Annotated in this window: 45 protein-coding genes, 1 tRNA gene and 1 pseudogene (1 of these 47 running past the window's edge); 20 read left to right on the plus strand and 27 right to left on the minus strand. The window is 40.7% G+C overall.

Annotated elements, in window-relative coordinates:
- Positions 1–199 (minus strand): annotated as a pseudogene (locus tag BM291_RS14990) (hypothetical protein); the annotation flags it as partial.
- A 190-nt stretch (positions 200–389) separates the two neighbouring features.
- On the opposite strand from BM291_RS14990, the gene BM291_RS14995 reads away from it, so the two are divergent.
- On the plus strand, positions 390–1,811 hold the full coding sequence (locus BM291_RS14995; protein WP_092899086.1) for a Gfo/Idh/MocA family oxidoreductase: 1,422 nt from the start codon (positions 390–392) through the stop codon (positions 1,809–1,811).
- Positions 1,812–2,027: 216 nt separating this feature from the next.
- Here the strand turns inward: BM291_RS14995 and BM291_RS15000 are convergent, their stop codons facing one another.
- Positions 2,028–3,074, minus strand: coding sequence for a PorP/SprF family type IX secretion system membrane protein (locus BM291_RS15000; protein ID WP_092898872.1), 1,047 nt, complete (start codon positions 3,072–3,074; stop codon positions 2,028–2,030).
- Between the two features lie 82 nt (positions 3,075–3,156).
- Between BM291_RS15000 and BM291_RS15005 the strand changes: the two genes are divergently transcribed.
- The 5 genes from BM291_RS15005 (at position 3,157) to BM291_RS15025 (ending at position 17,274) form a co-directional block, all read left to right on the plus strand.
- On the plus strand, positions 3,157–8,709 hold the full coding sequence (locus BM291_RS15005; RefSeq protein ID WP_092898874.1) for a T9SS type B sorting domain-containing protein: 5,553 nt from the start codon (positions 3,157–3,159) through the stop codon (positions 8,707–8,709).
- 1 nt (position 8,710) lies between these two features.
- Positions 8,711–9,463 (plus strand): peroxide stress protein YaaA, encoded by a 753-nt coding sequence (gene yaaA, locus BM291_RS15010; RefSeq protein WP_092898877.1) that lies wholly within the window; start codon positions 8,711–8,713, stop codon positions 9,461–9,463.
- A 104-nt stretch (positions 9,464–9,567) separates the two neighbouring features.
- Entirely contained in the window at positions 9,568–13,068 is a 3,501-nt protein-coding gene (locus tag BM291_RS15015) for a T9SS type B sorting domain-containing protein (protein WP_139229108.1), read from the plus strand.
- A 177-nt stretch (positions 13,069–13,245) separates the two neighbouring features.
- Positions 13,246–15,930, plus strand: a complete 2,685-nt coding sequence (locus tag BM291_RS15020; RefSeq protein ID WP_139229109.1) for a T9SS type B sorting domain-containing protein — start codon at positions 13,246–13,248, stop codon at positions 15,928–15,930.
- A gap of 114 nt (positions 15,931–16,044) precedes the next feature.
- Complete coding sequence (locus BM291_RS15025) at positions 16,045–17,274, plus strand: MFS transporter (RefSeq protein ID WP_092899088.1); 1,230 nt, start codon at positions 16,045–16,047, stop codon at positions 17,272–17,274.
- 74 nt (positions 17,275–17,348) lie between these two features.
- Here BM291_RS15025 and BM291_RS15030 read toward each other — a convergent pair whose 3' ends face one another.
- Positions 17,349–17,609, minus strand: a complete 261-nt coding sequence (locus tag BM291_RS15030) for a hypothetical protein (RefSeq protein WP_092898883.1) — start codon at positions 17,607–17,609, stop codon at positions 17,349–17,351.
- A gap of 98 nt (positions 17,610–17,707) precedes the next feature.
- Positions 17,708–17,781, minus strand: a tRNA-Arg gene (locus tag BM291_RS15035).
- 181 nt (positions 17,782–17,962) lie between these two features.
- Between BM291_RS15035 and BM291_RS15040 the strand changes: the two genes are divergently transcribed.
- A complete protein-coding gene (locus BM291_RS15040) occupies positions 17,963–18,718 on the plus strand; it encodes a porin family protein (protein ID WP_092898885.1) in 756 nt (251 codons plus the stop codon).
- A 46-nt stretch (positions 18,719–18,764) separates the two neighbouring features.
- Here the strand turns inward: BM291_RS15040 and BM291_RS22315 are convergent, their stop codons facing one another.
- Together BM291_RS22315 and rpoN are read right to left on the minus strand one after the other, a co-directional pair.
- Positions 18,765–19,166, minus strand: a complete 402-nt coding sequence (locus BM291_RS22315; RefSeq protein WP_245786893.1) for a phosphatase PAP2 family protein — start codon at positions 19,164–19,166, stop codon at positions 18,765–18,767.
- A 218-nt stretch (positions 19,167–19,384) separates the two neighbouring features.
- Positions 19,385–20,839 (minus strand): RNA polymerase factor sigma-54, encoded by a 1,455-nt coding sequence (gene rpoN / locus BM291_RS15050; protein ID WP_092898889.1) that lies wholly within the window; start codon positions 20,837–20,839, stop codon positions 19,385–19,387.
- A gap of 177 nt (positions 20,840–21,016) precedes the next feature.
- Between rpoN and asnS the strand changes: the two genes are divergently transcribed.
- Positions 21,017–22,468, plus strand: coding sequence for an asparagine--tRNA ligase (asnS, locus tag BM291_RS15055; RefSeq protein WP_092898891.1), 1,452 nt, complete (start codon positions 21,017–21,019; stop codon positions 22,466–22,468).
- Between the two features lie 115 nt (positions 22,469–22,583).
- Here the strand turns inward: asnS and BM291_RS15060 are convergent, their stop codons facing one another.
- From BM291_RS15060 to BM291_RS15090, 7 genes are all read right to left on the minus strand, one after another.
- Positions 22,584–23,771 carry an MFS transporter gene (locus BM291_RS15060; RefSeq protein WP_092898893.1) on the minus strand — a complete coding sequence of 396 codons (1,188 nt, stop codon included), beginning with the start codon at positions 23,769–23,771 and terminating at the stop codon, positions 22,584–22,586.
- Positions 23,772–23,833: 62 nt separating this feature from the next.
- Positions 23,834–25,303, minus strand: a complete 1,470-nt coding sequence (locus tag BM291_RS15065) for an NAD(P)H-hydrate dehydratase (RefSeq protein ID WP_092898895.1) — start codon at positions 25,301–25,303, stop codon at positions 23,834–23,836.
- A 2-nt stretch (positions 25,304–25,305) separates the two neighbouring features.
- Positions 25,306–26,619 (minus strand): MFS transporter, encoded by a 1,314-nt coding sequence (locus tag BM291_RS15070; RefSeq protein WP_092898897.1) that lies wholly within the window; start codon positions 26,617–26,619, stop codon positions 25,306–25,308.
- Positions 26,620–26,678: 59 nt separating this feature from the next.
- A complete protein-coding gene (locus tag BM291_RS15075; RefSeq protein WP_092898899.1) occupies positions 26,679–27,143 on the minus strand; it encodes an ExbD/TolR family protein in 465 nt (154 codons plus the stop codon).
- A 1-nt stretch (position 27,144) separates the two neighbouring features.
- A complete protein-coding gene (locus tag BM291_RS15080) occupies positions 27,145–27,780 on the minus strand; it encodes an ExbD/TolR family protein (RefSeq protein ID WP_092898901.1) in 636 nt (211 codons plus the stop codon).
- A gap of 1 nt (position 27,781) precedes the next feature.
- The gene (locus tag BM291_RS15085) at positions 27,782–28,111 is read right to left on the minus strand and encodes a hypothetical protein (RefSeq protein WP_092898903.1); all 330 of its coding nucleotides are present in this window, start codon (positions 28,109–28,111) and stop codon (positions 27,782–27,784) included.
- A 51-nt stretch (positions 28,112–28,162) separates the two neighbouring features.
- Positions 28,163–28,969, minus strand: a complete 807-nt coding sequence (locus BM291_RS15090; protein WP_092898905.1) for a MotA/TolQ/ExbB proton channel family protein — start codon at positions 28,967–28,969, stop codon at positions 28,163–28,165.
- Between the two features lie 592 nt (positions 28,970–29,561).
- Between BM291_RS15090 and BM291_RS15095 the strand changes: the two genes are divergently transcribed.
- On the plus strand, positions 29,562–30,023 hold the full coding sequence (locus BM291_RS15095) for a hypothetical protein (protein ID WP_092898907.1): 462 nt from the start codon (positions 29,562–29,564) through the stop codon (positions 30,021–30,023).
- 102 nt (positions 30,024–30,125) lie between these two features.
- Here the strand turns inward: BM291_RS15095 and BM291_RS15100 are convergent, their stop codons facing one another.
- Positions 30,126–31,400, minus strand: a complete 1,275-nt coding sequence (locus BM291_RS15100; protein ID WP_092898909.1) for an aspartate kinase — start codon at positions 31,398–31,400, stop codon at positions 30,126–30,128.
- Between the two features lie 57 nt (positions 31,401–31,457).
- On the opposite strand from BM291_RS15100, the gene fbp reads away from it, so the two are divergent.
- Both fbp and BM291_RS15110 read left to right on the plus strand, forming a co-directional pair.
- The gene (gene fbp / locus BM291_RS15105) at positions 31,458–32,495 is read left to right on the plus strand and encodes a class 1 fructose-bisphosphatase (protein ID WP_092898911.1); all 1,038 of its coding nucleotides are present in this window, start codon (positions 31,458–31,460) and stop codon (positions 32,493–32,495) included.
- A 68-nt stretch (positions 32,496–32,563) separates the two neighbouring features.
- A complete protein-coding gene (locus tag BM291_RS15110; protein ID WP_092898913.1) occupies positions 32,564–33,730 on the plus strand; it encodes a PQQ-dependent sugar dehydrogenase in 1,167 nt (388 codons plus the stop codon).
- Between the two features lie 157 nt (positions 33,731–33,887).
- Here the strand turns inward: BM291_RS15110 and BM291_RS15115 are convergent, their stop codons facing one another.
- From BM291_RS15115 to BM291_RS15125, 3 genes are all read right to left on the minus strand, one after another.
- Positions 33,888–34,946 (minus strand): NAD(P)H-dependent glycerol-3-phosphate dehydrogenase, encoded by a 1,059-nt coding sequence (locus BM291_RS15115; protein WP_092898915.1) that lies wholly within the window; start codon positions 34,944–34,946, stop codon positions 33,888–33,890.
- Positions 34,924–36,621 (minus strand): 1-acyl-sn-glycerol-3-phosphate acyltransferase, encoded by a 1,698-nt coding sequence (locus BM291_RS15120; RefSeq protein WP_092899090.1) that lies wholly within the window; start codon positions 36,619–36,621, stop codon positions 34,924–34,926. The genes BM291_RS15115 and BM291_RS15120 overlap by 23 nt, the downstream gene beginning before the upstream one ends.
- An 86-nt stretch (positions 36,622–36,707) precedes the next feature.
- Entirely contained in the window at positions 36,708–37,187 is a 480-nt protein-coding gene (locus BM291_RS15125) for a DUF4199 domain-containing protein (RefSeq protein WP_092898917.1), read from the minus strand.
- Between the two features lie 147 nt (positions 37,188–37,334).
- Between BM291_RS15125 and BM291_RS15130 the strand changes: the two genes are divergently transcribed.
- Complete coding sequence (locus BM291_RS15130) at positions 37,335–38,309, plus strand: polyprenyl synthetase family protein (protein ID WP_092898919.1); 975 nt, start codon at positions 37,335–37,337, stop codon at positions 38,307–38,309.
- Positions 38,310–38,612: 303 nt separating this feature from the next.
- Here the strand turns inward: BM291_RS15130 and thrC are convergent, their stop codons facing one another.
- From thrC to thrA, 3 genes are read right to left on the minus strand one after another with little or no spacing between them, the layout of a single operon-like run.
- Complete coding sequence (gene thrC, locus BM291_RS15135; RefSeq protein ID WP_092898921.1) at positions 38,613–39,908, minus strand: threonine synthase; 1,296 nt, start codon at positions 39,906–39,908, stop codon at positions 38,613–38,615.
- 4 nt (positions 39,909–39,912) lie between these two features.
- Positions 39,913–40,851, minus strand: a complete 939-nt coding sequence (locus tag BM291_RS15140) for a homoserine kinase (RefSeq protein WP_175499721.1) — start codon at positions 40,849–40,851, stop codon at positions 39,913–39,915.
- Positions 40,851–43,301 carry a bifunctional aspartate kinase/homoserine dehydrogenase I gene (thrA, locus tag BM291_RS15145; protein WP_092898923.1) on the minus strand — a complete coding sequence of 817 codons (2,451 nt, stop codon included), beginning with the start codon at positions 43,299–43,301 and terminating at the stop codon, positions 40,851–40,853. The genes BM291_RS15140 and thrA overlap by 1 nt, the downstream gene beginning before the upstream one ends.
- Before the next feature lie 420 nt (positions 43,302–43,721).
- Here thrA and BM291_RS15150 point away from each other — a divergent pair, with 420 nt between their 5' ends.
- Positions 43,722–44,144 (plus strand): META domain-containing protein, encoded by a 423-nt coding sequence (locus BM291_RS15150; protein WP_092898925.1) that lies wholly within the window; start codon positions 43,722–43,724, stop codon positions 44,142–44,144.
- A 7-nt stretch (positions 44,145–44,151) separates the two neighbouring features.
- On the opposite strand, the gene BM291_RS15155 is transcribed toward BM291_RS15150, so the two are convergent.
- The 3 genes from BM291_RS15155 to BM291_RS15165 are packed head-to-tail and all read right to left on the minus strand — an operon-like array spanning position 44,152 to position 45,766.
- The gene (locus tag BM291_RS15155; protein ID WP_092898927.1) at positions 44,152–44,607 is read right to left on the minus strand and encodes a hypothetical protein; all 456 of its coding nucleotides are present in this window, start codon (positions 44,605–44,607) and stop codon (positions 44,152–44,154) included.
- A gap of 6 nt (positions 44,608–44,613) precedes the next feature.
- Positions 44,614–45,066, minus strand: coding sequence for a nuclear transport factor 2 family protein (locus tag BM291_RS15160; RefSeq protein WP_175499722.1), 453 nt, complete (start codon positions 45,064–45,066; stop codon positions 44,614–44,616).
- A 22-nt stretch (positions 45,067–45,088) separates the two neighbouring features.
- On the minus strand, positions 45,089–45,766 hold the full coding sequence (locus BM291_RS15165; RefSeq protein WP_092898931.1) for an SDR family NAD(P)-dependent oxidoreductase: 678 nt from the start codon (positions 45,764–45,766) through the stop codon (positions 45,089–45,091).
- 59 nt (positions 45,767–45,825) lie between these two features.
- On the opposite strand from BM291_RS15165, the gene BM291_RS15170 reads away from it, so the two are divergent.
- The 7 genes from BM291_RS15170 to BM291_RS15200 all read left to right on the plus strand — a co-directional run bounded on the left by BM291_RS15170 (position 45,826) and on the right by BM291_RS15200 (position 55,138).
- Complete coding sequence (locus BM291_RS15170) at positions 45,826–46,719, plus strand: mechanosensitive ion channel family protein (protein ID WP_092898933.1); 894 nt, start codon at positions 45,826–45,828, stop codon at positions 46,717–46,719.
- Positions 46,700–47,038, plus strand: coding sequence for an MGMT family protein (locus tag BM291_RS15175; protein WP_092898935.1), 339 nt, complete (start codon positions 46,700–46,702; stop codon positions 47,036–47,038). Before BM291_RS15170 ends, BM291_RS15175 begins: the two co-directional genes overlap by 20 nt.
- A gap of 233 nt (positions 47,039–47,271) precedes the next feature.
- Positions 47,272–51,558: a DNA polymerase III subunit alpha gene (gene dnaE, locus BM291_RS15180; protein WP_092898937.1), complete on the plus strand. Its 4,287-nt coding sequence runs from the start codon at positions 47,272–47,274 to the stop codon at positions 51,556–51,558.
- A gap of 166 nt (positions 51,559–51,724) precedes the next feature.
- The gene (trxA, locus tag BM291_RS15185) at positions 51,725–52,045 is read left to right on the plus strand and encodes a thioredoxin (protein WP_092898939.1); all 321 of its coding nucleotides are present in this window, start codon (positions 51,725–51,727) and stop codon (positions 52,043–52,045) included.
- A gap of 66 nt (positions 52,046–52,111) precedes the next feature.
- On the plus strand, positions 52,112–53,167 hold the full coding sequence (mnmH, locus tag BM291_RS15190) for a tRNA 2-selenouridine(34) synthase MnmH (RefSeq protein WP_092898941.1): 1,056 nt from the start codon (positions 52,112–52,114) through the stop codon (positions 53,165–53,167).
- Positions 53,139–54,182, plus strand: a complete 1,044-nt coding sequence (gene selD / locus BM291_RS15195; protein WP_092899094.1) for a selenide, water dikinase SelD — start codon at positions 53,139–53,141, stop codon at positions 54,180–54,182. Before mnmH ends, selD begins: the two co-directional genes overlap by 29 nt.
- Positions 54,183–54,226: 44 nt before the next feature.
- Positions 54,227–55,138, plus strand: coding sequence for a TolB family protein (locus BM291_RS15200; protein WP_092898943.1), 912 nt, complete (start codon positions 54,227–54,229; stop codon positions 55,136–55,138).
- Position 55,139: 1 nt separating this feature from the next.
- Here BM291_RS15200 and BM291_RS15205 read toward each other — a convergent pair whose 3' ends face one another.
- The 4 genes from BM291_RS15205 to BM291_RS15220 form a co-directional block, all read right to left on the minus strand.
- A complete protein-coding gene (locus BM291_RS15205) occupies positions 55,140–55,694 on the minus strand; it encodes a DUF502 domain-containing protein (RefSeq protein WP_092898945.1) in 555 nt (184 codons plus the stop codon).
- An 86-nt stretch (positions 55,695–55,780) separates the two neighbouring features.
- Positions 55,781–56,410, minus strand: a complete 630-nt coding sequence (locus tag BM291_RS15210; RefSeq protein WP_092898947.1) for a 3-keto-disaccharide hydrolase — start codon at positions 56,408–56,410, stop codon at positions 55,781–55,783.
- A 136-nt stretch (positions 56,411–56,546) separates the two neighbouring features.
- Positions 56,547–57,158, minus strand: coding sequence for an NADH:ubiquinone reductase (Na(+)-transporting) subunit E (gene nqrE / locus BM291_RS15215; RefSeq protein WP_092898949.1), 612 nt, complete (start codon positions 57,156–57,158; stop codon positions 56,547–56,549).
- A 14-nt stretch (positions 57,159–57,172) separates the two neighbouring features.
- Positions 57,173–57,671: the 3' portion of an NADH:ubiquinone reductase (Na(+)-transporting) subunit D gene (locus BM291_RS15220; protein WP_092898951.1), read on the minus strand. It continues 185 nt past the right edge of the window; only the last 499 of its 684 coding nucleotides appear in the window; the start codon falls outside the window, past its right edge; the stop codon is at positions 57,173–57,175.

Genomic DNA, 57,671 nt, shown 5'->3' on the forward strand with positions numbered 1-57,671 from the left:
TCGCCATCATCGGCATGGATTCCTCAGATCTATACTCATCATCTCCTGAGATCAATACGACATTTTTGCCTTTTCCAGGCCCTTCTTTTCCTTCATACTTCAGGAAAGTAGTGCCGTTTTGGGCTGAAACACAGGAAATTGAAATAACTGCCAGCAAAATCACTAAATAGGCAGGCTTCTTAAGGAATATATTGTTCATGGTTTTTTTAAAGAATGAATTCGGAAAATAGTAAATCTTTTAAGGGTTTTCGTCCTGAAAGCTAATTTCTATTTCGGTATCGATTCCGTTAATTCTTTCGCCTTTCAACAGAAAAATGAAAAGAGTAGAGGCAAAAAATACCTACTTTCTCATCCGAAATACAATTCGAACTCCCAAATTCCCTCATAATATGAAAAAGGACAGAAGAAACTTTCTCAAAACTGGCTCACTTGCCGCATTCGGACTAAGTGGAATTTCAATCATTCCATCGTCTGTGCTAGGCAAGTCTATGGGACATATAGCTCCAAGTGACAAAGTAAATCTCGCCTGCTGTGGCATAGGCAATAGAGGTGCTCAGATTATCAACGAATTATACGAAACAGGACTTTGTAATATCGTGGCTCTTTGTGATGTGGACATGGGCGCACCGCATACTACTGCAATCATGAACAAGTTTCCAAATGCGAAGCGCTTTCAGGATTTCAGAAAAATGTTTGATGAATTTGGAAATGGATTCGAAGCTATAACAGTGGGAACACCTGATTTTTCTCACTTTCCTATCACCATGCTAGCCATGTCTGAAGGCAAGCATGTATATACCGAAAAACCAATGGCTCGTACATTTAATGAGGTTTCGCTCATGATGGATAGTGCCAAAAGACATAATGTGGTCACTCAAATGGGTAACCAAGGGCACTCTGAAGCTAACTACTTCCAGTTCAAAGCATGGAAAGAAGCTGGAATCATCAAAGATGTCACTGCAGTCACTGCTCACATGAACAGCCCGCGTAGATGGCACGGATGGGATGTCAACATGCAAAGCTTCCCAAAAGCCGAGGCGATTCCTTCCACAATGGATTGGGATACCTGGATGATGGCAAGAAGTGATCATGACTACAACAAAGATTTCATCAACGGCCAATGGAGATGTTGGTATGACTTCGGAATGGGAGCTTTGGGAGACTGGGGTGCTCACACAATGGACACGGCTCACGAGTTTCTAGATTTGGGTCTTCCATATGAAGTGGATCCAGTGATGCTGAAAGGCCACAATCCATTCTTTTTCCCAATGTCCTCAACTCTAGCTTTCAAATTCCCAAAACGTGGAGATATGCCAGCTTTAACGATGACTTGGTATGATGGTGTAGACAATGTCCCTCCAGTACCTGCAGATTATGGAACATCTGAGTTAGATGCCAATATACCTGCAGCCAGCAACGGACAAATCCAACCTGCAAAATTAAATCCAGGTAAAATCATTTACGGTAAAGACCTTACTTTCAAAGGAGGATCTCATGGCAGCACGCTTTCCATTATTGGAGAGGCAAAAGCGAAGGATATGGCTAGTAAACTTCCTGAAGTTCCAGAAAGCCCATCTAATCACTTTGCCAACTTCTTAAAAGCATGTAAAGGAGAGGAGCAAACTCGTTCAAGATTTGAAATTGCAGGACCACTAAGTCAGGTATTCTGCTTAGGCGTATTAGCTCAACAGTTAAATACTACTTTGAAGTTTGACAGAGAAACACAACGTGTAACAAATAATCCTTTGGCAAATCAACTGCTAGGTGGTGAAGTACCTAGAAAAGGCTGGGAAGAGTACTACACTCTTTAAGAATAAACATATGTAAAATCAAAAGCTGAAACGAGAAATCGTTTCAGCTTTTTTATTTTCCAACCACGAAGCTCACAAAAGTTTCACAAAGACTACAGTCCTACTTCCCATAAGATAGACCTCAATTCTATCCTTTCTATTTAATCAAAAGGATAGAATAGAAAGGAGACTTTGTCAATTCGAGAGCCTCGTCAATCGTAATTCTAAAATCGTAGATTAAAATTTAGGGCAAGGAAGCAGCGTATCTCTTCGCTGTGGTTTGCCTTGGTTGCTATTTGGCAAAGTCCAAGACAAGCTCAACTCATGCGCACCACCGGACTGAATCCCCAATTGTGAAACGGTATAATCAAAGCTATAACCGACATTTAACCCAGAAAGCAGGTTCAAGCCAACCATCATAACAATTGCATCGCGATTGCTCTGTTGTTCCACTTTTTTGTAAGGAAGCCCCCTGTACCAGACACCGAACACAATTGGTTCTACATAAAAATATGCGCCCACATCCAGTTGCTCAAAAGGTCCCTGCTTTTTATAATTAATAGTTGGAGTCAAATACCGCTGTTTTCTAATGTGAGTAAAATCTCCTCGCATAGAGCCCTCTCCCAAAGAAATTCTGTAGCCAGCATGTGCAGAAAATTTAACAGGCAGGGGACTGTCTCCGTCAATAAAAGACTGATTCGGCTGATTGACATGATGTGCTGATCCACCAATCCAAAAGTCTTCCGTAAACAGCAGTCCTCCAAAAGAAAGAGAAAGCATATTGACAGGGTCACCTAAACCAGCGATATCACTCCCTGGGAATATAGGGCCAAAAGGATCGTTTGGATTGATCTGATTGGCGAAAATGAGATTCTCATAAAAACCAATCTCTCTACGAATATAGCTTGCCTGAAATCCAGGTCGGAAATAAGTCTTATCTCCTAACTTCAACTCATAAGAATACATTGCTGAAATGGTGGTAGAGCGCAGCTTGGAAGCTCCCTCGGTATCCTGCATAACCATTACGCCTATCCCAGAGTTATAATCATTGAGGTAAGTATCGTAATACGCCGAAAAAGTAGTGAATTGAGCATCGATACTAGGCCATTGATTCCTATAGTTGAACCCCACACGGCCAGTCAACTCAGATCCTGCGAAAGCTGGATTTAAGTAAAGAGGTGCCGCATAATATTGGCTATATTGCGGGTCCTGTGCATGTGCATTGGAACCAATAAATAGTCCAACCACACAAAGAAAAACAACGTAAACCAGAGACCGTAACAAGTATTTGTTCGTTAATTTGAATATTCAGTAGGCTTCTTCAACGTTACAGAACGTATGTTGTTTTAGAAGCAGTTCGAAAATTATGAAAAGCAGCCCTAATTCCATAAGGTTACCCTACATTTTTACTATTGCCCTCCTATTTACAACTTTTGTAATTAATACTGTTGTCTATTCGCAGGGATTTAATAGCAATGAGTGGATTTTTGGATATTGCGGTGGTGCTACAGAAAATAATTATTTATCCTTCGGAAAAGGTAATTCACCTACTGTTCAGTCTATTCCAGGCTCAATTGTCTTTACAAAAAACAATTCTGCGTTAGCAATTGACCCGATTACCGGGCAACCTTTTTTTGTCACTAACGGTGAACTGGTCTATGATTTCAGTCAGAATCCGATACAAGGTGTAGGTTCTGGCCTAAATGGAAACATTGATGGTGTCCAGCAAGTCGCAACTGGATTCTTAGAATACGACCCAGCAGGCAATAAACTCTTCTATATTTTCTATCTATCTCTCAGCGGGGATTTACAATATGCTGTTGTAGACATGAATGCTCCTGGACAAGCGACAGGAAATGAAAGACCATTGGGAGAAATCACATCCAAAGACAACTCCATTGGAAGTGGATCTGGCGCACTGTTAGTTGTAAAAACTCCTTCATCACCATCCTACTTGATCAGTTTCGCTAATGGAAATCTAATCTCGCGGAGCTTAGGAGCAAGCGAGGGGAGTTTTTCAACCACAGACAGCCAAGCGATTTCGTCTACCCCAAAGCAAATTGTCTTCAATGAAGAAACCAATCAATTAATCATCATACCTGAGTCTGACACGGATCCTATTTTAGTTCTGAGTTTTAATACGAGCGGAGGAACATTTGGGTCTCCAACTCCTATAGCACAATCTGCAGGAAATGGAAGATATGGTGGAGCAGAGTTTTCTCCTGACGGAAATTACATTTATTACTCTGCTGGAGACTCCTTACTCCGAGTACCTACAGCTAATCTTTCGGCAACTCCGGAAGTAATGCCAATTGCTGGCTCTGGCACTCCACCAGCAGGTATTTTCGCAGTTTATGATATCAAAGCTGGCCCTGATGGAATTCTTTATTACTTGTATGAAGAAGTAGATGGCGGTCCGCAGATGATCGGGAAAGTAACCAATCCAAATGAGGGTGATTTGACTTTGATAGAAGTAGAGGAAGACCCGTTTTCAGGTACAGATTTTTGTGGTACAGTTTTCCCAACTTTTGCCCCAAACGCAGATATAGAACCCACAGTCAATTTCACTTGGGCTCCAGACATGCCATGTGCCAATAACCCAGTCCAACTTACTTCTGTTTTAACCCCTGAGAACTACAGACCTGTAAGTTTTCATTGGTCTTTTGATCCTCCGCTTCGAGATTCTACCGGGAATGAGTTACCAGCTGATTACACTCAGGAACATTTTCTTATCCCAGCTGACGCAGCGCAAGAAACAAGTTTAAATGTCATCCTCACCGTTACGTTTGCAGATGGAGAGACTAAGGAAGTCAATCATACAATCTCACTGACTGAAAATGATTTACAAGCTAATTTTTCTCCTCAAGACACCACTCTCTGTGAAACCTGTATAGATATTGGGCCATTGCTTTCTGCTCAGAAAGGTGAAGAAGATGGAGGCGCCGGAGGCGGTGGCGGAGTAGGAAGTGGACAAGGAGGAGAAGATAATTACGAATACTTCTGGTCAAATTACCGAGACGAGGGCTGGACGGGTCGAAAAGATAATCTGGTTTGTAAACCTGGATTGTATTGGGCTTTAGTTCGTGAGCCTGGTTCCTCTTGTTATGCATATGCTGAGATTCGAGTTAAAATGTGGGACGTGGAAGACCAAACCAATAATATTTGGTACTTCGGAGATGGCGCTGGATTGGATTTCAACCCCGATCCTGACGACCCTGACGCACCTACTCCACGACCGATAGCATCCCGACATCCGCAAAATATCCCTGCTGGGACTACTACAATTTCAAGTCAAGACGGTCAAGTACTTTTCTATACTGACGGGCAATCTGTTTGGGACCTTAACGGAGACTTGATGGAAAACGGCAATGATATAGGAGGTGAAAACTCTAGTAGCCAAGGGGTAATCGCTGTCCCAGTTCCGGGAGAAGAAACACTCTTCTACCTCTTCACTACACAAGTTGCTGCCAACGGACAAAATGTAGCTAAATACTCTCTGGTGGATATCAAATCTGAAAACCCAACCGGAGTAGGAAATGTGGTCACTAAGGATAATTTCCTCTTTAGTCCTTCCACGGAGCATTCAGCAGCTTTAGATGCAGGAGATACAACATGGGTAATGTATCATGAGTTAGGAAATAACACATTCCGAGCCTATCCTATTTCAGCAAGTGGTATTGGTCAGCCAATCCTCAGTTCCGTAGGAAGTAATCATGGTTTTAATTCGGGAGTAGGAGCTATGAAATTCAACTCTGATGGTGACCAAGTAGCAGTCACGATTACCGAAGGAGGCTGTAACAAAGTCGAGATTTTTGATTTTGACAGTGAAACAGGAGAAATGAGTGAATATGCTCGAATTGATTTAGGCTGCAATGGTGAAGTATATGGACTAGAGCTTTCTGAGGATGGAGAACGAGTTCTAGTCTCTTACTTAAATGGCGGGCCGGGAATAGAAGAGTTCATCATCAAAGCCAATGATAACGATGATCCTGATGCGGCTATTTGTCCTTCTTGTTTTAATGGAGCCAGGACTAGAGCGCAAATAGAGGCTTGTATCATTAGCACCAAAAATCAAATTAGTCAAACAGCTGGGCTTAACCTTGGAGCACTGCAAATAGGTCCAAATGGTCAAATCTATGCAGCCGTAGTCGGAGACAATAGAATTGGTCAAATCAGCGTGGGTTCTGGCTGTAATTCTCAAAGTACCTTCACTCAAGATGGCGTAGAAGCCATGCCTGGTACATCCAATTTAGGACTACCTTCTTTCGTGCAAAACTCCGGAAGCTCAATACCAGAACCTAGCCTTGCTGCTCCATTAAGACTTTGTTTGGATCCTGAGCTTGGCGCTGGAGCGCTTCTCGAGGGCGGTGGTGAACCTGATATTGACAGCTATTTCTGGACTATCACAAATAATGACGATGGCACGATAATCCGAAATGACTACGGTGGTCCTGGAGATGAATTCCAGAACTTGGATCAGATTTTCAATACCCCTGGCACGTACACCATAGATCTTAGAGTGGACAGGTGTGGTGATGCAGAATATTTCCGCGCTAGTACTGAGATCTTGGTAGAGGCACCGCCAGAATTGACTTTGGCAGATGATGCTACTCTATGTGCTGGCAATCCTGTCACCCTGACCGCAATAGAGGGTTATGACCCTGCTGAAGGTTTATATGATTTCCAATGGACAAATGCTGCTGGGCAAGTTTTCGGTGATGAAAATTCTAATGAAATCATCGTAGATGAGGAAAGCATTTATACTGTTAACGTAAGCTACAGATTGCCAGAGGGACTTTCTGATGACGAAGCTCTACTTTATGAAACTTGTCCATCAACTGCGGAGATTTTCGTAGGACCCGCTTTCGAATTTGATCTTACTCAAACTGCAACGGAAGTTTGCTATGAAGAAACTACGGTGACTTTTGCACCAAACACCCCTATCACAGGCGAATGGTTTTATGAACTAAATGGCGATCCAAACCGAGTGGCTTTAGGTGAGTTCTTTGAGCTTGAGCTTTATATCAATTCTCTTCCTGGACCTGGAGATTACGTAATAGTTTTTGTTACTCTGGATCCAATTCTGGCTGAATGTACTATTGAGAAGAAGTTAGATTTACGTGTGAACGAATTGCCTCTCTTCACTGCTGTGCAAACAACTCCTGCTACAGATTGCAACACACCGGATGGATCATTTGAGATCACCATGCAGGCAGATGCGGAAACATTAACAGTCTTAGAAACAGGAGATACCTTCTCAACTGTGCTCTCAGGGAATTCTATTCAAGTAACTGGATTACTTCCTGGAGTTTATACCGTTGAAGCAGAAAACAGTACTGGCTGTACATACACTGCGTCAGTGACTGTGGAGAACAGCAATCCTCCTGCTGGATTTGAATACACGGTCACTCCCACAGATGAAATATGTGGTCCTTCTGGAGTTCAAAATGGCTTGCTCACTGTAGATTTCACTAATTCTCCTCAGTCTGGCTCTTACGCAGTAACTAGACAGGGTGATGGTCAAGTTTTCCAAGGCACATTCTCTTCTACTAGTCAGTTTGATATTATTGTTCCTTATGGAGATTATGCTGTTGAAATTCAAGACCCAACTGGGTGCGCTATTCCGGACCCAACTTTATATCCGATTGCTCAGAAATTCGAGGTATTGTTTTCAGTTCCTGCAGACTTAACTGCCTGTCAAAGTTTCACCTTCACTCCTACTTCTCCTGATGTATTAACTTATACTGTAACCAATTCCACAGGAACTATCCTTTCTCCTGATTCAAATGGAGAATTTACGCTTATGTTGTCTGATACGTATACTGTTAGAGGTGAAGATCCTAACGGTGTCAATTGCCCCCGAGAAGAGACAATGGTTGCTACTATCACACAACCAATTGATTTCGAAATTTCACCACCAATTGTCGATTGTCAAGTAGGTGTTCAGTACGAAGCAATATTAAATAATGCTAATCCTGCTGACGTGATTTTCCTTTGGAAAGACGCACTAGGTGTGATCGTAGGTAGAAGACAAACATTTGTTCCTAGTAGATCAGGAGATTATACCCTGGAAGTACAACCTGTTTCTGGAGGTCTATGTCCGCTTGACAAGAAATCATTTACTGCAGAAGTTATTTCACAAAGAGTAGAGGTTAGTTTGGACATCGTACCCTTCTGTATAGACCAAACAAGTACTACTATTACGATACAAGCAGATATGACCAACGTGGCAGATATAGAATGGTATTCTGTGATCAACGGTACCCGAACTAGAATACCTGCATATGATGGATTACCGATCATTGAGGTGTCGCAGGAAGGAACTTATGAGGTTTTATTGAGAAGCAGTGTAGGATGTGATCTAGGTCGAGCCAACGGTGTGGTATCTAAGTCTACTATCATCCCTCCGGTAGTCCCAGTAGGATTTACGATTTGTGCAATAGAAGGCGTCACACAGTCCATTGACCCGGGAGCTTACGATAATTACTCTTGGAAGCTAAATGGCGTGGAAGTTTCGCAAGACCCTATATTTACTCCCATTGAAGGTGGTATATATGAACTTACGGTTTCGGATAATCTGGGCTGCGAGTACATTGCAACCATCGACGTATTGGAAGATTGTTCCTTGAAAATAGTCTTTCCTAATGGAGTGGTTCTAAATGACCCGAATAGAAATTTCATCCTTTATGCAAATGAATACATAGACGACGTGGAAGTCTATATTTATAACCGATGGGGAGAATTAATTTTCTATTGTGAGCATGAAAATGTAGAACCTAGACAACCTTTCTGCCCTTGGGATGGACAAGTACGAGGAGAATTTGTTCCAAACGGAACATATGCCGTGGTTGTCAAGTTTACTAGCAAAGACCAGAACAAAACCGAAAAATTAACCAAAGCGATTACAGTAATTCAATAGTATGCTTATCCTGATTTCACCAGCCAAAACGCTGGACTATAGTAGTCCTAATTTCACCGAGTCAACACAACCTGATTTCCAATCTGATACACACTCCTTAGTGAGAATCATGAAAAAGAAATCTGCCAAAGAAATTGGTGAGCTAATGCATATCTCTGAAAACTTGGCGGAGTTGAATGAGGAGCGTTTTAAGACTTTTCAGAAGGATTTCACTTTTGAAAACTCGAAACAAGCATTACTGGCTTTTAAAGGAGACGTCTATACTAAAATTGATGTTGAGGAGTTTTCTAAGGAGGATTTTGACTTTGCACAGGAGCATCTACGAATACTTTCTGGCTTATATGGCTTGCTGAAACCTCTAGATTTAATACAGCCCTATCGTTTGGAGATGGGCATAAGACTGGAGAATAAAAAAGGAAAAAATCTGTATGAATTCTGGGACAAGAAAATTGCAAAAGCAATCAATGAAGCTGCAAAAGGGCAGACTATTGTGAATCTTGCTTCCCAAGAGTATTTCAAAGCGGTTCATTTGAAAACATTAAAAACGCCTTTGATTACTATTGAATTCAAAGAGTATAAAGATGAAACTTACAAAATCGTCGGTTTTTTTGCGAAGCAAGCAAGAGGCTTGATGAGTAATTTCTCCATTAAAAACAGAATCACTGATCCCGAGGAATTGAAGACTTTCAATGAAGGTGGATATGAGTATTCAGATAAGTTGAGTGATCAAAACAACTGGATTTTTGTAAGATAATTATACAATTTGCCTGATAATAAGCGTGTTGGGATCACAAGTATTTTTTCGACTATATAAAACTGTAACTTAGAGGTAGTAAATAAAACTTCATTGCCCTTATTTTGACCCAAGCATCCTTTAAAATACTGTCAGTTGCCTTATTCACCTTACTGGTGAGTTTCGTTGCCGATGCCTCATTGGATAAAATGTACAAGGATGGCAATGTTGCACTGAGAACACAACTAAATCTTGCTAATCCTGAACTGTTAGGTCCAGGTATACTTTGTAATATTTCAGGTACTGTAGTCGGGAGTTTTAGCGGCGCTGGAGATCCAGTTACAGACCTCTATGGATGGAAAATATTTGGGCCTTCCGGTGATCTATTATTTTCAAAGGCTCCAGGGGAGTTTCAAAACATAGATTACACCTTTATCAACAATGGTACGCATAGAGTTGAATTAGGAGTGAGTCGTGGGGGAATCCCTATTGCTAAACTCAGCAAAGTTGTAGAAGTCATACAAAAACCTATAAAGCTACTTTCTAGTGAATATATTTCCTGCTCCTCTAGTCCCCTAGAAATTCAAGCAATAGACCCTTCAAGCAGTAACTTTTCCTCTTATAAATTTGAATGGAAAAATGGAGCTGGTGCGATTGTCTCAACTGCAAACACCTTGATTACTACTGATGAGGGTGTTTTTTCTGTGAGATATTTTATTGAAAGCCCGTCAGGGGAAAAATCATGCGAGACTTTATCGACCACCACGATCTCTAATATTTCCACTATAGTGATTGACAGTTCGGATACAGGAGTTTGTATCGATAGCGAAATTTCTTTTGTAACTAATCCCCAACTGACAGGAGAATGGTTTGTCCAAAAAGTTGGAGATCCTACAAAAAAATCTTTCGGAATTAGAACCTCCTTAACGATTCGACCAGGTTCAGATTTAATTGATTTTGGTGATTATGAGGTTTCGTTTCAATTAGCCAATGCTTTAAATCCAGCCTGCTCACCAGAGGGAAAAACAAATTTCCGCTATAATCAAGAGCCTATTTTTGTTTTTGAATCCGCAGATACTTCAAGTGGATGTCTTCAAGCTGACGGCAAGTTAGTCATGAGAGCCGTGACGGATTTAGATTATATTAACATTGAAGGAACTGGACTTTCTTATGGACCCTATTCAGCTGGAGACCTGATAGAAATTCCCAGCCTAAAATCTGGTACTTATAATTTAATAGGAGGCTTAGGCCCATGTATTAATTCATTAGGCTCAGTAGTACCATTGAACAACCCACCTCCTGCCTTGGAATTTACGATTGATGATATAATCGGAGAGGCTTGTACGGCAAATGGAAAAATCCCAGGCTCATTTCAAGTTACTATGCTAAACGGCGCCAACCCTACTGCTTTTTACCGAGTAGTGAATGAAAAAGGGGGAGTCGCAATGAATCAAGTTTTACCTAATTCTACGGTATTCCGTGTAGACATTCCTGGAGGTAATTACTACTTTGAAATTTATGATGATAATGATGAATGTATTCTTCCTAGTAGAAATGAGTTAGTAATTCCAGGAAAGGATCAAACTACTTTTCAGATCCCCAGCACGTTAAATATTTGTCAATCCTTCAACTTGATACCTGAAACCTCTCAAGCTCTGATTTTTACTATCACACGCCCTGACCTCAGCATTGAATTAAAAAATGCTGGGGAGGAAATACTTTTAGATCAAAAAGGTGAATACAAAATTGTTGGCACCTTGCCAAATCAAGATGACATCTGTCCAACAGAAAAAACAATTTTAGTGGACTTAATTGATCCCGTTGATTTCGAAGTTATCCAAGTAAGTGAAGATTGCACGGTAGGCAATAGGAGCTATGAAGCGAATATTTACTCGAGAGATCCTGCCACCGTACTATTTTTCTGGAGAAATGAGAAAGATGAAATTATCGGTACCAGCCAAAGGCTTGACCTCCCTCCCACCTCGTTTGGTACTTATTCTCTAGAGGTTCAACCTGCTAATAGTAAAGCATGTCCTATTGCTCCCAAACCATTTCTGGCAAAAGAACCCGTGCTTTCTGTGGATGTGACCTTGACAGCCACCAAACTATGCGAATTTGGCCCAAAAGCTGTGCTTAGCATGAGTACCACTTTTCCAGAAGAAGTCACTGACGTAGAGTGGAGAAGATATGATAAGGATGGAAACATTGAGTTTCTCAGTCAATTTGACGACCAATATCAAATAGAGGTAGACAAGGAAGGCACCTATGAGGCAGCCGTTTTCGCTAGAATACCATCCCTGAATAAAAATTGTGAATTGGGAAGGACAACACTTCAACTGGATTTGACTCCAGACAAAGTCCTCTTTGATATTCCTACTGAGTTGACTATTTGTGACTTTTATGAACTTATCCCAAGCACCACGCAAGATTTGATTTTTTCTGTTATTACTCCATCTGGCGTAATTATCGAAAAACCTACTGGAGAAAGCTTTTCGATAGATGAAGCTGGTATATATACATTTTTGGCATATGACAATAATAGCCCGTCTTCTTTCTGCCCAGAACAGAAAGAACTTATAGCTACGATAGTAGATGCCGTAGATTTCAAACCCGTTCTGTACGAAGAATCTTGTGATGGAAGTTCAACCTATCAGGCATCTATCAGCAATTACGCAATTAGTGACGTTGATATACTTTGGAAGGATAAAGACAATAATGAAGTGGGAACTGGCGAGTTTTTGACTATAGTTATCCCAGGGGTTTACAGCTTGGAAGTTCAGCCTTCAGATGCAATTCCTTGCCACATTACTCCAATCTCATTTGAAGTTTTACCACCAGTATTGTCTCTAGATGTGTTGCTCATAGCAGAACCACTTTGCCCTGATGCCACTTCTGCTGCTTTGCGAGTTGAGACTGACTTTGAACAGACAAGCAAAATAGAATGGTGGTATACTGATACCGAAGGAAATGCAATACTCCTTGCCAGTGAAACAAACAAAAGAGAAATTTTGGCGATTAAAGAAGGCACCTATGAAGTGAGGGTTTTCAATCAAGTGCCCTGTTTGTTAGGCTACGATAAAGCTTTAATAATGCGAAGTTCAGACACTACGAGACCCATAGTGGAAGAAAACTTTCTGATATGCCCAAAATATGAAATTGCTCCAACGATTAATCCTGGCCAATTCGCAAGCTATGAATGGTTTTTTGAGGATCAACTAATATCTACTAACGCAACCTACAAACCACTTCTGATTGGGAATTTTCGTCTTATTGTCTATAGTGAGGAAGGATGCGCATATCAGACTGATTTTACTACTGAAGAGGAATGTGAACTGAGGGTTATCTACCCAAATGCTGTGCAGCCTGGCAATCCCGAGAAAGAATTTTTGCTATATACTAACTATCTAATTGATGAATTAGATTTAGTAATAATGAATAAATGGGGTCAAGTGGTTTTTCAATGCACGCAAACAAACCTGATTTCTGAGGAATCTACCTGTTCATGGGATGGTACTTATGGTGGAAAAGCCATTCCAAACGGAACCTACGCAGTTAGAATTAATTTTAAGAATTACGAAAAAAACATCACAAAAACAGAATTTGGCTCTGTCCTCATTATAGAATAGTGAGTGAAATGAAGAGTCAATAAGCGCTGGAACATTTTTTGCCTATAACTCAAATACTAATTCATTGGTGACACGTGTTGTTGTCTTTGCAAACACCCTAATTTGATTTCCTTGAATCCTCACTGCTCATTTCCGAAAAGGAATGTTAGGATGGTTTTGGTTTGGGCAATCCTAATTTTGACTCCACTGCTAACCCTAGGGAGCCAAGCAAAAAGCCCGAGTAAACCAGAAGCTTCCTATTCAATAGAATCAACTCCTGCACTTACGGGAGACACTAATTTATGTATCGTAATAAATGGAATAATAGGAAACTATAGCGCAGGGGGTGATTCTGGGGACGTATATGAGTGGACAATCACCAATTCTTCAGGTGAAATATTATTCAACCGTAGTGGAGGAGATCAATATGCAAGCATTCAATTCCTATTTACAGAAGTCGGAGAGCATATAGTCTCCCTCAAAATAAGGAGGGGAACAGATTCCAATTTCTACCAAGAAACACTTAAAGTAAAAGTTCAGAAAGGACCCAATCTTGCTTTAAAACCTGACTATCTACTCTGCGGAGATACGCCAGTCTTGCTTACCGCACTAGATCCTACTACGCCCAGTATTTCGGAGTACACTATTATTTGGAAAACCCTAGATGAAAATGGGAGTGAAGTCCCTATAGGTACTGGAAATGAATTTCTTACATCTTCCGCTGGATATCATTTTGTAGAATTGTATTTCACAAATCCAGACGGAACTCAGGCCTGTACTATCGAGGGATCCACTTTTGTAGGACCTCCCATTGACTATAAGATCACTCAAAGTACGGAGCAAATCTGTGAGGGAGAAAGCATTGCTATTGGTACAGACACTCCTTTAACGGGAGAGTGGTTTATCAGGAAGGCAGGGACCTCCACTAAAACTAGCTTGGGAAATGCATTTGATATCTCCATCAAATCCAGTCAACTTAATGGCCCTGGTGAATATGAAGTATTTTTCAGTGCAGAAGACACAAAATATCCTGACTGTCCTTCGGAAAGAAAAATTTTATTCGAACTTTTAGAAGCCCCTGTACTTGATGTGCAGATTCTAGTCTCGCCCGACGACTGCATTTCAACCAATGGAAGTTTTCAGATTACCAGTAATACAGATCTTGCCACCTTGGAAATACCTGAACTTGGCGTGATAGAAGGGCCTGTCTCTTCAGGCCAAACGTTCGTCTATTCTAATCTTGATCCAAAGGTTTATTCTATTATAGTTTCACAGGGTGGGTGTAAAATTACCCAGTTGGTCCAACTTGATATCAAAAATCCACCAATCACTCCAAGCCCTCCTATCCAGTTCATACCTAGTATTACAACTTCTCCAGAAACATGTTCTACAATTGGGGTCTCAAAAGGTAAAGTACTTGTTGATTTCGGACAGACTATAGGGACTGGAGAATATCGGGTACTGTCCACTTCAAAAGGTGAAATAAGTACAGGATCTATCCCTTCTAATGGTCTATTTCAAAGTGAACTGTCTGCAGGAAAATATATTCTTGAGCTGATGGTAGACGGATGCAATTATCCGTTTGAATCTTTCACCATAGCTGAGCAGTCTGAAGTGGAGTACAATATTCCCGAAAACTTCCTTATATGCGAAAGCTTCCAATTTACTCCCGAAACTCAAGAGGACTTACTTTTTACATTAACCTATCCAGATGGAAGTAAGCAATCCCTGAGAGCGGGAGCCCCCTTTTTACTAACTTCTGAAGGTAAATACACATTAAACGGAGAAGACAGAAATTCAAGTTCAGGGCTTTGCTCCAAAGTTGAAAATTTTGAAGTAACACTATCTAGCAAAATCACATTTGCTCCTATACATGTGGAAGATGGATGTTTCAAACCCATTCAATACACAGCCGACATTCAAGGCCTAACAGCTGACGAAACTAGTATTAGATGGCTTAACTCTCATGGCGATATTGTAGGAAGAAGCCTTGAATTTTATCCTGCAGAAGTGGGGTTCTATTCACTCTTGGTTCAGCCGTTGGCTAGTGGGTTTTGCGATGTGGCTCCAGTCGTCTTTGAGGTAGTGCCACCAGTCACTTCCGTTCCAATGGAATTAGAGGCAACTATTATTTGTCCCGAGCCTGGAACTTCACTAGTTACCTTGATTACCGATGAAGAGGAAGTTCTAGAAATAGAGTGGATTTTCTACGATTTAAATGATCAAAGAAAAGAATTAACGGAATTCAATAATCTATTCGAAATCGAAGTAAGTGAAGCAGGAACCTATGAGGCAGTAGCATATAACAAATTGCACTGCGAGATCGGTAGAAATCTAATTTTGGTAAAAGAAAGCACCCTGCTCACCTTACCAAATCTCGATGAGAGCTACCCTATGTGCTCAAAGGAAAACACAATGGCTCCTATTGACCCTGGAGAATACGCTAAATATGAATGGTATTTCGGCAACCAACTGGTATCGAGTGAAAGGCTCTTTAATCCTACTCAGGTCGGTGATTATCAACTTCTAGTGACGACAGAAGATGGCTGTGTATTCGAGGATAATTTCAGAACATATGATGTCTGTAACTACCAGATAGTTTATCCCAATGCAATGGTCTTGGAGGACACTGAAAGAGACTTTAGAGTTTTGCTGAGTGAAGGAGTAACTGATGCAGAACTATTTATTCTCAATCGTCAAGGAGAGCTTATTTTTCATGCCGCCACAGGTGAGATACCAATCGCTACACCTGTTCTAAGATGGGATGGCAAACTCAATGGAAAGTGGGTACCAACAGGTACTTACGTAGTGGTTATTATTCTCCGCAATTCCGTATATGGATTTGAAGAAAAAGAGATAGGTTCGTTGACTGTACTGGATTAAAGACAGAATTCAGAAGAATATTTTTATTAGCGGGAAAGCTGAATGCAATATTTTTCCTATTTTTCCATCTTTACAATCGATTGTTCACAACCCAAAAATTCTAAAACCTATCGTATGACTCAAACCATAAACAAAACTGCACTCTTCAACGCAAGTTGTTTTGCACTCATTACCACCGCTTTTACCTTCTCCATTAGAGCTGGTATTCTACCGCAATTAGGAGCGGAATTTAATTTATCCAATGAGCAACTCGGGTTCATCAATTCGATGTGGTTTCTTGGATTTCCTATTTCAATGATTTTAGGTGGTCTTTTTTACCATAAAGTTGGCCCTGCTAATATCATGAGGATTGCATTTGTAATGCACACACTAGGTATCCTTCTTACAATCTTTGCAGGCGGCTATACCACCCTATTACTCTCTACCCTATTTATTGGATTTGGAAATGGTTGTACTGAAGCTGCATGTAATCCATTGATTGCTGACATGTATACCGGAGTAAAAATGAATAAAATGTTGAATAGATTCCACATGTGGTTCCCAGGCGGAATTGTAGTTGGAAGTTTGATTTCAAAATTTATGACTGATTTTGGAGCTAGCTGGCAAATACAAATGTGGATATTGATGATCCCTACAGTTATATATGCAGTATTGTTCTATGGCAAAGCATTTCCAAAGCCACAAGTATCAGAGGCCACTTCAATTCCTATGAACTTGAAGGCAATGATCTCTCCTTTGTTTATCTTCCTATTTGTAGCAATGGCATTTACTGCAATTACAGAGTTCGGCACAACTCAATGGGCCAACGTAGTATTGAATAGCTCAGGAGCCAGCGGAATGCTTCTTCTTGCACTTACAACTGGCGTAATGGCTGTAGGTCGATACTTTGGGGGACCTTTGGTGGCAAAACTTGGACAGACAGGCGTGCTTCTAGCAGGAGCAGTAGTTGCGACCATAGGCATCTATATGTTCAGCACTGTGACAGGCCCTATGGCCTACGTTGCTGCGATTATTTTTGGACTTGGAGTATGTTACTTCTGGCCAGTTATGATTGGAGCTACTGCTCAAAGAGCACCACTTACTGGAGCATTAGGAATGTCGATAATTGGTGGGGTTGGTATGTTCTCAAATTTCATTTTCAACCCAATTACTGGTAGATGGATTGATTCTGCTCGTATTGCAAATGAAAAGCTTGGTCTTACCGGCGATGCATTGGAATTAGCAACAGGCCAAGAAACCTTACAGAAAATGATGATGTTCCCAGCAATACTAATTGTCCTATTTACCATATTCTATTTCTGGCAAAGAGGAAAAAATCCTGATATTGCAGGTGCAGCACATTAAAAAAAAGCAGCCTTCGGGCTGCTTTTTTTTTGCTCTTTTGAATTCAAGAAAGATCTAATCAAGAAGGGGTTATACTATTCACAAGTATAGCTGGTGTACTCATCCTTAAACAGTGACCAGATCTTGCCTGAATCATCCCGATAAGTAATAGTCTGGGTTTTCTCTAAAATCTCAATATTGCCATTGGAGACTACCGAACTACCATCTACCAGTACAATAGTGCATGATCCATTAATCTCTTTTACATCCTGAAGTAAATCACAGCCCAATAGAGAGACCCCAAAGAGTGACACAACGAAGAGTTTTAAGGAAAAAGAACTGATCTGGCTTTTCATAGTTATAGATCCGAAGTTGAGTAAAAATAACAATTGAATCAACTTATAAGGCAACTGCTAGTGAATAAAAAAAGGTCTGATAATAATATCAGACCTTGTGACCTCGTCAAGATTCAAACTTGAAACCTCCTGAGCCGTAATCAGGTGCTCTATTCAGTTGAGCTACGAAGCCGAATTGGAATGCAAAGGTATTTAAAATTAGATTTTATGCAAGTACACTGGCATAAGAAATTTATAATTTTTTCTACAACACCTCGTTTCCACTTAAGAATAATTAAGATCAAAAAAGGGGTAAATCCTTAGGGATTTCCTATTTTTGCCCGCATTGAGTGCATTTTAAGTAAACCAATTTGATGAAAAAAATATACACCTTCCTGCTCGCTTTTGTTTTGATTCAAGGAGCCTTCGCTCAAGACAGCCTGCAAATCGCTAAAAAATCAAAAACTCCCATCGGAGGAAGACCTAATATTCCTAGTGATTTGAAGTTTGAATTTGGCTTTAATCAACTCAACAACAGATCAGAAGACCTAGGCATCAATTTCTTCGCCTCTCGTACTTTTAATGTTTACTATCAATATCCAGTCTCCATATTTGGAGAAGCCTCTGGATTTACTATGGACATTGGTCTTGGTTTAGGAACCGACAAATACGCCTTTAAGGATAACCAAACCTTGTACAACAATCCTACGGCAGGCCCAGAATCTAGTGTTTTAAAAGACATTACAGATGTATTGGGAGACGACATTAACATCAGTAAGAATGTGGTCGCAGCTAATTACTTTGATATCCCGCTTGATTTCACGTACCACTTCAACAAAACTAACTATTCCAAAGGTTTTAAGGTAAGCGTGGGAGGTAAATTTGGTTACTTATATGAATCACACACTAAAGTGAAATATGAGGATGCTAATAGCCTTAAAAGACAAGTTAAAGATTCTCAGAATTACGGTTTTGAAAAATTCAGATATGGATTATCATTTAAGGCTGGTTCTCCAGGATTCTATGTATGGAGCTATTTCGGCCTGAATCAAGTATTTCAAAAAGGTCTTGGTCCAAATAGCACTGAGGCTACTCAAGTTAATTTTGGTGTAGCTGTAAACGTTTTCTAAGGATTTTCTTTATAGAAATTTAAACCGGGCACATGCTCGGTTTTTTTTATGCCCAAATCCAGCTAAACCCAATAAAACAAATTGAAAAACCAAGAATCAAGCCCACATAAAGTTCAACAGGTTTATGTGCATTTAGGTATAGCCTAACAGTCCCTACCAATCCTGTCAATACTAATGAGGCTAATAATGGATAAAGAGGCTGAAAGTTGGGGAATTTAAGCCCTAGCACAAGAACAGCTGCAAGCAATCCACCCATACCGGTCATATGAGCAGACATTTTCCAGAAAAAAGTAATAACCGTCAGTACAAGTATGGCTAATGTAATAACACTCAGAACCTGCCACAGAATTGGATCAAACTCTTTCTTCTGAAATAAAAAATATACGGTGAGTATGTAATAAATGCTGGTAACCGAGAATGGGATAGCTCGATCTTTCAATTCTGCCATGTGAACACTTTTGAGCGTCCCACTTAACCTTAAGCCAAACACTGTAACCATTGGAATTACCAAGGTGGACAAAGCAATAAGGTAAAATAAGGTACCCTTGAATGACTCTGGAATACTTGTAGCCTCAGGGACAACAAATAAAGCCAACCCAAAAACTAAACTGGGAATGACCAATGGCTGTAAAACGACTGAAATTATTAACGAAATAATCCTCCGCACTACAATTCCTTTCTTAGTCTAGCAACTGGAATTTGCAGCTGCTCTCTATATTTAGCCACAGTTCTACGTGCGATGTTGTATCCTTTACCGTTAAGCATTTTGACAAGCTTATCATCGGAGAGTGGCTTCTTCTTATCCTCGGCATCCACCATGCTTTGTAATACGGATTTAACTTCACGATTACTTACATCTTCCCCGCTATCTGTAGCTATACCTTCAGAGAAGAAATATTTCAGCGGATAAACTCCAAACTCAGTCTGAATCGCTTTACTATTTGCAACTCTAGACACGGTAGAAATATCCATATCAATCCGCTCAGCAATATCCTTCAAAATCATTGGGCGAAGATTAGTCTCATCTCCATCTATAAAAAACTCCTTTTGATACTGTAGAATCGCCTCCATTGTTCTTAGAAGAGTATTCTGGCGTTGCTTGATTGCATCGATAAACCACTTGGCAGCATCCAGTTTTTGTTTCACAAAAGTGACAGTATCCTTCAGCTTTTTATCTTTTTTATCACTCTTATCATATGCGTCAAACATTTCAGAATAGGATCTAGAAATCCTCAACTCTGGTGCATTCTTAGAATTTAAGCTAATCTCAAACTTGCCAGCAGTATTTGTAAGCATGAAATCTGGTATGATATATTGCGTCCGAACCAAACCATCAGCAACTCCTCCTGGCTTTGGATTGAGCTTAGTAATCAAATTAACAGCATCCTTAGTCTCCTCATCATTAAGATCGCAACGCTTCTGAATCTTAGCATAATGCTTTTTGGTGAACTCATCGAAACAATCCTGCATAATCCTTAGCGCATTCTGCACTGTCGGATCATCTGGATGCTCTTTACGCTCAAGCTGAATAGTAAGGCATTCCTGAAGGTTTCTAGAGGCTATACCTGCTGGATCAAAATTTTGGATTTTTCTCAAAATCTCCTCCAACTCATCAATATCTGTTTCAATATTTTGGCTGAAAGCCAAATCATTTATGATAGATTCTAAATCTCTACGGATATATCCATCATTCTCAATACTTCCTATCAATTGCTCACCGATGATCTTCTTCCTATCGTCAAGTCTAAGAAAACTCAACTGAGAAACTAGCTGCTCATGTAGGGAAGATTGACTGGAAATTGGAATCTCCCGATCTTCCTCATCGGCATTGTAGTTTCCGTCACCTTGCATTTTATAACCACCATACTCATCGTCTAGGTAGTCATCGATATTTACATCACGATCATCCTGCGGAGATTCCTCTTCGTAATTATCTTCAAAGTCATCATCGGCACTGTCTTTTTCTTCTGTTTTGCCCTCTTCCAACGCAGGATTAATCTCGAGTTCCTCTTCGATTCGAGTATCTAATTCGGCTGTCGGTACCTGCAGCAATTTGATAAATTGTATTTGCTGAGGTGAAAGCTTCTGGGAAAGTGATTGGCTAAGATTTAACTTTTGCATTCGGGATTGGGTAAAACCTGCTGTTTGGGTTCAAAAAAGGCCTTTTCCACTGAAAAAGCCCTTATGCCAAAGTTAGGAAAAACGAGCAATCTTTTGATAAAAAGCTTATTTAATCGTTTTTTTGCATTCCTTTAAATTATTAGCGGGCTTCGTAGCTCCGCATTAACATATCACCAAATGGCATTTAACAAACGAGTCAAAATCAAGACCATCCTGGATACTAATCCTATTGGAACAGAAGTGACGCTCATGGGCTGGGTTCGTACAAAGAGAGGAAACAAAAATGTTTCATTCATTGCACTGAATGACGGTTCCATCATTACCAATTACCAAGTGGTGGCCGACCCCAATCTGATTTCGGAGGAAATTCTTAAGAAATGTACCACTGGTGCATGTCTTAAAATAACAGGAAATGTAGTCGACTCTCAAGGTGCTGGGCAAAGCTCTGAGTTGAATGCTACAGCTATTGTAGTATTAGGTGAAGCAGATCCAGAAAAATATCCGCTGCAGCCTAAGAAGCATTCCATGGAGTTCCTTCGGGAAAATGCTCACCTAAGAATGCGTACCAATACATTCAGCGCGGTCTTTAGAGTAAGACATGCCTTGGCTTTTGCTGTTCATAAATACTTCAACGACAAAGGTTTTTTCTACATCCACACGCCTATCATCACGGCTTCAGATGCAGAAGGTGCTGGAGAGACATTCAAAGTCACTACACTTGACCTGAAAAACCCTCCAAAGACTGCTGATGGAGCGATCGATTACAAGCAGGATTTCTTCGAAAGAGAAACCAATCTAACGGTGTCTGGACAATTGGAAGGTGAACTAGCCGCAATGGCACTCGCTGATATCTATACGTTTGGCCCGACTTTTCGTGCTGAAAATTCCAATACAACTCGCCACTTGGCTGAATTCTGGATGATCGAACCGGAAATGGCTTTCTATGATGCGGAAGACAATGCCGATCTAGCGGAAGATTTCTTAAAATATGTGATCCAATACGCACTGGACAATTGTGCTGAAGATTTGGCATTCCTTGATTCAAGGCTTCAAGACGAAGAAAAATCTAAGCCAGCTGATCAACGCAGCGAAATGAGCTTAACGGATAAGCTGAAATTTGTAGCAGATAATGACTTCGTAAGAATCACTTATACGGAGGCAATCGAAATTCTCAGAAACTCGACTCCAAATAAAAAGAAGAAATTCTCATACCTGATCGATGCATGGGGAGCAGATTTGCAATCTGAACACGAGCGATTCTTGGTTGAGAAGCATTTCAAAAAGCCAGTTATCCTGACGGATTACCCTAAAGATATCAAGTCGTTCTACATGCGTCAAAACGAAGACGGAAAGACGGTAGCGGCGATGGACATACTTTTCCCTGGAATTGGTGAAATAGTAGGTGGTTCACAGCGTGAAGAACGCATGGATGTGCTCACCGCTAGAATGGAAGAGATGAACATCCCGCAGGATGAAATGTGGTGGTACCTAGATACGAGAAGATTTGGAGCTACACCGCACGCCGGTTTCGGACTTGGCTTTGAACGAATGGTGCTCTTCGTCACTGGAATGGGAAATATTAGGGATGTGATCGCATTCCCTCGAACACCTGGAAACGCAGAGTTCTAAAAATTACAAATCCCCGGCAGAAATGTCGGGGATTATTTTTTGACATCGTTTTTCGCCCACTGATACAGATCAACCCGAAAAATATATTTCAAAATAATTTGTCGAGAGAATCTTTTCAACTCACCACTTTTATCCTCATCGCTAAAGGAATACATAGCAAACTAAATGCAATGGCGATGTATCCTACCACATTGTAATTGGTCAATTCCCCAGCTGCATTCTCTCCGATGATAATCCCTGCAAGTAATGTAGCTACTCCAGTCGCTAATTGTTGCACGGCTGAGTTGAAACTCAGAAAGCTACCTCTATTTTCTGGCTTGGCAGTTCCCGTCACAATTGCCGCCGCTGGCACATATCTGCCATTAGAAGTCACAAAGAACATCGTGGAAACCATCAGTACAAAAGGAATTGGAGTAACACCTAAGTGGGTAATGATGGCAATAGGAATCAGGTTCAGAAGCATGAAAATGATAAAGATCTTCTGTTTGCCATACTTATCAGAAAGCTTCCCAACCCAAGGCGAAGTGAAAATCGTAAATGCTCCACCCGCCATGTAGATGTAAGTAAGTTGTAGCTCAGTAAACCCAACATTTGCCACAGTATATGGACTCAAAAAGGGAATAATCATAAACTGTCCAAACATCATCATCACAGAAAGAGTAATCGCTCTCATCTGATTGGAATCGCTTGTAACTCTTCGAATAACTAATAAAGGATTAGGTCGTACAATGTCATTTTTAAGATGATCTGTGATATTTGGGATATACTTGATGATCATCCCAAGGCTCAACACAGATAGTCCTGTAAGTAAGAAAAATGGCGTGTGCCAATCAGACAAACTTGCTAAAAACAACCCAAGAGGTACTCCAAGAACTGATGCTACTGAGAATGCCGCCATTACCAAACCCATGGCTCTACCACGTCGAGAATCAGGAATTACGTCACCGATAATCGCCAAAATCAAAGCTGAAGTCAATCCGCCAAAAATGCCGGAGATTACTCTTGCCGCCAAAAGAATAGGATAGCTAGGTGATAGAGCACAGCCTAAGGTGGAAATCGCAAAACCTATATATACCCAAACCAGTATCTTCTTGCGATCAAATCGATCCAATACAAAGGCTCCGAAAAAGCTGGAAATCCCCGCACTGAATGTATAGCAAGAAACCAATAAGCCAAATTCACGAGGAGAAATATCAAAGATTCTCATCAACTGAGGACCTAAGGGCATCAAAATCATGAAATCGACGATGTGAATAAAATTAATGGCCGCTAGGGTCCAAAGCAAAAGCTTCTCTTTGTTCATAGTAAAAATAGATAGGAGAAGAACCTCAGAGAAACATGTATAGTTTGTCTAGGACCAAAGAATTAAGAAATATCTAATTGAATGTATGTGTCTGGGATAGATGCGATGATATCACTAGCGATCAAAGACCTTCTTTTGGATTTTGAGGCGATTTCTCCTGCCATGCCATGGTGAAACACTCCACATAGTGCGGCATTCTCAGGTGCGTACCCCATTCCTAAATAAGAAGTGATCATGCCAGTTAGCACATCTCCAGACCCTCCTGTTGCCATGTATTTGTTTCCTGAAGAATTAACGACTTGTCTTCCATCTGGCAAACTAATGACTGTATTTGCTCCTTTAAGCACCAAGATCAATTCATTATCCATCGCAAATCTTTTGGCCAATTCAAGCCTTTCCAAATGGTTAGTAGCTTTCCCCACTAACCTCGTAAACTCACCTATATGTGGCGTAAGAACTGAATTCTTTGGCACTAAGGGTAATAAATCAGGATTTCGAGCTAGCAAGTTCAGTCCATCAGCATCTATAACAATTGGTTTTTTGAAATCTTGCAGAAATTGCTTCAATAACCTTACTCGATTCTCTGTACCCCACCCCGGTCCTATCCCCACTGAATCATAAAATTCTGGATTAGGAATCAAACCCCAGGATGCCATTGCTTCTGGAACAGCCGTTTGGACAATGAAACGCTCCGAATCCTCCATGTGGCAGGTAACTAACCCCGACCCTGTACGAAGAGCACTTTTAGCACAAAGAATAAGAGCACCCATTTTACCAGGACTTCCACCCACCAGAAGGATTTTACCCATATCACCTTTATAGCTGAATCTATTAAAAGTCTTGTGCAATGCAGGGATGTCATGATTCTCCAGATAGTAAAAAGATGAATGCAATCCTTCATATGCCTCACCTAACAACCCAATCTTTAGAACAACCAACTCTCCTACAAATTCAGCATGTTCAGGTAGAATAAGAGAAAGTTTAGGAAACGCAAAACTGATAGTAAAGTCAGCTTTAACTATATCTCCTCTAGAAATTTCATCTGAAGCCAAACCAGATGGGACATCCACACTGATAACAGTCCCTACAAATTCATTTAGCCTTTGAATAATCTTAATGGCATCTGGTCTAAGATCACCTTTTAACCCAACGCCTAAAAACGCATCAATTAGAATTCCATTTTCAGGAAGGTCCCAATCTACAAACTCTAAGACTTGTATAGAGTCAGGAAGCTTGTTGAAATTAAAAAGGGCATCTGAACTCAGTTTATCGGCAGAATCAAAGCACTTAAGTATAAAAACTGAATAAGAATATTCAGTCAACAGCCTAGCAATGGCTAGACCATCACCACCATTATTACCCCCGCCCACTGCAATTTGGACAGGACTTTCAATGGAAAATTCCTGTTCGAGAAACCAGCTCACAAAAGCTTTGGATGCTTCTTCCATGAGCTCAAGGCTACTTTTTCCGGATAATTTTAGATGTTGCGCATCAAGTTCTTTGACTTGTATGCCTGACAGTATTTTTTGCATGGCTATGCTCTTTCAGTATCTAACCCTGTTTTAGGGATAGTAACTAAAAGTAGGAAACCTAAGCCAACAAGAAAAAATATACCAAGCGAAAGAGCACTGTTTCTCATACTTCCGGTGATTTGTTCGATAAATCCATAAGAAAATGTACCTAGGACTATTGCCAATTTTTCTGTCACATCGTAGAAACTGAAATAAGAAGCATGGTCTGTAGTGCTTCTAGGTATTAATTTAGAAAAAGTAGATCTAGATAAGGATTGGATACCACCCATGACCAATCCTACAACGAATGCCAAAGCAAAGAACTCATACACCGAGTATACATAATAAGCACCAGCACAAATCCCAACCCAGATCAAAACCATGATAACCAAACTTTGCTTGTTGCCATATTTCTTAGAAATAAATGCAAAGAAATAGCTACCGGCAATGGCCACAATCTGAATAATCAAAATAGTCATGATCAGTTGATCACCAGGCAAACCTAATTCTTTATCTCCGAATGTAGCAGCCAAGTACATTACTGTCTGCACCCCCATAGAGTAAAAGAAGAACGACGCCAAGAACCGATACATCACTTTAATTTGCTTGACTTCATTCCATACTTTTCTGATTTCTTGGTAACCTTTAAGCAAAAACTCTTTTTTGATATCCTTGCCAAAGGGATTGTGTGGAAGAATTCTGAAAGGAATCTGAGAAAATCCTGCCCACCACAATCCAGTAATCAAAAATGAAAAGCGTGCTGCCATGCCATCATCAGATAACATAAACCAGGAAGGGAACTGAATCATCAATAAATTAAGGACGAGTAAAATCACACTGCCTATGTAGCCAAGTGCAAATCCCTTTGCACTCAAAAGATCATATTTATCGGGAGTAGTAATCTCAGGCAAATAGGCGTTATAAAACACAATACTGCCAGCATAACCCACACTTGCCAAGACACTGAAACAAATACCCCATTCCAGATTTTCTCCATCAAAAAAGAAAAGGGCTATGCAGGACAAAGAACCCAAATAGGCAAAGAACTTCATGAACTGAAGTTTCTTCCCACTAGCATCCGCAATTCCAGAAAGAATCGGTGATACTAGGGCAATTATTAAGAATGAAAAGGAAATGGAATAGGAATACAAAACCGTGTTGACGATTTGAAACCCAAAAAAATCGACCTTATCATCTGGGCTTAACCCTTTGGTAACACTGTTAAAATAAACGGGGAAAATAGTAGATGTAATGACCAGACTATAGACAGAATTGGCCCAATCGTACATCGCCCAAGCATTCTGGACTTTCTTAGAGTTTTTAATAGTCGATAGCATAATACAAAAAAAAGCTACCCCGAGTTACGGGATAGCTTTAATATATCGATTAGATTAACTTAGTTCTTCACTACTTTACCTATAGATGCATAAAGGATTCTTCTAGCATCAGCTTCTCTTAGTTCATCCTGAACATCAGAGATAGGTCCCATTTTCACATCTCTATCGACCTTCAAGGAAATAGTTATTCCCCCACGATCAGATTCTGGAAGCATATCACGTTCTTGATTTACCCACTGAACAATCTCAGGAGTTTCAATAAGTGCATCGTTAGCTTGAATTTTAGGTTCAGTACCGTAAAGTGCTGTATTCTTTGGCTTTCCGATGAAAATATAGGAAATCAAGGTTTTCTTCTGAAGCTTCTGAAGCTGAGTAGCTTGAGGAATCTTTTGGTCTACCAATATCTCCTGTTCTCTCAACACGGTAGTTACCATGAAGAAAAACAGTAGCATAAAGATAATATCTGGTAAAGCAGAAGTAGGTATACTTACCTCCGCTTTTGTTTTCTTTCCAAACTTTGCCATATTAATTCCCTCCTATTTTATCAGGTTCTGCAATAGAGATCGCCATAGGTATCCCCTCTTTTCCACGGTCAATAAGGCTTTCTTCCGCATCATTCTTGCCGGTTAAAGCTCGATACTCGTCAGTCGAAAGATTAACTCTTGCAGCGTAAATATCAAAATATGCTTTCTTGGCTAAATCAAATACTTCAAGGTATTTTTCATAACTCGTGCCACGGTCAGTCTTGATAGAAACAACTGCTTCTCCAGGGTGATCCGAAGATTCAGGCTTCCTGCCAGATAAAGCCTTTAGAGATGCTGGAAGAGAATTGTATAAACCGGCTGCTTCATCATTCGGCGCACCGAAGTTCAAAATAAACGCTTTCAATTCTTCATCAAGCCCTTCTGTATTGTCCCTATAATCACCTTCAATCAAAAATTGATCGTTAGAATTTATACGAATAACAAAGATATTTCGCTCATTCAAATCAATCTCTGGAGGCGGGTTATTTGGATCTAGCTTCGGAGGAAGTACATTCAAAATACCTTTATCCGATGCGATCGTAGTGGTGACGAGAAAGAAGATCAGCAGCAGGAAAGCAATATCTGCCATAGAGCCTGCATTGACCTCCGTACTCATTCTATTTTTCTTTCTAGCCATATTACTTTATCGCTTTAGTCACTTCTGTCAATACGATACTTCCAAGAGCAACGATTGCAAGAATGTAAGTGGTGATAAGCATTCCACCAACCAACTGAGAACCACCTGGGGTCAGATTGAAAGGTGCTGCTTCAAATTTAGGAAGTACTTCATTGCTAGAAATAGTGTAAGCAATGAAGAACAAAACGACAATCCCTACAATTCCAAGAGCAGTTTTAAGCAAGCTTTTTGGATCATCCAAAGACTTGATCAATGGCATTAAAACAGCCACTGCAGCTCCGACTATAACAAGTAGGTAACTTCCGTATAATAAGATGTCATAAGTATCCATAATGTAGCTTCTTTGAGGTTAATAAATTTTTAAGTATAACAAACTGACGGCTTACTTGCCAGTCAATTTGTGCTTAACCAAGATATCAACCAATGAGATAGAAGCATCTTCCATGTCATTAACCAAAGAATCAATTTTAGCTACACAATAGTTGTAAAACAACTGAAGGATAATTGCAACGATCAAACCAGCAACTGTAGTCAAAAGGGCGATTTTAATACCACCTGCTACTAGTGAAGGAGAGATATCACCTGCTGCTTCAATAGAATCAAAGGCGCCAATCATACCGATTACTGTACCCATGAATCCCAACATTGGAGCAAGGGAGATAAATAGAGAGATCCAAATAAGACCTTTTTCTAATCTACCCATTTCTACAGAACCGTAAGAAATAATAGACTTCTCTACCATTTCGATTCCTTCAGAATATCTCATCAGACCTTGTGTAAAGATAGATGCGACTGGACCTTTAGTGCTTTTAGTAAGGTCTTTAGCGGCTTCAATTCCACCAGACTCTAGAGCATCTTCTACTTTGATCAACAATTTCTTCGTGTTGGTCGTAGATAGGTTCAATGTGATAATTCTTTCCAAAGCAACCGCAAGACCCAAGATCAAACAGATCAATACTGGAGTCATGTAAAGAGGATCACCTTCGATGAACTTCTCTTTTACAACTTGGTGGAAACTTAGCTCCTCTGCGACGATCTCGTCATCTACAATTGTGGGAGATGAAGCAGGCTCAACTGCTACTGGTGTTGTTTCTTCTTGTGCTGCGGTCTCTTCTGCCTCTTGTGCGTTAGCAAAAACAGGTGCGAATAGGATGCCTGCAAGCATGAACAAAGCGATTAACTTTCTCATAATGTGGATTTTAAATAGACTTTTGATAAAGGTTAAATGGTTTCTACTCTAGAATCGAGTTTTAAAGTTATCATTTTTTAAATTCAAAAAACAATCGACTCTTTTAGAATTTTGTGAAAAATCAGGCTTATATCTCAGGAATAAGCAAGCTTTTACACGAACGGAAATATTTCCTTTTCCTTTGAAAAAGACACTTTCCTCCAAAACTCGATGGTAAGGTTCTTATTTTTTCGCAGAAAGAAAAATTTAAATGTTGCTGAGAGCATAGCTTTTTTCTAATTAATCAGAATGTCCTGATTAATTGGTTTTTACATTTAGTAGTAACTGAGAAAAATCCTTTTAAATCCTTTAATACGCCACATAATTCACAGGTTAACCTTTTTAAAGTCTCTGATAATTATCTTATGACCTGCACTAAATATTTTTGTTAATATTCCATAACCAAGCATCTTTATTTAGAAAACCTTCTCCTAAAATAGACCGGGTATAGTATCAATTGCATTTGAAAATTATCCAATAGGCTTCTTGCTTTTAAGTAAAAAACTGAAAATTGCTATTTCCAATTACTCCTATCTTACTATATCTTTAGCTTATGTCTATCTCTACTTTATCACCTAGCCCATCATTTAACTCAAATCCCAAACTAGCGAAGGCGGTACAAAAGCTGAATGCACTTTTGGATGCAGTTGGACAAAAAGGGATTCCGCTTACCATTGAAATCCAAATCAATGAAATTGTGGCGGGAGTGAATAATTTTTCCGGAACTGACCCGCAGCTTATCAAGCAAATTACAGCTGCACAAGCAGCTATATTGAAACTCCTCGAAAAGGAAACAGGGTTCGTTTCTAAAAATCATTTTCAACTACAATGGCTTGCCTTGGGCATGGCAGCTTTTGGTATTCCTATGGGAGTAGTTTTTGGTGCTGTACTTGACAATATGGCTTTTATAGGAATTGGATTACCTATCGGAATGGCTATTGGTATCGCGGTAGGTACTGCTAAGGATGCAGAAGCGTCTAAACAAGGTAAGCAACTAGACTGGTCACCTAATTAAAGATACTTCACAGCAAAAACAGTGTCTGGAAGCAACGATGTGAATATTACGATTCAGTGTGTTCAGCATATTACCTTCTCTAAATATTTTGAACATGAAAGTTCAAGACATAATCTTTCTTCTTACTGCCTGAAAAGTATTTCGAGTACTTTGATTCAGTAAGACATCATACCCACGCAGATAACTTTGAGTCTGAACAGGATCAGCATGCAAAATTGTCAGTAGCTCCAATCCTTCATTATAACGTATCTCAAAACTAGCTTGTAGGTTCTGAAGCAACTTCTCCAATTTAAAAAGCTGCGCATCAATCACTATAGAAATACTTATTGCAGACACTTGAAGCATATTAACTCTAAGCTTGAGCGCTTTAAGTTGCTCGTACACTTCGTGGATTTGGTCCTCTTCGATAAAATGGAAATCTGTAACCTTAAAGCTTACTAGTATCTGATTTTGTTTCAAAACCACAGTTGGAATGTTAATCTGCACAGCAGATTTATGGATTTTTGTGCCGTCCGAATCTGGATTCAAAAAAGACTTAACGAAAAGCGGAACTCCCGCATTTGCCAGAGGCTTAATTGTCTTAGGATGAATAACTGACGCACCATAGTAGGTCATTTGCGCTGCTTGCTGATAATCCAGCTCAGCAAAAAGTTTGGTGTCCTCAAAAAACTTAGGATCGGCATTCAGTACTCCTGGCACATCCTTCCAAATAGTCACAGAGCCAGCATCCAAGCTTGCAGCCAAAATCGCAGCTGTGAAATCAGAACCTTCTCTTCCCAAGGTAGTAGGTCTTCCTGCACTATCGGCTCCTATAAACCCTTGTGTCAAAACGGGAAACTGTTCCAGCTTTGGTTTCAATTGAGTTTGGCAATTCCAGCGAGTTTTTTCCCAGTCAACTTTTGCAAAGCGGAAATCACTGTCTGTACGAATCAACTCTCGAGCATCCTGCCACAGAATGAGCAAGTTTTGACTACACAAATACTCCATCACAATCCGAGATGAAAGCAGTTCTCCAAAACCAATGACTCGATCATAGTACTCATCGTAATTATCCTTGCTGATGGGTTTATTAAGTTCATGATGGAGCAGGATGAAGTAGTTCTCGATTTTGGGGAAAATTACATGACCATCAGGGAAAAGCTCACTGCAAATATCTAAGTGATAGCTTTTCAAAATTGAACTATTCTTAGAATAATCCAGATTTTCCAATTTGAGAGTAAGAATATTTTCCAACTGATTAGTGGTTTTACCCATAGCGGAAACTACTATCACAAAATTATTACGCAATCGATTACGGAGAATATCAGCTAAGTTTTGGACTGCGGACGCATCTTTAACCGATGCTCCTCCAAATTTATAAATTTGAGTTTTTGTCATGAAAATATTTACCTATTTTTCCAAAGTATTCAACTACCAATTGAACTATTCCAATACATGAAAATTATTCCTTACCAGCCTGACCAAAGCGGTCTAGCCTACTCTGTCGGTACTACGCTAGACAGATTCATCAAACTCAAACAAAGCGACTTTCCTTTTGCTTCGGGTGAACTCTCTCAACTTCTACGCGACATTGCACTTGCCGCCAAGATAGTAAATCGCGAAACTACTCGGGCAGGACTGTCCAATATTGGCGGGGCTTTTGGCCAAGTCAATGTACAAGGCGAAGAGCAACAGAAACTAGATGTCATAGCAAACATCAGATTTATGCGCGCCTTGAGTAAAGGTGGCGAAGTTTGTGCCATAGTTTCCGAAGAAGAGGATGCTGTAATTGATTTGCAAAATACCTCGGGCAAGTATGTCGTGGCAATAGATCCACTGGATGGCAGCTCAAATATTGATGTAAACATCAGTATAGGAACGATTTTCTCTATTTATAGAAGAAAGACGCCAACTGGCAGCCCAATCCAACTGGAAGATATAATGCAGGCAGGAACTGAACAGGTAGCCGCTGGTTATGTGCTTTATGGTTCGTCTACTATGTTGGTTTACACCACTGGATGTGGAGTTAATGGTTTTACTTATGAGCAGTCACTTGGTGAGTTTTTCCTTTCTCACCCTAATATCCAAGCTCCAAAAAATGGAGAAATTTACTCAGTAAATGAAGGGACTCAAAGAGAGTGGGAAGATGGTATTTTAGCTTACATAGATCAGTGCAAGGATAGGCGATACTCTGCAAGGTACATAGGCTCGCTAGTCGCTGACTTTCACAGAAACCTGCTCAAGGGTGGAATCTATCTCTATCCAGCTACAAAAAAGAACCCTTCCGGAAAATTACGACTGTTGTATGAAGCTAATGCTTTGGCACTTATCGCCGAGCAAGCAGGAGCAATGGCCACAGATGGAACCCAAAGAATATTGGAAATCCAGCCTACTACACTTCATCAAAGGACTCCTTTACTAATTGGCTCGTCTGAGATGGTAATAGAAGCAGAATCTATGATTTCTTCTTTGGCCAAAGCCCCTCTTCTTTAAGTAGCTCGTGTAAAAAGATTTAAGAATCGAAAGATGTGTTTTATCTTGTGTCAAGATTTTAACATACTATGAAAAATATCAAACGTTACCTACCTATTGCGCTGTTCGTAGCAGGAGCTTCCACTTGGATTTCCTGCTCACCAAAAGAAGCAGAAGTTGCCATTGAACCTATCGATGAGACTTATGCTGTACAAACTGAGAAGATGTTAATCAACGTCGACACGCTTTACACAGAATTTGAAAATCCTTGGGGAATGACATGGCTTTCTGACGGAAGAATGTTGGTTACTGAGAAAAAAGGAGAAATCCTTATTTTCAAAGACGATAAGTTCACTGGAGAGAAAATACAAGGACTTCCAGATTTTTACACAAAAGGCCAGTCAGGTCTGTTGGACATTACAGCTCATCCTAAATTTGATGAGAACGGATGGATTTATATTTCCTACGGAAAACTAATGCCAGACAGTGCTTCTTCTACGACCATCATGAGGTTCAAATTAGAGGGCGGTAATGCCGTCAATCAAGAAGAACTTATCCAATCTCTTCCAGCTTGGAAAAGCAATCAACATTACGGTAGCAGAATTGTATTTGACAATGACGGATATCTTTACTATTCCAGTGGAGAGCGTGGAAATACACCTACAAATGCACAGGATTTAACTAACTCTCATGGTAAAATCCACCGTATTCATGACGATGGAAGAATCCCTACTGACAATCCATTTGTAGATACTGAAGGAGCGGTTGCTTCGATCTGGACTTATGGTAACAGAAATCCTCAAGGCTTGTATTTCGACAAGGAAAACAATAAACTGTATGAATCAGAACATGGCCCACAAGGTGGCGATGAATTGAATTTGCTAGAAAAAGGCAAAAACTATGGCTGGCCAGTAATAACTTGGGGAATTGGGTATGACGACAAACCAGTTTCTGACATCCAGGAAAAAGAAGGAATGGAGCAACCTTTAACTTATTATGTTCCTTCTATTGCTACTGCAGGTATGACGATGATTACTTCAGACAGGTATCCTGCTTGGAAAGGCGATATACTTATTGGAGCTTTGAAGAAAATGCACATCAACCGTGTAGACATGGATGGATCTAAGGCTTTATCTCAAGAAATAATGCTACAGGATATTGGACGTGTTCGCCAGGTTTCTCAAAGCCCAGATGGTTATATCTATGCGATCACCGAAGGCACTGGCTTAATGGTGAAATTGATTCCAATCAGATAATACACTAAATAAAATACATTTGAAAAGCCACTTTTGATTACTCAAAAGTGGCTTTTGCTTTTTATAAACCTTAGGAACGTTCATAAAAATCTGAGCTCTTAATATTTAGCATGTAGTAATGCTTCGAATTATTTCCACGTCCATAGTGGTCAATAGTCTACACGAAATCCACATCCACATTAAATGGATACTTCATTAGAAACTGAAGTGCATCTTCGATTTCCAAATCTTCAAAAAGAACTCGATAAAGATTCTCTGTAATAGGCGCACGAAGATCTGCTGTCTCCAAAAATGCTTTGATAATACGAACTGTATTAATTCCCTCTGCCACTTCATCCATATCAGCAAGTATGGCATCTAGAGATTCTCCTTTGGCAAGTCGAAAACCTACAGTGAAATTCCTGGAGTGAACTGAGTTACAAGTAGCTACCAAATCTCCTATTCCTGCCAAACCCATAACAGATTTGATACTTCCCCCAAGCGCATTGCCCAAGTGGATCATCTCCACCATTCCTCGGCTGATCAGAAGACCTTTTGCATTTTCTCCTAATCCCAATCCTGCAAGTGCTCCTGAGGCGATGGCAATAATATTTTTCAAAACTCCACTGATCTCTACACCTATAATATCTGAGTTTCCATAAACCTGAAATTTCTCAGATCTCAAGAGACTCTGGCCTTCCAAGATCACCTCATTGTATTTACTGGCAATCACTGTAGCGGCCGGCTGACCTTGGGCAAGTTCTTTGGAAAGATTTGGTCCAGCCAAGCATCCCACTCGAACCGCAACCGTTTCCTGAAGTATCACCTCACTCATCGTCAAAATTTGACTTCTCCTGATTTTCTTGACTGTTTCCAGCGTTTCCCCATCTTTGAGGTTCAGGCAAAGTCCTTTTGTACCATGAATAATCAAATGATAAGGAAATAGAAAAGGTGAAAAAGTCCGCACCACATTCTGAAATCCAGAGGAAGGAACCATGAAAAAGAGCACATCGCAACTTTTACAAAGTTGCTCAGGATCATTCGAAGCAATTATATTTTCACTTAGCTTTTTCCCTTGTGCAGAATGCGAAGCATTTATCTCATCTACCACTTCCTGCTTTCGTGCATAGACCATCACGGGACTTTTGGCAGCCAGAATATTCGCTATGGCCGCGCCAAAGCTCCCCACTCCGATTACACCGATGTACTTTGGTTTAGTAGAGTTTTTCGAGTCCATATCCTGTTAATCTGTTATGATAAAAATAAAGTAGACTCATGTCGTCAGTACCGATATCTCCCTTTTTATCTTGGATTATTGGTCGCTTTGCATGGTACATACCTACGTTCTCCATGCCCCGCTTGATGATTTCATCCATATCAAGAGAAAGATGAGGGGCAGTATTGATAAGTCCTTGAGACTTCAATTCATTGATTTTATCTAATACAAGGTGACAACTGGCCTTAAACTCCCCGTAGGGAATAGAGATTTCTTCTTCCGGCAATCTTAGCAAGTCAAACAAATCCAGCTTTCTGTTCTGCTTTTTGATCATCTCAAAAGCCACGAAAGCAACCAAATGAGAATTAAATACCCGGTTGATTTTATGGAATTCTTCCACTATGCGCTTGCCAAGCATATTTGTGTATTCTTCCTCCCGCTGATTATCCACAGATACTTTCCCGTCAGAGATAAAATAATCCCTTGTATTAATCACTCGGCCGTGCTTGTCCAAACTTCTCCCATCCACATCTACATAATTCCCAAGCACATCCATTGCTTTACCGACAGACACTGAGATATCAGATCCTTTAGTAAAGAACTTGATTAGGAACTTAGAGATCTTGTATGAATTAGAAAACTCATCATTCTCCTTGTAATATCTTTCTTGTCCAGTGATGCTTAAATGATCACGAATCAAACTGGGTGCTTCTAGCACAAAATGATAATTGATTGTCACGGGAACGATAAAAATCTTACCCGAAATATCATCCAGCCCATTTTCAAAATTTGCCCGCTGAGCCTCAATAGCAGTACTCAACAAACCCAGTTTCAGCTTCGATTCGATCATCCCGCTTCTGGACCTAGTTCCCCCTGGAAAAAACAACGAATGACAGCCAAACTGAATTGCTTCTTTGGAATAGGTCTTCAGCGTTTCCAAGTACATCAGGTTTTTCTTTCTTCTATCCACTTTGTATGCACCAAGTGAATTCATAAAGTAAGCGAAAATGGAAATATTGAAGAGATTCAATCCAGCTCCGTATATAAATGGAGGCAACCCCAATACAGATATCACCCAACCAATCAAAATGCTATCGAGATTACTAAAGTGAGTTGGAACCATCACGACCGTACCTTTAGTGGCCAGATCACGTAACTGATCTGTTTCGCCAGTAATCTGGATTTTATCCTGAAGTGTGTATTGATTACTGAAAATAGATTTAAAGCCCTTCACTCTCGCTGCATTCAGCAAACGCGAAAAGCCATAGGTAACTACAGATCTCGTGAATTTGTAATGCGTAGCCTTGAAATTACTTGCAATCTCCTCGGCATAGCGAGCAGTAATGCTATTCAAAACTGACTTATATTCTTGAAACTTTTTGACTTTATTCCTTCCAGCTTCAGTGCTGATCTGAACCAAAGATGATTTCACCCCACTCCAAAATGACCCATCGTCATCTGGATCAACCACCCAAGGATTCTGCTTGATACGGAGCTTTTCACGATACAGTGTCGTTTCCAACTCTTCTTTGAGAATGTCAGGATTATTGCCTGTTAGTTTGAGAATCCGATCTTCAGATAGATCTGCCACTTTTTTCACAAACTCCTTACGTTCTCTTGCCAGCTTCACCACTGGCCATTCGTCTTTGCTCGGGTGTATCGGCTCGTACTTATGCTTGATGTATTTCTCCTCCAACTGGTTGGTTTTTATTAAAAATCTGATCAAAGATAGTGAAAAAGCCCCTTCTTCCGTGAATGATCAACGTGAAGAATGGATCATCTTTACGACTTTGACTTCACAAAAATCGCTACAATTGCAGAAGTAAATATTCCCATCACAAGTGCACCTATCATGGATTGGAGCATATAGCTCTTCAAATTGAAATATTCTTCTGCTGCTTCTTGAGTCATATTCCCAGAACTTACTGCGTACTTTATAATATTAGGAAAGTACTCTGGAGTAATAAATTCAGTGGTAATGTATTGTGAAAGCGGACTAAGCATAGCCACAATAACAGAGATAATTAAACCTGTGACAAAACCTTGTTTATAACTCATCACGCCGTGATAGAAATTCTTTCTTTTGTCAAGTAGCGCAAAAATATAAATAGCAATGGAAGGAATGGCCACCAAGTTGGTCATCGTGGCGTGATCTGCTATTTTCTCATCATGCCAACCTAAAGATTTTTCCAAAACCATCCAGGCTAACATCATGAATACAAAGATCAATGCCCATTTGATTTCAATCTTAATATTTTTCATAGTTTCTTGGGTTATGAATTCAAATTCTATGGTACAAAATACATAATTCCTAAAAATCAACGTCAATTTCAATTGATTGCTACACCTAGGCTCTCAATCCCTTGTCCATGAGAGAAAGGGTATTATTTTTACAGCATCAAAGACCGGATGAAACCAGACCTTAAAAAAATACAAGTTCCCATAGAAAACGAGATGGTTCAATTTGAACTAAAATTTCGAGACTCTATGAAAAGTAAGGTCAAGCTTCTCGACCACATTACTAATTACATTGTCAAGCGCAAAGGCAAGCAGATGCGCCCCATGTTTGTTTTCTTGACAGCAGGTGTTTGCGGCAGTATCAATGATTCAACGCACAGAGGCGCCGCACTTATAGAATTGCTACACACAGCTACGCTCGTTCATGATGATGTAGTCGATGATGCCAACTACCGTCGAGGGTTTTTCTCGATAAATGCACTTTGGAAGAATAAAATCGCTGTACTCGTTGGTGATTACCTTCTATCCCGTGGCTTGCTTCTAAGTGTGGATAACGGCGACTTTAAACTACTGAAAATCGTCTCTAATGCTGTGAAAGAGATGTCTGAGGGCGAACTGCTACAAATCGCCAAAGCAAGAAAACTCGACATCACGGAAGAAGTTTATTACGATATCATTCGACAAAAAACTGCCAGTTTATTAGCTTCCTGCTGTGCTGTAGGAGCATCTAGTACAGAAAGCAGTGAAGAAATAATTTCAAAAATGAGAGAATTTGGAGAGAAAGTAGGTATGGCTTTCCAGATCAAAGACGATCTTTTTGATTATGGCGAAGATGAAATCGGCAAACCTGTTGGCATTGACATCAAAGAGAAGAAGATGACACTTCCTCTTATTTTTGCTTTGCAAAAAGCAGATTGGCTAGAGAAAAAGAAAATCATTCATCTGATCCGAAATAGAAGCGAGGACAAAAAAGCTGTAAATCAAGTGATCAGCTTTGTGAAGAAAAGTGGGGGACTCGAATATGCTAAAACTATCATGGACAGATATTACATGGAAGCGCTAGATATCCTAAAAACTTTCCCTGAATCAGACTACAAAACTTCCCTGGAAGGATTGGTGAGCTATACGATTGAAAGGAAGAAGTAGGGTTTTTTCGTTATTTATGTGCAGATAGGTCCGTAATTAAAATCGCCTTGACATACGGGCTGGAAGACCGGTGACGGAAGTACCGGAATTGCTAGTGTTTATCAGCAAATAAGCCGCTTTTACTCTTTCTCAATGAATATATGCAGAAGGAGAATCATTTATTCTCATTCCCAATCATCCAAAACATATCCTAGTTAACCTTAAGTTAAATACCCGTGATAGTATCAAATGAAACTATCAACTTGGAGTTTTACACGGTAAGATCGAGCATATAAAAAGATGAATAAATTCTCTAGACATCTTTTAAAGTGACTTCAAATAAGCCTTAAACTCTTCAAAGTCATTTCCCAAAGCCTCCACTTTTTTCTTGCCATCCATAAAAGCCGCTAATCTCTCTGGCAAAGTCAAGGTCAAATCCAGCGCCTTCTCTACAGTTTCTCTGAATTTCCCGGGATGTGCAGTCTCCAAAAACACTCCTTGATAGTCAGGATTCTTGGCCATAAAATCTTTCAATCCCAAATACCCAACAGCCCCGTGCGGATCCATGGTATAGCCTTTATCCTTCACGGACTGCATCGCTTTCACAGTTTCTTCGTCTGAATAAAAACAGCCGGAAACCTGAGATTTCAACTCTTGGTCATCATTATCATACAGTGCTAGAAGTCTCGGAAAATTACTTGGATTCCCCACATCCATGCTATTGCTTATAGTAGCAATGGAAGGCTTGGCAGCAAACAATCCACCTTGCAGGTAATCAGGCACGATCTTGTTGACATTCGTCGCAGCAACAAAATGAGCTATTGGTAAGCCCATTTTTTGAGCTAAAATACCTGCAGCAATGTTTCCAAAATTCCCTGACGGCACTGCGAAAGCTGCCTTTTTATCATTTTTAGGAAGTCTTGAAAAAGCGTAGAAATAATATAGACACTGAGGCATCCAACGTGCCACATTGATGGAATTGGCTGAGGTAAGCAATAGCTTCTTATTCAACTCAACATCCAAAAATGCTTCTTTCACCATACGCTGGCAATCGTCAAAAACACCATCTACTTCAAGCGAAGTGATGTTTTGACCCAAGGTTGTGAACTGCTTTTCTTGAAGCTCACTTACTTTGCCTTTCGGAAAAAGTATAATCACTTCCACACCATCTACACCCAAAAAACCATTTGCTACAGCACTTCCTGTATCACCAGAAGTCGCTACCAGTACACGAACTTTACGATCGGATTTCTCCATCAGCATACTCATCAATTTAGAACAAAAACGTGCCCCAAAATCCTTGAATGCCAAGGTTGGTCCATGAAAAAGCTCCAAGCTGTAGACATCCTCTTCCACCTTTACCAGTGGCGCATCGAAAGTCAGCGTATGGTCTACCAGTTCTTTAATTTGCTCTTGACTCAGAGCAGTGGAAAATAAGGCTCCAATTACTTCATATCCTATTTCCTGAAAAGTCATCTCTGGAAACTTATCCAAAAGCTCCTTGGACAAAACAGGAATTTCCTCTGGCATATAAAGCCCTTGATCTGGGGCTAAGCCTTTGATTACTGCCTCGGCAAGATCTACCTGATGGCCAGGATTATTTGTGCTATAAAACTTCATAAGCTTATTTTTCTTCGATGACGTAAGCGCCTCGTGTATTGATTTCAGAGAAATACACATCCACCCCCAAACCAATTTTTGAAAACATTTCTTTACCTGCTTCACCTACAGCTTCAGCTGTTTCTTTTCCCCTAGAAAGGGCGAAAAGCGTGGGACCTGAACCAGAAATCCCCATACCCAATGCGCCAGCCGCCTTCAAAGCTTCTCTTACTTCGTAAAACCCTGGAAGCAAAACTGCACGGTAAGGCTCAGCAATAACATCCCGAAGTGATCTGGAAATCAATTCAAAATCACTTTCATAAAGCCCAGCTATCAAGCCAGCGACATTTCCAGACTGGATCGTCGCATGCTTCATTGGAATCTGATCTCTAAGCACCGACCTAGAATCTGCCGTTTTCAACTCATAATGAGGGTGTAATAACGTGCAATAAAGACCATTAGGTACCGGAAGTTTGATTACATCCAAGGGATGATAGTCTCTTACCAAAACAAAGCCTCCCAGTAAACTTGGGGCTACATTGTCTGCATGACCAGCTCCACAAGCTACTTTCTCAGCAGCTATCGCAAAAGGCAACAAATCTTTTTTCTCAAATGGATCGCCCAAAAGTCTGTTTGCGGCAGCTAATGCCGCAACAGCACTTGCTGCACTTGAACCCATTCCCGAACCCAAAGGAAGACCTTTGGTCAGGTAAATATTCATCCCAACGTTGGAATCTAATTCATCCAGCATTGCCTGAATGGCAACAGCACAGGTATTTTTCTCAGCTTCAAGAGGAAGTTTCCCGCCGTCTCCTTCTATAGAAACGACAACTAATCCAGGCTCATCTTTCAGAACCAGCTCTACAGTATCGCCCATTGCATCAATCGCGAATCCAAGGATATCAAATCCACAGGACACATTCGCGACAGTTGCCGGGGCATAAGCTTTGACAGAGCTCAACATTATTCTCTAGTATAGTTACCGATACGAATCACATCTGCAAATACACCTGCTGCAGTTACATCTGCACCAGCACCAGGACCTCTGATGATCATAGGTCTATCACGATATCTTTCCGTAGTCAGAAGAATCATGTTATCACTACCTCCCAAACCACTGAATGGATGTGCAAGAGGAAGTGAATTCAAGCCAACTTTAGCTTTACCATTCTCCAACGTCGCCATGAAGCGTAATTTCTCGCCTTTAGCTTCAGCAGTTTTCAGCATTTCAGCAAAGTCTATATCGTGAGTTCTCAGCACTTCAAAAAACTCAGGAACCGAACCTAAATCCTGGCAATCCTCAGGAACCATGCTTTGGATCTCTATAGAATCAAATTCCAAATCTTGCTCAGCCTCACGACCCAAAATCAGAATTTTTCTCGCCACATCCATGCCACTCAAATCATCTCTTGGATCTGGTTCGGTAAAGCCCAATTCCTTAGCTTTTTTCACGACCTCTGAGAAAGGATCTCCTTTTTCTAATTCGGAGAAAATATAATTCATGGAGCCAGAAAGTACCGCTTCTATACGGATTACTTTGTCTCCACTTAGCATCAAATCTTGTAAGGTATTGATCACCGGAAGACCTGCCGCCACATTGGTTTCGTAAAGGAATTTCACTCCACGTTTTTTAGCCAACTTCTTCAATGCTCTATACTGCTCCATAGAGCCTGAATTGGCTTTTTTATTAGGCGTAACAATCGCAACCTTCGCTTCTAGAATTTTAGTGTACAATTCTGCCACATCCTGACTTGCAGTACAATCCACAAATACAGAATTGGAGAAATTCATCTCTTCCATAGTTTTGATGAATTTGCTGAGGTCAGTTTTGGTGTCCGACTCGGTCAGTTCATATGGATTGGATAGGTCAAAGCCATCCTCATGGAAAGCCATGTATCGGCTATTTGCCATTCCGTGAATCTGGATGTCCAGCTCATTTTCTCCACGCAATTTCTGCTGCTGATTGGTAATCATTTTAATCAATGCCTGCCCAATCAAACCAACTCCCACTAAGAACACGTGAAGCACTTTGTTTTCTGAAAGGAAAAATGCCTCATGAAGCGCATTCAGAGCTTTCTGCAGGTCTGGCTGAGGAATAACCGCTGAAATATTTAATTCCGAGCTTCCTTGCGCAATAGCACCTACGTTAATGTTATTTCTTCCCAATGCACGAAACATTCGTCCTGAAGCTCCCGGGTTATGCTTCATATTTTCACCTACTACAGCTACAGTAGCCAAGTCATGCAACAAGATTACTTCGTCCATTTCACCAGACTTGATTTCGTAGAAAAACTCCTTTTCCACTGCCTCCTTAGCCAGATAAGACTCATGAGTTTTGATCGCCAAACAAAGGCTGTGCTCTGAAGAAGCCTGAGAAATCAATAGAATATTAACTCTTGCTTCTGCCAATGCTTTGAATACACGACTTGTACCAACTACAGAATCCAGCATTCCTGCTCCTTGCACAGTGACAATCGAAACATTTTGAATAGAGCTAATTCCTTTGATCAACGCTCCAGGACTTACTTCTCCATTGATTAGCGTACCTGGATTTTCTGGTTCAAAAGTGTTTTTAATATAAATCGGGATGCTTTTGCGCATCGCAGGTTGCATGGTGGCTGGGAAAATTACTTTTGCCCCGAAATGCGAAAGCTCCATCGCCTCGTTGTAGCTCAACTGAGGAATAGTGAAAGCAGTATAAACCAACTTTGGATCTGAAGTTAGTACACCAGAAACATCTGTCCAGATTTCAAGATTTTCTGCATCCAAAGCTGCCGCAAAAATAGCCGCAGTATAATCTGATCCAGATCTTCCAAGCGTGGTAGTCTCTCCTTTGGCAGTAGAAGCAATGAATCCTGTGATCACTTTGATCCCATCATGCTTCGCAAAATAATTTTTGATAGCTGTATTAGTAACTTCGAAATCAACTTTGGCCTGACCAAATCGATCATTAGTACGAATCACCTCACGGGCATCGAGAAACTGAGTTTTGAAACCATGTCCCTGCATAGACTCAGCGAGGATAAATGCCGCCAGTCTTTCTCCGAAACTCGCCACATAATCAAGCGTGCGGGGAGAATTTTCTTTGATCAGGTAGATACCATGAAAAAGGTCTTCAAGTTCTTTGAACCTAACTTTCACGAAAGTCATCACAGTTGACTGGCTCTGCACTGAAATCAGTTGACGTACGATTGTCAAGTGCTTTTCTTCAAGAGTTTGAAGCACTTCACGATACGCCTCATCCCCTTCTCTAGCTAGCTGAGCAATCTTCAACAAACTCTCCGTGACTCCACCAAAAGCCGAAAAAACAATCGCTACTTCATGCTCTTTGAGTTTATTCTTAATTATGGAGAAAACTCGCTGTATATTTTCTGGGTTCGCTACGGATGAGCCACCGAACTTGATGATTTTCATAAACTATTACTGAGAATTAATTACTGGGAAATTAATATAGGCCTATTAAAAGGCCACGGGGGCGGGTACTTTATAAATTGCGACGGGATCAACCCGTAATCGTGGTACCCATCCATGTCGTCATAGAAAAAATGGTGCAGGCTCTCGCTTCCATTGCTGGAAGTACATTTAGGTCGGACGAGATTTTTACTGCAAATACCATAACTGGACAATTGACAGGACAATCTTACTGCCAAAATTTCTATTAGCCAAACAATCCATTAGAGTTTTTTGAAAAAAACCGAAACTCTGTTAGAAATACCTCAACAATTTCACCAAAAACTGAGAATTGAGTATAATCATTGTCCATCTCCTCAAAAGACAAAATTGAATTTGGAATCAAATCCCTTAAATTAGGTAAGCATCTAAACACTTAAACTAATGAGAGTTCTGAAAACCCTATCAGCTGCATTAATACTTTTGCTTTTCGTTAGCTGCGGAAGCTCAAAGTCAATAAATCCCCTGAACCTATTGACTGGAAATAGCTGGGCCCTTTCCTCAATTATGGGACATGGACTTGATATGAATCAATTCGTTGGAGGCATCCCTTCTCTAAGTTTTCTGGACGGAGGTAAACTCGCAGGATTCTCTGGCTGCAATAATTTCTCGGGCAATTTCTTGCTGGAAGGCACAGGAATTCAGCTTGACCCAGGAGCAATGACAAAAAAGATGTGCCCTGGTTCAGGAGAACAGGATTTCATTTCTACTTTGAGCAAAGTCGGGGAACTGAAAGTAGGAAAAGACAAACTCATCCTACTCGATGGTACCACCGAGTTGATGAGTTTTGTCCCGAAGAAAAATTAAGTAGTGGTTATTGTAATTCTGTAATCGTGATAGATTTTCCTCGGAAATCTATTTGATCATCTTTTTTATGCCCCACCAAAATTTCGCCAAGAGGAGAATTTTTGCTTAGCATAAATAGCTTTTGACCATCTACAGTTACTTGTCCCAAGCTGATTGATATCAAATATTTATCTGCTCCAACTTGAACCAAGCTACCTTCCTGAACAGTGGGAGACGGTTCCTTGATAGCCTGAAATCTACACAGTTCATCAAATTCAAAATTCGCTTGCTTGAGTTGATTCTCCACTGTCATGAGATCACGAGACATCGTTTCTCTGCCCGTCTCAAACTTATCTCCGGCACTGCTTTTAGTATCCTCTAAAATCCCATCATTGATCGCCTTTCGTTCGGTCTTCAATAGATTGATTTTCTCTTTTACCTGCGCGATCGCAGTCTGGTAAATTTTTTCTTTAAACGTATTCATAAATTATCAAGAGCAGCCGTCTTTTCGGCGAGTATCGATGATGTAAACAATTTTCCAGCCTTCGGCCATTTTTACTAATTGAAAGGAATTCACGCCGCAATGGCTGAATTGGTCATTAAAATAGAACTCATAGGGCGTCCAGGCTGTAGCCATTGGCCCATCAATATTGATTTTGTAGTCGGTAATTCTCTCGTCAAGCTTTGCTTCCACAGGAAGATTACCTATTCCCTTGACGAAATCAGCAACTGAACCTGCTTTTACCTCTCCAGCTTCACCAGTGGTTTCGATAGTCTGCATGATAGCATTCTCTGAGAAAACAGCAGCAATCTGACCTGCATCTTTAGCTCTCATTCCGTCAAAAAGAGATTCGATTACAGCTTTCACCGCTTCTTCTTCAGTCTGAGAAAAAGCTGGAATTGCCAACATCAAGGCTAGTAACGACAGAAAAAGAGACTTCATTTTCATAAGATTAACTTATAACTTAAACTTCACCATAAAGTTTGAATGTCATATTTCGAAGTGCATGGGTATTGACAGCATAATGCATTGCTTCAGCAATTTCATCCGCACGAACCCATTTGCTGAAATCAGCATCTGGCATAGATTCTCGGTTTGGAGGAGTGTCTATAATACTTGGCACAAATACATGTGATCTAATAGGGGTATTCTTGGTTTCTTCTCCCACTATTTCCGCAAGTGAAATGACCAATTTTTTACTCAAAGAATAGGCCAACGTTTCACTGGCATCTTCTATTTGCAAAGCAGGTCTAGCACCTACAAAAAGGAAAGTCCCTTTGCCTTGCTTTTTCATAACAGGCAAAAAGCCTTTTACTAAGTGGAATGCTGAGAAAAAATTCAATGTGAACATTTTCTCCAGATCAGCTTGACTTGTATCGGCTATCCCGCCCATGGCAAATCCGCCGACTAAGAAAGCCAAGGCATCTACATCTCCATATTGCAAGTGATATTCTTTGATAAATTCACCAACTGCTTTTTCATCAGTCACATCCACTTCATACGAGTCATCAGCCTCTTCTACCTCAATGTTCTTTCCAGGATGAAGAAGAGCTATAATGTGATAACCTTCACGCTTGAACTTCTCAACAACTGCTGAACCCAAATTTCCTCCTGCGCCTGTGATAATGATATTTCTGCCCATACTACTCCGAAATTCTTTCTGATATTTGTTAAAATTAGGCTTAATTTTTCAAAAACGACATGAATCAACTCAAAAGCATCATCAAGAGTCAGGAAAACAAGCGTAGAAGGAACTTCCTTTTTAAGCTTTGTTTACTGATAATTCTGATCGTAGGTTTTGAATCAAACACCTGGCTCACACCTTTTTTTGAACGCTATGTAATATTAGCCAATGTGGTTCGTGCCTTGATTTTCCTTCTTAGTGGCAATCTTATCATCTCCCTGGCCAGGATCATTACGCTTCAGTTTTATCTCAAAAGGACGGAGGAATCTCGAGTGCAACCCAACTTCGTGATTGGTATTGATCGCCTAGCTACTTTGCTAAATATGATCGTCATTTTGGTGACTTTCATGTTGCTTTTCGGTGTCGAACCATTAAAATTCCTTACCAGCATCACCATAGTAGCTGCAGCAATTGCTTTGCTTACCAAAGAGTACATCACCAATATTGTGAATGGCTTGATCATCATGTTTTCGGATCAGTTAGAGATCGGGGATAAGATTCTGATTGGAAAAAATGTAGGTTTTATTAGAGATATCACGCTGATCAATATGGTGCTGAAAAGTGAAACAGGTGAGATTATCATCGTTCCCAACACGCTTGCTCTTACTTCTGAAGTGGTGAACTACTCCAAGAATAATTCTCATCAGATGATCTTTGATTCGGAACTACCTTTCTATTCAAAACTTCAATTGCATGAACTAGAAACTCAGCTCAATAACTCTTTATCTGAATTTTCAGAGCTTATCTACATAGAGGGAGCCCAATTGAATGTGATCGAGAGAAAGCCGGAAAGCATTATTGTCCGCTATCAATTTCCAATTAAGTCAGGCGAAAAGGCTACTGAAGTCAACGTGAGGAAAGTAATCAATCAAGAACTTATCAACTGGTCAAATGAAACCCGAAAAGCCTAATTACTTCGATCTGGTGTATCAAGTCGTCCGATTAATCCCAAGCGGAAGAGTGACCAATTACGGTGCGATTGCTCATTATTTGGGAATAAAAAGCGGTGCCAGAATGGTGGGCTATGCGATGAACGCGGCACATACCATGACGGATGTTCCCGCTCATCGGGTTGTAAATAGCCAAGGATTATTGACAGGGAAAGGTCATTTCTCCACTCCCACTGAGATGCAGGAACTCTTGGAAAAAGAAGGAGTAAAAATTGAAAAAGACAAAGTGCAGAACTTTGAGAATGTATTCTGGAATCCAGATGAGGAACTGGCGCTTTGATAGATTAATAACACAATACATAAAGCGCTATTCTTAATTGCACCTAAAGTCTTTTGTTGAAATCAGCAAGTTTTCAATTCCTATTAGGTATTAATTCTATTTCCTCAAAGATTAAAAGTCTATCCCTTAAGGCACTTTTACTTGATCGGTAAAAATCCCCGACAATTACCTCCGCATCACTTGTCTCCTTTCGGAGATTAGCGGTAATTTGAAGTCTCAATTCCCCAAGCTGTATGTATTTAATTTTTGATACCGAGACCACCGGCCTTCCCCGCGATTACAATGCTCCCATGTCTGATGTGGACAACTGGCCTAGGCTAGTACAACTCGCATGGCAACTGCATGATTCTAAGGGAAATCTGATTTCCAATCATAATTACATCATCCGGCCAGAAGGATTTACCATTCCATACAATGCTGAGAAAGTTCACGGGATTTCTACCAAGCGTGCCTTAGCCGAAGGTCATGACCTAAAGCAAATCCTCGGCATATTCGAAGGAGATGTCCAGAAAGCTACTTATCTGGTGGGTCATAATGTGGAGTTTGATGTCAATGTAACAGGTTCGGAATATTACCGAGCGGAAGCGACGATGCCATTGACGGCAAAGCAGCTGGACACCAAGGACATTTCCACAGATTTCTGTGCACTTCCTGGTGGTCGAGGAGGCAAATTCAAATGGCCAACACTTACTGAGCTTCACCAAAAACTTTTCGGAAAAGGCTTCGGCGATGCCCATGATGCTGCCTATGATGTGGACGCTACGGCTCGCTGTTTCTTTGGACTGATCACGCAAGGAGTGCAAGCTCCCGTAGATGGAATCACAATTCAAGAAGTAATCTATGAAGCTCCAGAGCTGGAAGAAGCCAACTTTGCGCAAGCAAAAGACACGCAGAAATCCGCAGCAAAAGATGTACTGAAGCAAGCTGGTAAAGCAGACATATCTGACCTTAAAGACGTTCCTTTCACACACTTACACGTTCATAGCCAGTACTCTGTACTCCAGGCTACTTGTGAGATTCCAGCTATGATTGCTCGCGCAAAAGAATTGGGGATGCCTGCTATTGCGATGACTGATCATGGCAATATGATGGGCGCTTTTCACTTCGTGAAGGAAGCTTTAGCTAAAGACATCAAGCCGATTTTGGGATGTGAATTTAACCTCTGTCGGGATCGAAAAAACAAATCAAGCAAAGACGATGGCTACCAAACCGTCCTCTTAGCAAAGAATAAAGCAGGCTATCATAACCTTGCGAAACTAGCCTCCTACGCCAATATTGAGGGGTTCTATTATTTACCTCGTATTGATAAAGAACTTTTGGTTCAATACAAAGGTGATTTGATCGCTACGACTGGCGGACTGTGGGGAGAGATTCCATTCCTTATTTTGAACGTCGGTGATACCCAAGCAGAGGAAGCTTTTGTCTGGTACAAGGAGCAATTCGGAGAGGACTTTTACGTAGAGCTAAACCGTCACGGAGTTCCTGAGGAAGAGAAAGTAAATGAAGTGCTGCTGGAGTTTGCCAAGAAATACGATGTGAAGTATTTCGCAGCGAACAACTCCTACTACAGCCTGAAATCAGATGCTAAAGCACACGACGTGTTGCTTTGTGTGAAAGACGGTGAGCTGTACGACAAGCCGAAAAAGTACATAGGAAAGCGTGGTCGTGAATTTCGCTACGGTTTTCCTAATGATGAATTCTACATCAAAACTCCCGATGAGATGAAAAAGCTCTTCGCGGATATGCCAGAAGCCATCGAGTGTACTAATGAGATTACGCAGAAAATTGAGACCTATAAACTCGCAAGAGAGGTACTTCTTCCGGCATTTGAAATCCCTGAAGAATTCAAACATGCCGAAGATGAAGTAGATGGTGGAAAACGTGGAGAAAATGCTTTCCTAAGACACCTTACTTATGAAGGAGCGAAGAAACGTTACAAAGAAATCACTCCTGAAATCCAAGAGCGATTAGACTTTGAACTCGCCACTATCCAAAACACCGGATACCCTGGTTACTTCTTGATCGTTCAGGATTTCATCGTTGAGGCGAGGAGAATGGGAGTTTCTGTAGGACCAGGTCGTGGATCTGCTGCAGGTTCTGCTGTTGCCTATTGCACAAGTATCACGAACATTGATCCAATCGCATACAATCTGCTTTTTGAGAGATTCCTAAATCCGGATCGAGTATCACTCCCCGATATTGATATTGACTTTGACGATGAAGGTCGACAAAGCGTCATTGATTATGTAATCAAGAAATACGGTTCTAATCAAGTAGCCCAGATCATTACCTATGGTACCATGGCGGCGAAATCTGCCATTCGAGATACCGCGAGAGTACTAAATCTTCCCCTTGCAGAAGCTGGAAGATTGGCCAATTTGGTGCCTGACATCAAATTGAAAGCACTTTTTGGCTTGGCTGGAAATAGAGCTGCTCTTTCTGAAAAGCTGAAAGGTCAGGGTGAATTGATTGCAAAGGCGGACGAGCTTATCCGAATTTCCAAAGGTCAGGATGAATCTGCCAAAACAATCAATCAAGCAACCATGCTCGAGGGATCTGTTAGAAACCTTGGAATTCACGCCTGTGGTGTGATCATCACTCCTGCTGATATTACCAATTATGTGCCTGTTGCATTAGCAAAGGATTCCGACATGGTTTGCACACAGTTCGATAACTCAGTCGTAGAATCAGCTGGTCTGTTGAAGATGGACTTTTTGGGTCTAAAAACTCTGACGCTTATCAAAACTGCCATCAGAATTGTAAAAGAAAGACACGGTATCGAGCTAGATGCGGATCATTTCCCGATTGATGATGTGAAGACGTACGAGCTTTTCCAACGAGGTGAGACAGTCGGTATTTTCCAGTATGAATCTGCCGGGATGCAGAAATACATGCGGGAACTGAAGCCTACTGTTTTTGCCGATTTGATTGCCATGAACGCCTTGTATCGCCCAGGACCATTGGCTTACATTCCTTCTTTTATCAAGAGAAAACATGGAACAGAGCCAATCGAATACGATCTGGACGACATGCAGGAATACTTGGAGGAAACCTACGGAATTACGGTTTACCAAGAGCAAGTGATGCTTTTATCGCAGAAACTCGCAGGATTCACCAAAGGTGAGGCGGATGTTTTGCGTAAAGCGATGGGTAAAAAGCAAAAGGATGTTCTGGATAAGATGAAGCCTAAATTCGTCGAACAGGCTTCTGCCAAGGGTCATGATGCAAAGAAACTTTCGAAGATCTGGACTGACTGGGAAGCATTTGCCTCCTATGCATTTAACAAATCCCACTCAACTTGCTATGCTTGGATTGCCTATCAAACGGCTTATCTAAAAGCGCATTATCCTGCGGAATATCTTGCTTCTGTACTAAGCAATAACATGAATGACATCACCCAAGTGACGTTTTTCATGGAAGAATGTAAGCGAGCTGGAATCCCAGTTTTGGGACCAGACGTGAACGAATCCAAAAATGGATTTACCGTAAATGCAGCTGGAGAAATCCGATTTGGGATGGCGGCAATCAAAGGCGCAGGTTCTGCTGCCGTAAATGCGATTATTGAGGAACGGGAGAAAAATGGTCCTTATAAAAACATTTTTGAGTTTGCGAAGCGTGTAAGTTCTAAAGCGCTCAATAAGAAAACTATGGAAGCTCTGGCTATGGCTGGTGGCTTTGATTGCTTTCCACCACATCATAGAAGACAATATTTGGAAGCTGCCGACAATGATTTGAACCTAATAGAAAAGGCAACCAAATACGCTCAGAAAGTACAGCAAGAAGAAGACAGCAATCAGGTGAGCCTTTTCGGAGGAGGAGCTGGAAACATGGAGGTTCCACTTCCGACCATCGCGCCCATGGAGCCTTTCACACAGTTACAGCAATTGAATATCGAGAAAGAAGTTGTTGGACTTTACATTTCAGGCCATCCGCTCGATCAGTTTAGATTAGAGATAGAATCGTTCACCAATGCTACTTTGCCTGATTTGAATGACTTGGAAGGCTTGAGAAATCGTACAGATATCAAATTGGCTGGATCAGTTTCGACTTTTGCACATCGAACCACCAAAAACGGAAAACCATTCGGAACGCTGACCTTGGAAGATTATCAGGGAGCTTTTACCTTCTTCCTATTTGGAGATGACTACGTGAAGTTCAAAGAGTACTTTATGCCAGGATGGTTTTTGTTCATCAGTGGAACGGTAGCAGGCAAACGTTGGGCAGAGAACGAGCTTGAATTCAAAATCGCCAACATTACGCTACTCGATGAGATCCGTGGCAAAATGGTGAAGGGCCTTCGAGTAAATATTGATCTGGATGATCTCACGATGGATTTGATGGATAAATTGCAGGCAATAACGGAGAAATATAAGGGCGATGCTAAGCTGTATTTTGATGTGATAGATCGCAAGGAAAATATAGCTTTGGAGCTTTTCTCGCAAAGATTTTCTATTAATCCTAGTTCAGAAATGATCAAGGAACTGAAGGAAATCCCTGAGGTAGTATATCGTGTGGTTTAATTAAACTTGAAACTCTTCTGGTCCAAGCTGGTCAACCGAAGCGGTTTAGTCATAGTTTTTATCAATTCCGAATAGACAAAAAAATTTAATCACTCGGAACTTATTAATACGCTATTGGCTTTTGGTCATATATTTGAAATCTCAGCAATCAAAAACCAAACATACAATGTCAAAAGCAATAGAAATTACTGACGCAAACTTTGAAGAAATCATCAAATCTGAGCAGCCAATCCTTGTGGATTTTTGGGCAGAGTGGTGTGGCCCTTGTAAAATGATCGGTCCCGTAGTGGAAGAATTAGCTGGTGATTATGACGGCAAAGCCATTATCGGTAAAGTGGATGTGGATGCAAATCCTGGTGTAGCGCAAGCTTTCGGTATCAGATCAATCCCTACCCTTCTATTCTTCAAAGGTGGCGAAATCGTGGACAAGCAGGTTGGAGCAGTTCCAAAATCTGTTTTATCCCAAAAACTAGATGCTCAACTTTAATTAGTTGACTATATTACATTCAGAGCCGCAAGGAATTCCTTGCGGCTTTTTTTATCTTCAAACTTTATGGCGGAGCAATTAATTTCTTTATCTGAATTTTGGAGTTTGCGGGATCATTTCCCTTTGATCGATGCGCGCAGTGAAGGAGAATTTGAACAAAGCCAAATCCCTGGGTCCATCAACATCCCAATTCTGAATAATCCGGAAAGGGTGGTGGTAGGCACGCTCTATAAAGAAAAAGGATCAGAAGAAGCTACAATTAAAGGTTTCGAATTGGTCGGCCCGCGATTTCACTTAATTCTAAAAGATGTTTTAAAGCTATTCCCGCAGAAAAAAGTAATTATCTACTGTTGGCGCGGAGGAATGCGAAGCCAAATACTATCCTGGCTGCTAACCATGGTAGGTTTCGAAGTTTATCGTCTGAAGGGCGGATACAAGACTTACAGGACCTATAGCTTTGACTTGGTCAGAAAAGACTGGAACCTGCTAGTGTTAGGAGGAAAAACTGGAACCGGTAAAACGAGATTGCTACAAAAACTTCAGGAAGTTGGTGAACAAATCATCGACTTGGAAGGATTGGCAAATCACAAAGGATCTTCCTTTGGATCAATCGGACAACCCGCTCAACCTACTGTAGAGCAATTTGAAAACATATTCGCAGAAGCTTTGCGCAAGCAAAATCCAGCAAAATCAATCTGGATAGAAAATGAAAGTCGGAAAATCGGTCGATTGATACTTCCTGATAAATTCTACCATCAAATGCTGGCTGCACCGCTAATAGATATTTTAAAAACTGATCAAGAGCGGATCGATTTGATTGCTGAAGAATATGCTTGTTTACCTACTGATGAATTAATCCTCGCGGTATTACGTCTCAAAAAACGTCTCGGTGGTTTACGAACTTCACAGGCAATAGTAGCAATCGTAGAAGGAAATCATTCGGATTGGATCTCTAACATGCTGATCTACTACGACAAGGCTTATACGTTTGACTTGGATAAGCATGCCGAAGGTAAAACAATCCAATTAGACCTCTCTGGAATCGATCCAGACTCATCCATCAAAAAACTACTCGATGCAAAAACCAAATTCAATGGAAAACATACCAACACGACTGACTGAATGGAGTGAAGGCTCCGGCTGTGGTTGCAAGATCGCACCAGCCATCCTTGATCAGATCTTATCGGCAAGCGGTTCTTTTTCACAAAATGACCCCAAGCTTTTGGTTGGAAATTCTCATAAAGATGATGCTGCAGTTTATCAGGTGTCTGAAGATTTGGCAATGATCAATACGGTAGATTTTTTCACCCCAATCGTAGATGACCCTTTTGATTTTGGGAGGATCGCTGCTGCAAATGCACTTTCGGATGTTTATGCAATGGGCGGTAAGCCAATTTTCGCTAATGCTATACTAAGCTGGCCTGTGGAAAAACTTTCTCCTGACCTTGCTGCAAAGGTAATGGAAGGTGCAAAGACCATTTGCAAAGCTGCAGGAATCGAGCTAGCCGGAGGACATTCTATCGCTGCCAAAGACCCTATTTTTGGGCTATCGGTAAATGGTATTATCCACCCTCATAAAATCAAAACTAACAACGGAGCGAAGTCTGGAGATATCATTTACCTGACTAAGCCACTTGGGGTAGGCGTATTGGCGACAGCACTGAAGCGTCAAAAGATTACGGACAAAGACTATCTGAGTTTAATAGACACAGCATGCAGATTGAATTCGATTGGAGAAGTTATTGGCAATCATGAGGAAGTTCACGCCATGACTGATGTCACTGGGTTTGGCTTACTAGGTCACTTGATAGAAATGTGCGAAGGATCAGGTCTATCCGCTGAAATAAACCTCCTGAAACTTCCTATGATCGAAGGAGTACAGGAATACATCAACCAGTTTATTTTCCCCGACAACACTTACCGAAATTGGAACGCTTATAGCGCAAAGACAAAAGGTGTGGTAGGAATGGACTTGGTAAAACTTTGTGATCCTCAAACTAGCGGAGGATTAATGCTTGCTGTAGACCCTGAAAACAAAGCTTGGTTTGAAGATTCTATGAAGCAGCAAAATCAAGTACTATGGGAAATTGGTCGCTTCATTGAAAGAAATGAACAGGTGGTGGAAGTTTTGCAATAAGTTTATTTACAGTTGCTTATCTTGATAGGACAATCAAACCTATCATGCAAAACCTAAAAAACATTTTCGCACTATTCTTTCTACTCTTTTCTTCCACGCTTTATGCCCAGCAGGCACCTGAAGGAACCTCCAGTGAGCTAGTAATCCTCAATGTAAAGACTGGAGTACAGAAAACCATATTGAAAGAAGTCCGACATTTCGAAGCACCAAATTGGTCGCGAGATGGAAAATACTTACTGATCAATTCTGGAGGACAGCTTGAGAAAGTAGATTTTGACGGCAACAAACTAGAACAAATTCTGCCTGATAAAATCTCCCGCGCAAATAATGATCATGGATTGAGTTTCGATGGGAAACTTCTTGTGATCAGCAAAAGTGATCAAGGTTTTGGCTCTCGCATTTATACCGTTCCACTGGCTGGAGGTGAACCAAAGTTAATCACTCCAGCTCATCCCAGCTACTGGCATGGAATCAGTCCAGACGGGAAGACCCTGGTTTATTGCGCTGAGCGGAATGGTCTGTGGGATATTTACTCCATTCCTACAGTTGGCGGAGCAGAGAAAAGACTTACTGATGCTGAAGGCTTAGATGATGGTCCAGAATACTCCTATGACGGTAAATGGATCTATTTCAATTCTAACCGAACAGGAAGAATGCATGCTTATCGCATGAAGCCTGACGGAACTGGAGCCGAACAACTCACCAATGATGCGCTTGACAATTGGTTTCCACATCCATCTCCAGACAATAAATCAGCAGTGATTATTTCCTACTTAGAGGATCAAAAAGGATCTCATCCTTTTGGCAAAGACGTTAAACTTCGCTTGCTGAATGTGGAGACAAAAGAAATAAAAGACTTAACAAAAGTCTTCTACGGTGGTCAAGGCACAATCAACGTGCACAGCTGGTCTCCAGACGGTGAATGGATTGCTTTTGTGAGGTATCACAAGCCCTAATCTACATTAGTGGAGAAACACCACCTGACACCATGAATTTCATCACGTCGGAGCTTTTCACCCCTATTAGCGGCGTTACTTTGTCTTTGGGAACCAAGAACACGTTTCCAGAGACGTTGTAGCTATGCGGGAAATAAACGGCAACCATATCAGGCTCACCTACGATAGACATGTCCTCCTGAGTGATAAAGCCTAATCGAATAAAAGTTTCGCTGAGCTGTACTTTCACAGGGGATGAGAATTTCTTTTTGTCTCCCACAAAAGCACCCATCAGATCTTTGATACTAGTGTAGATCAGATTTACTAGAGGAATCTTGATCAAGCCTCGTTCAAACCACTCAAAAATAGGTTGGGCAAAGAACAGACTAGCTAAATATCCAACGAAGGTGATTAATGCCAACACCATGACAATACCGATCCCTGGTAATGGCACTGGAATTAGATTATCAAGAAAAAGGATAGTTTGATAGATAATATAGAGAGTTACTACTACTGGAGTGACAAATAGAAGACCTCTAAGGAAATAGGAAATGATGCGCTTGTATGTAAATGCCATGGATGTAAAAGGAAAATCCTGATTATTACTCAATAATAATCAGGATTTATACTTGAAGATACTTTTCAGTCTATTTTTCTCTCAGATTAATCTGGAAGGATTTTCACTTTAACACTTTTGTAATAGATTACTGACTTAGGATCATGAGCTTGGAGAGCGATAGTGCCATGATCTGCTTTTTTAGTACCTAGACCATCTTTACGGTTTTCATCTTTAGACTGATCATATACATTGACAGTTTCTCCGTTGATTTTCACAGTGACCACATCACCTTGAACGATGATATGCTCTGTGTACCATTCTTCATCTTTTACAAACACCTCTTTCACATCTTGAAAAGAATATACGCTACCAGTTTTTCTCCAGTCCGTATGGCTTTGATTTACTTGGATTTCATAGCCAACACTTGGCCAGCCATCTTCTTGGTACTGAGTATGAACAAAAATCCCTGAATTAGCTCCAGGCATAGTCTTCACTTCCACTATCACTTCGAAATTATTGAAGTCATGATTTGCTACATCTCCCATGTAAAACGCATGCCCACGCGGCCCTGCGACTTTAATCACTCCATCTTCCACTTGGAAAGATTTAGAATCTTCAGAGATTTTCCAGCCATCCAAGTTTTTACCGTTGAAGAGCTCTATCCAGTCACCATTTTGGGCTGAAACTGAAAATGTAAGTGCTAAAAAGCAGCAGAATGTTAATAGGGTTTTCATAGGAGAGAGGTTTATTGAATAATAAGTTTACAAGGTAAAAGTTACTAGGTAATTGATTAAAATCAATTACCACTAAAAACAAAAGCTCTGAGATACGATCTCAGAGCTTTCAAATATATTCTTGAACTGAATGTGATTACAAATCAATACCCATAAAGGACATAAATGCCATTCCCATCAAACCGGTCAAAAGCATGGTAATACCCAAGCCTTTCAAGCCATTTGGAACATGTGAATATTTCAATTTCTCACGGATAGCAGCTAAAGCTACGATAGCAAGACAAAAGCCTGTGCCTGAACCGAAGCCGTAAACAGCAGATTCAGCCAGCGTGTAATCTCTCTGAGCCATAAAAAGTGACCCACCTAGAATAGCACAGTTTACAGCGATCAAAGGGAGAAAGATACCCAACGCTCCGTAAAGTGCTGGAGCAAATTTCTCAACCACCATCTCTACCAACTGAACCATAGCAGCGATAATAGCGATGAACATGATGAATCTCAAGAATGAAAGATCAATATCAGCCAAGCCAGCATTAACCCATGACAAAGCACCTTCTTTCAATACATATTCATTCAGCATCCAGTTTACTGGAACTGTCACAGTCAATACAAAGATTACTGCTGCACCAAGACCAATCGCTGTACTTACTTTTTTGGAAACGGCCAAGAAAGAACACATCCCAAGGAAGTAAGCGAAAATCATATTGTCGATAAAGATCGACCGAATACCTAAGTTAAATAAATCCATTTCTTCAGTTGGTTTTAGTGTTCGACATAACCCGTTTTGGTACGCTGTACCCAAATGATCAATCCGAGGATGATAAATGCACCCACAGGAGATACCATTAGGCCGTTAGTAGCCAATTTGAAATCAGGACCGAATAAGCTTGAGATAGATTCGTAAACAGGAAGTCCAAAGACGGCACCAGAACCAAGCAATTCTCTAAAGAATGCAACGGCAAGGATAATCCAAGAATAACCCAAAGCAGATCCAAAACCATCCAACACTGAATCATACGGCTTATTACCCAAAGCAAATGCTTCAAGTCTACCCATTACGATACAGTTGGTGATAATCAATCCAACGAATACAGAAAGTTCTTTGTACATGTCGTAAGCAAATGCTTTCAACACTTCACTTACCAAAGTCACCAACGTAGCAACTACAGCAAGCTGTACAATAATTCTCACACGACTAGGAATAGTATTTCTCATAAGAGAAATCACCAAGTTAGACATCACTACCACGAAAATAACCGAG

The sequence above is a fragment of the Algoriphagus aquimarinus genome, from assembly GCF_900112005.1.
GTDB lineage: Bacteria > Bacteroidota > Bacteroidia > Cytophagales > Cyclobacteriaceae > Algoriphagus > Algoriphagus aquimarinus.

What these genes read in the sequence shown, in the direction of transcription:
- BM291_RS15005 (WP_092898874.1), top strand. Translation starts at nt 3,157, where the DNA reads ATGAAAAGCAGCCCTAATTCCATAAGGTTACCCTACATTTTTACTATT.
- thrA (WP_092898923.1), bottom strand. Translation starts at nt 43,301, where the DNA reads ATGAAAATCATCAAGTTCGGTGGCTCATCCGTAGCGAACCCAGAAAAT.
- BM291_RS15100 (WP_092898909.1), bottom strand. Translation starts at nt 31,400, where the DNA reads ATGACAAAAACTCAAATTTATAAATTTGGAGGAGCATCGGTTAAAGAT.
- selD (WP_092899094.1), top strand. Translation starts at nt 53,139, where the DNA reads ATGGAAAACATACCAACACGACTGACTGAATGGAGTGAAGGCTCCGGC.
- dnaE (WP_092898937.1), top strand. Translation starts at nt 47,272, where the DNA reads ATGTATTTAATTTTTGATACCGAGACCACCGGCCTTCCCCGCGATTAC.
- BM291_RS15115 (WP_092898915.1), bottom strand. Translation starts at nt 34,946, where the DNA reads ATGGACTCGAAAAACTCTACTAAACCAAAGTACATCGGTGTAATCGGA.
- BM291_RS15210 (WP_092898947.1), bottom strand. Translation starts at nt 56,410, where the DNA reads ATGAAAACCCTATTAACATTCTGCTGCTTTTTAGCACTTACATTTTCA.
- BM291_RS15165 (WP_092898931.1), bottom strand. Translation starts at nt 45,766, where the DNA reads ATGGGCAGAAATATCATTATCACAGGCGCAGGAGGAAATTTGGGTTCA.
- yaaA (WP_092898877.1), top strand. Translation starts at nt 8,711, where the DNA reads ATGCTTATCCTGATTTCACCAGCCAAAACGCTGGACTATAGTAGTCCT.
- BM291_RS15090 (WP_092898905.1), bottom strand. Translation starts at nt 28,969, where the DNA reads ATGAGAAAGTTAATCGCTTTGTTCATGCTTGCAGGCATCCTATTCGCA.
- asnS (WP_092898891.1), top strand. Translation starts at nt 21,017, where the DNA reads ATGGCATTTAACAAACGAGTCAAAATCAAGACCATCCTGGATACTAAT.
- BM291_RS22315 (WP_245786893.1), bottom strand. Translation starts at nt 19,166, where the DNA reads ATGGCAGAATTGAAAGATCGAGCTATCCCATTCTCGGTTACCAGCATT.
- BM291_RS15095 (WP_092898907.1), top strand. Translation starts at nt 29,562, where the DNA reads ATGTCTATCTCTACTTTATCACCTAGCCCATCATTTAACTCAAATCCC.
- BM291_RS15160 (WP_175499722.1), bottom strand. Translation starts at nt 45,066, where the DNA reads ATGAAGTCTCTTTTTCTGTCGTTACTAGCCTTGATGTTGGCAATTCCA.
- BM291_RS15080 (WP_092898901.1), bottom strand. Translation starts at nt 27,780, where the DNA reads ATGGCTAGAAAGAAAAATAGAATGAGTACGGAGGTCAATGCAGGCTCT.
- BM291_RS15110 (WP_092898913.1), top strand. Translation starts at nt 32,564, where the DNA reads ATGAAAAATATCAAACGTTACCTACCTATTGCGCTGTTCGTAGCAGGA.
- BM291_RS15170 (WP_092898933.1), top strand. Translation starts at nt 45,826, where the DNA reads ATGAATCAACTCAAAAGCATCATCAAGAGTCAGGAAAACAAGCGTAGA.
- fbp (WP_092898911.1), top strand. Translation starts at nt 31,458, where the DNA reads ATGAAAATTATTCCTTACCAGCCTGACCAAAGCGGTCTAGCCTACTCT.
- BM291_RS15065 (WP_092898895.1), bottom strand. Translation starts at nt 25,303, where the DNA reads ATGCAAAAAATACTGTCAGGCATACAAGTCAAAGAACTTGATGCGCAA.
- BM291_RS15200 (WP_092898943.1), top strand. Translation starts at nt 54,227, where the DNA reads ATGCAAAACCTAAAAAACATTTTCGCACTATTCTTTCTACTCTTTTCT.
- BM291_RS15060 (WP_092898893.1), bottom strand. Translation starts at nt 23,771, where the DNA reads ATGAACAAAGAGAAGCTTTTGCTTTGGACCCTAGCGGCCATTAATTTT.
- trxA (WP_092898939.1), top strand. Translation starts at nt 51,725, where the DNA reads ATGTCAAAAGCAATAGAAATTACTGACGCAAACTTTGAAGAAATCATC.
- BM291_RS15205 (WP_092898945.1), bottom strand. Translation starts at nt 55,694, where the DNA reads ATGGCATTTACATACAAGCGCATCATTTCCTATTTCCTTAGAGGTCTT.
- BM291_RS15075 (WP_092898899.1), bottom strand. Translation starts at nt 27,143, where the DNA reads ATGGCAAAGTTTGGAAAGAAAACAAAAGCGGAGGTAAGTATACCTACT.
- BM291_RS15140 (WP_175499721.1), bottom strand. Translation starts at nt 40,851, where the DNA reads ATGTTGAGCTCTGTCAAAGCTTATGCCCCGGCAACTGTCGCGAATGTG.
- BM291_RS15030 (WP_092898883.1), bottom strand. Translation starts at nt 17,609, where the DNA reads ATGAAAAGCCAGATCAGTTCTTTTTCCTTAAAACTCTTCGTTGTGTCA.
- BM291_RS15155 (WP_092898927.1), bottom strand. Translation starts at nt 44,607, where the DNA reads ATGAATACGTTTAAAGAAAAAATTTACCAGACTGCGATCGCGCAGGTA.
- thrC (WP_092898921.1), bottom strand. Translation starts at nt 39,908, where the DNA reads ATGAAGTTTTATAGCACAAATAATCCTGGCCATCAGGTAGATCTTGCC.
- mnmH (WP_092898941.1), top strand. Translation starts at nt 52,112, where the DNA reads ATGGCGGAGCAATTAATTTCTTTATCTGAATTTTGGAGTTTGCGGGAT.
- BM291_RS15150 (WP_092898925.1), top strand. Translation starts at nt 43,722, where the DNA reads ATGAGAGTTCTGAAAACCCTATCAGCTGCATTAATACTTTTGCTTTTC.
- BM291_RS15130 (WP_092898919.1), top strand. Translation starts at nt 37,335, where the DNA reads ATGAAACCAGACCTTAAAAAAATACAAGTTCCCATAGAAAACGAGATG.
- BM291_RS14995 (WP_092899086.1), top strand. Translation starts at nt 390, where the DNA reads ATGAAAAAGGACAGAAGAAACTTTCTCAAAACTGGCTCACTTGCCGCA.
- BM291_RS15040 (WP_092898885.1), top strand. Translation starts at nt 17,963, where the DNA reads ATGAAAAAAATATACACCTTCCTGCTCGCTTTTGTTTTGATTCAAGGA.
- BM291_RS15025 (WP_092899088.1), top strand. Translation starts at nt 16,045, where the DNA reads ATGACTCAAACCATAAACAAAACTGCACTCTTCAACGCAAGTTGTTTT.
- BM291_RS15085 (WP_092898903.1), bottom strand. Translation starts at nt 28,111, where the DNA reads ATGGATACTTATGACATCTTATTATACGGAAGTTACCTACTTGTTATA.
- BM291_RS15070 (WP_092898897.1), bottom strand. Translation starts at nt 26,619, where the DNA reads ATGCTATCGACTATTAAAAACTCTAAGAAAGTCCAGAATGCTTGGGCG.
- rpoN (WP_092898889.1), bottom strand. Translation starts at nt 20,839, where the DNA reads ATGCAAAAGTTAAATCTTAGCCAATCACTTTCCCAGAAGCTTTCACCT.
- BM291_RS15175 (WP_092898935.1), top strand. Translation starts at nt 46,700, where the DNA reads ATGAAACCCGAAAAGCCTAATTACTTCGATCTGGTGTATCAAGTCGTC.
- BM291_RS15125 (WP_092898917.1), bottom strand. Translation starts at nt 37,187, where the DNA reads ATGAAAAATATTAAGATTGAAATCAAATGGGCATTGATCTTTGTATTC.
- nqrE (WP_092898949.1), bottom strand. Translation starts at nt 57,158, where the DNA reads ATGGATTTATTTAACTTAGGTATTCGGTCGATCTTTATCGACAATATG.